Raw genomic sequence first — 55260 nt, 5'->3', positions numbered from 1 at the left:
AGCCCGTGCTCGCGCACGATCTTCTGGGTCTCGGTCCAGGCCTTGGAGCCCGGTGCCTTGACGCGGATCCAGTCCGGCTTCTTGGCCTGGACCGGCTGATCGGGCCGGTGCGCCTTCTCGGGATGGCGCAGGCGGTCCGCCCGCGGATCATTCTTCAGGATGTCGAGGACGACGGCCATGGGTCGGGGGCTGCCACACCGCGTGGGGGCGCCCGGGGGCGCGTTCGGGATCGCCCTGACTTAAGGCTCAAGGCCGCGCGCCGCAAACCGCCGCGACGCCGGGCCGCCCCGCGGTAATTGAGGGTGCGGCCGTTCCGTCAGATCCCGAGCGCCCGGACGAGCAGCCCGGCCAGCACCGCCCCGACCAGGGGCGCGGCCACGGGGATCAGCGCGTAGCCCCAGTCGGAGGTGCCCTTTCCGGCGATCGGCAGCACCGCGTGGGCCACGCGCGGCCCGAGGTCGCGGGCCGGGTTGATGGCGTAGCCGGTGGTGCCCCCCAGCGACAGGCCGATGCCCCAGACCAGCATGCCGACCATGTAGGGCGCGACCGCCCGCGGGATCGCGCCGGCGGAGCCCAGCGTGGTGGTCACGAGGGCGGAGATGGTCAGGATCAGGAAGAAGGTCGCGATGATCTCGGACAGCCAGTTGGCCTTCGCGTCCCGGATCGCCGGGCCGGTGCAGAAGCAGGCGAGCTTGAGGTCGGGATCCTGGGTCGCGCCCCAATGCGGCAGGTAATGGAGCCAGACGATCACGGCGCCCACGAAGGCGCCGAGCATCTGGGCGGGGATGTAGGTGGCGAGCTTGCCGTAATCGCCGGAGCTGACGGCGCCCGCCACGGTGACCGCCGGGTTGATGTGGGCGTCGGCGCTGCCTGTGGCGTTGGCCACGAACACACCGGCGAGGACCGCGAAGGCCCAGCCCGCCGTGATGGCGATCCAGCCGGCGTTCTCGCCCTTGGAATGCTTGAGCAGGGCGCCGGCCACGACGCCGTCGCCGAGCACGATCAAGGTCATCGTGCCCAGGAATTCGCCCAGGAAGGGTGATGTCATCGTTTCGTCTCCCCCGTTCGCTGCTTTTTTGTGAGCGCTTAAAGCTTGTGCGAGCGTGTGATCGCCGAAGGCGGCCACCGTTATCGGCGCAGATCCAATTCACCTCCCTCATCCTCAGGTGCCGAAGCGTGGCGTAGGCCGCGAAGGAGAGCTCCAGGGATCGTGCGACTGGCTGGAACCCTCCTTCGAGGCGGCTTCGCCGCATCTCGGGATGAGGTCGCGGGTGGGATGGAGGCGGTCACGAGGTTGGCAGGCCCACGCGCCGCGCGCACGGACCCGGCTGTCCGCCCCTCAATCCTCGTCGGTCTTCCAATCGAAGGAGCGCTGCACCGCCCGGCTCCAGGCGGCGGCGATCGTCTCGCGCCGGCCGGCATCCATCTTCGGCGTCCAGCGCTTGTCGACACCCCAGTTGCGCTTGAGGTCGTCGAGTCCCTTCCAGTAGCCGACCGCGAGACCCGCCGCGTAGGCGGCGCCGAGCGCGGTCGTCTCGGCCACCTTCGGGCGCACCACCGGCACGTCGAGCATGTCGGCCTGGAACTGCATCAGCGTGTTGTTGGCGACCATGCCGCCGTCGGCGCGCAACTCCTTGACGGGGATGCCGGAATCCTTGGCCATCGCGTCCAGTACCTCGTGGGTCTGGAAGGCGGTCGCCTCCAGCACCGAGCGGGCGATGTGGCCGCGGTTGACGTAGCGGGTGAGGCCGATGATCAGGCCGCGGGCGCCCTCGTTCCAGTGCGGCGCGTAGAGGCCCGAGAAGGCCGGCACGAAGTAGACGCCGCCATTGTCCTCGACCGTGGTGGCGAGCGTCTCGACCTCCGCGGAATCCTTGATCATGTGCAGGTTGTCGCGCAGCCACTGCACCAGGGCGCCCGTGATGGCGATCGAGCCTTCGAGCGCGTAGGCGGGCTTCTGCCCGTCGAGGCGGTAGGCCAGCGTCGTGACGAGGCCGGCCTTCGAAGGAACCGGCTCCTCGCCGGTGTTCATCAGCGCGAAGCAGCCGGTGCCGTAGGTATTCTTGGCCTCGCCGGGGGTGAAGCAGGTCTGGCCGAACAGGGCCGCCTGCTGGTCGCCCAGGATGCCGGCGATCGGCACGCCCGAGAACGGCGCCTTGGTCTCGCCGTAGACCTCGCTCGACGAGACGATCTTCGGCAGCATCGCCTTCGGGATGCCGAAGGTCTCGAGCATGCCGTCATCCCATTCCAGGGTCTTGAGCGACATGAGTTGCGTGCGGCTGGCATTGGTCACGTCGGTGACGTGAAGGCCGCCCTCCGTGCCGCCGGTGAGGTTCCAGACGAGCCACGTGTCGATGTTGCCGAACAATACGTCGCCGGCCTCGGCCTTCTCGCGGGCGCCGGATACGTGATCGAGGAGCCAGCGCAGCTTGAGACCCGAAAAATAGCTCGCCAGCGGCAGGCCCGTCAGGTCGCGGAACCGGTCGCGGCCGCCGTCGCGGGCGAACTCGGCGACCAGCCGGTCGTTGCGGGTGTCCTGCCAGACCAGGGCGTTATGGAGCGGCTTGCCCGTCGTCCGGTCCCAGATCAGCGTGGTCTCGCGCTGGTTGGTGATGCCGATGGCGGCGAGATCGGAGGGTTGCAGGCCGCCCTTCTCCAGCGCCTCACGCATCACGCCCTGCGTCTTCGTCCAGATCTCGGTGGCGTCGTGCTCGACATGGCCGGGGGCCGGGTAGATCTGCGCGTGCTCGGCCTGGGCGAGCGTGATCACGCCGCCCTCTCGGTCGAACACGATGAAGCGGCTGCTGGTGGTGCCCTGATCGATGGCCCCGACGTAACGGCTCATCGTTCCCTCCCCTGTTATGCCCGGTCGGTCTGTGCCGGAACGGGTCCGAAATCGTCAGGCCGCCTCGGCCCTGCAATCGAGATAGGCGGCAAGGCGCGCGGCGCTCTCCGGGCTCGTGCGCAGGCCGAGCTTCGAGCGGCGCCACAGGATGTCGTCGGCGGTGACCGCCCATTCCTCGGTGCGCAGGTAATCGACCTCGGCCGCGGTCAGCCCACCGTCGAAGGCCTCGCCGAGATCCGCCATCGACTGCGCTGTCCCGACGATGTCCCGCGCCCGGGTGCCGTAGGCGCGGGCGAGGCGCCGGGCGGTCTCGTCAGACAGGAACGGCTTCTCGGCCTTCAGCTTGGCGAGGAACCGGTCGAAATCCGCATCCTTCATGGCGCCGCCGGGTAGCACCGCCTCTCCCGTCCAGGCCTTCCTGAGGTGCGGGAAGTAGGGCTTCAGCTTCTCCAGCGCGTGCTCGGCGAGCCGCCGGTAGGTCGTGATCTTGCCGCCGAACACCGACAGCACGGCGGCTGTCCCGCCCTGGTCCTCGACATCGAGGACGTAGTCGCGGGTCACCGCCGAGGCGTTCTCGGCCGCGTCGTCGTAGAGCGGTCGCACGCCCGAGTAGCTCCACACCACGTCGGCCGGGGTGATCTTGGTGTCGAACGAGCGGTTGATGCAGCCGCAGAGGTAGTCGGTCTCGTCCGCGGAGATCGAGACCGGGCCGGGCTCGCCGTCGTAGGGGACGTCGGTGGTGCCGATCAGCGTGAAGTCGCGCTCGTAGGGGATCGCGAAGATGATGCGCTTGTCGGGCTGCTGCAGAATGTAGGCCTGATCGCCGGCGAACAGACGCTTGACCACGATGTGGCTGCCCTTGATCAGCCGCACCGCGGCGCGGCTGTTGATGCCGAGCGTGCCGCCGAGGGTCTCGCTGACCCAGGGGCCGGCGGCGTTGACGACGGCCTTCGCGCGGATCGTCCGCTCGGCCCCGCCGCGCTCGTCGCGCAGGGTCGCGACCCAGCCCTCGCCCTCGGGCCGGGCCGAGACGACGCCGGTGCGGGTCAGAACCGTGGCGCCGCGCTCCCGGGCATCCATGGCGTTGAGCACCACGAGGCGGCTGTCCTCGACCCAGCAGTCCGAATAGACGAAGCCGCGCGTCAGGCGCTTCTGCAAGGGGGCGCCGTAGGCGGAACTGCGGAGATCGACCCCGTGGGAGCCCGGCAGGGTGCGCAGCCGCGCGAGGTGATCGTAGAGGAACAGGCCGAGCCGCAGCATCCAGGCCGGGCGCAGGCCCTCGTCATGGGGCAGGACGAAGCGCAGGGGCCAGATCACGTGCGGGGCGAGCCGCAGCAGCCGCTCGCGCTCGGCGAGCGCCTCGCGCACGAGGCGGAACTCGTAATATTCGAGGTAGCGCAGGCCGCCGTGGATCAGCTTCGTCGAGGATGAGGAGGTGAAGCCAGCCAGATCCCCGCGCTCGGCCAGCAGGACCGACAGGCCGCGGCCGGCCGCATCCCGGGCGATGCCCGTGCCGTTGATGCCGCCGCCGATGATCAGCAGATCGTAGGCGTCGGACGGCGCGCACTGGCCCGTTGCTGCCGCCATGGTTCCTCCTCTCCCGCCCTGCCGGCGGGTTGGAGATATATCGAGCCATCCCGAGATTTTCGCAAGCGAAAAATGATTGTTCGTTAGGGTTCGCCGCCACCCTCGGCCACGGCCAGCGTGACGCCCTGGCGCTCCATCAGTGCGATGATCTCGGCGGGCGGCATCTGATCGGTGAAGAAGGTATCGATCTGATCCAGTTGCCCGACCTGGACCATCGGGCGGCGGGTGAACTTGGTGTGGTCGGCGACCAGGAAGGTCTTCCGCGCATGCGCCAGGATGGTCTGCGTTGCACGCACCTCCTCGTAATCGTAGTCGAGAAGAGCCCCGTCGGCGTCGATGCCGCTGATCCCGATCACCGCCACGTCGACGCGGAACTGGCTGAGCGTATCGCAGGTGAGCTGGCCGAGCACCGCCCCGTCGCGGTTGCGCACGGTGCCGCCGGCCACCACGATGCGGAACTCCGTCATGTCTGCCAACGAGATCGCGACGTTGAGATTGTTGGTGATGATGCTCAGGTCGTCGTGACGGGTGAGTTCTCGGGCGACCGCCTCTGGCGTCGTGCCGATGTTGATGAAGACCGAGCAATGCGACGGGATCCGGCTTGCCGCCAAGCGACCGATCCGGGTCTTCTCCGGCAGCAGGGTCACGCGGCGGTCGGCATAATCGATGTTCTCGACGCTCGACGGCAAGCCGCCCCCGCCCCGGTAGCGTTCGAGGCGGCCCTCGGCACTCAGCTCGTTGAGGTCGCGCCGGATCGTCTGGACGGTGACGCCGAACTGCGCCGCCAGGGCCTCGATGGTGACGAACCCCCGCTGGCGCACGGACGCCACGATGGCGCTGCGCCGCCCCTCGACACCGGTCGCCTCGATCCTGTCCTCGGACCTCCGGTCGAGCGGTCGTGACATTGATCCTCCCGCGTTTCCCCACTCAGCATGCACTACCGATGATCGAAAGATGTTCGTTTGCGAACATCTTTCGATCGGTGCTGCGTTCGGGCGAGCTTGGACCGCGCCTGCGCGTCCGGCAACCGGCGGGCGGGCTGCATTATGCTGCCTGACTGCTCCGCCGGCGTTTGCCGGTGAACAGCCACGAAAAAGGCCTGCCGCGGTTGCGGCAGGCCAAGCCGTATGGGCATTGCCGCGCAGCGCGGCGAGGCCCGACGGTGATTACATGTGATGGCGCATCCGGCGGTGATGCTTCATCATCCGCTTGTGCTTCATGCGCTTGCGCATCATCGGCCGAGCGGCCGGAGCGGCACCCTGCTCCATCGCAGCGCCTTCGGCCGCGCGCTCCATGCCACCCCGGGGGCCACCGGCCTGCGAGCCGGAAGAGTTGTAGGGCGAGTTGCCCTGGGCGTAGGCGGAGCCCGCGAGCAGCGTCAGCGACGCGGCGGCCAACAGAAGTTTCTTCATCGTCAATCCCTGGCGTAGACCGGCGCAGGCAAGGCCGCGCACCTCGTCAGGTGCGATTCCGCTGCGTCGGAAAATAAGCGGCTGAGACAAGACTTGGTTCCGCCTCCACCTGTGTTGCGGACCCGACGATTGCCGGGAGCGTTAACACGGCCTATGTCGCGAGCCGTCTCGGTTCGGTCGCGACCGGATAAGGGGGGAGCGGGTGGCGGTGGCCAGCAACGGTTCGGCCTATCTCGTCCTCGACGTTGCCGGCACACCCTGCGCCCTGCCCCGTGCGGCCGTGGCCGAGGTGCTGCCGCTTCCGGATCTGCACAATCCGCCCGCCGCCGGAGGATGGCTCATCGGATTCCTCAATCTCGGTGGCGCGCCGATCCCGGTCATCGACCTGGCAGCTCTGCTCGGCCTCCGTCCCGCCGCGTCGGCGGCCGGCCTCTACGCGCATCTCGTCCTCACCCGCGACGCGCCGCACGCCTACCTCGTCGATCGCGCCGCCGACCTCGTCACCGTCTCCGAGGCCGCGATCCGGCCGGTCGAGGCGGAAGGGACGCTCAACGGCTGTGTCGCGGCCGAACTCGTCCTCGGCGACCGCCTCATCCACGCACTCGCGCCGGAGCGACTCTTGACGGCGCAGGAACAAGCCCGGGTCGCCGCGCTGTCGCAGGCCGCCGCCGAACGGCTCGCCGCGCTGCCTCAGATCGCCTGACCGCCCGATGCCGCGTCCGGGTATACCTCGCCCCGATCCGGGTGCCGACCCGGCCTATGCCGCGCTGAAGGCACGGATCGTCGCGCGCACCGGCCACCATTACTATGCCGACAAGGACGATCTGCTGATCGAGCGCCTGCGCCGGCGCTTCCGCGCATCAGGCTCGGCGGACTGCGCCGCCTACGCCGCCCTGCTGTCGGAGGGCGCGCAGGGCGAGGCGGAATGGGCGCGTCTCGAGGCCGAGATCACCGTCGGGGAGACCTTCTTCTTCCGCTATGCCGAGCAATTCCAGGCCATGCGGGAGACGATCCTGCCGGCGCTGATCGAGGCTCGGGCTTCCGAGCGCTCCCTGCGGATCTGGAGCGCGGGCTGCTCCACGGGGGCCGAGCCCTATTCTCTGGCGATCCTGGTGCGGGAGCTTCTTGGGGAGGCCCTGCCCGCCTGGCGGGTCGCGATCCTCGGCACCGATATCAGCACCGAGGCTTTGGCCACGGCCCGCGCCGCCGAGTACGGCCGCTGGGCCCTGCGCACGACGCCACCGGAGGACCGGCTGCGCTACTTCACGCGGCTTCCCCCTGCCCCCGGAATCCGGCGCGAGGGCGGCTACGCCCTGCGGCCGGAATTCCGCGCGCTGGTGCGGTTCGAACGCGGCAACCTCCTGACGCTCGCCGAGCCCGGCACACCGCAGGGCGAGGCGTTCGACCTCATCCTGTGCCGGAACGTGCTGATCTATTTCGATGCCCGCACCGTCAGCGCCGTGGTGCGCGGCCTCAGCTGCAGGCTGCGGGACGATGGCTGGCTGCTGCTCGGCCACGCCGAGCCGAGCCCGGCCTTCGCGGCCTTCCTCGCCCCCGTCAGCATGCCCGGCACGGTGGCCTACCGCCGCCTTGTGGAGGCGCTGCCGCCGCCATCCGCTCCGGTCCCGATCCTCGTCGAAGAACTGGCGGTGCCGAAGGGACGCGCGCACGCCACTCAGTATGACGCGGCCGAACCGGCTCTGGAAGAGGCACCTTCGGCCATCCATGACCGCGCGCCGGCCGGCGAGGCCCCGCGGGCAGCGGATCCCCGCGAGGAGACGGCGTTTCCAGATGATATCGACAGGATCCGCGCCTTGGCGGATGCGGGCGAGACCGGTGCAGCCTGGCGGGCGCTGCGCGCTGCCCTCGACCAGGATCCCACCGCTCCGGCCCTGCGCTTCTACGAGGGCCTGCTCGCCCGGACCCTCGGGCGTGACGCGGAGGCCGAGCGTGCGCTGCGGGCTGCGCTCTATCTCGACCGAGCCTTCGTGATGGCCCACTACCATCTCGGCCTGCTGCTCCTCGGCTTGGGCCGCCCGGACGAGGCCGCCCGCGCCCTCGACAATGCGATTGCCCTGAGCCAAGCCCTCCGGCCGGATACGGAGCTGCCCGAGGGTGACGGTGTGTCCGCCGGCGAGGTCGCGGCCGGCGCGGCGGCAGCCCGCGCCGGACTCGTTCGTAGCCGCGGCGCCGACCGCAGGAGTTCCTGATGGAGGCAACATCGAGAGCGCCGGAGAGCCGGCCGCGTGTCCGGACGGACCGGGACCTGCGGACCGAACGCGCCGCCGCCCTCGCCCGGCGCGGCCTGGCCGCAGGGGAATCCGATACCGGCGTCGACCATCTCGTCTGCGCCTGCGGGGCCGATCGCTATGGCCTGCCGTTGACCGCCGTTGCGCAGATCCTGCCGATGCGCCCGTGCACACCCATGCCTGGCGCGGTGCCGGCCCTCATCGGGCTCGTCGCCCTGTCGGGCCGGATTGTCGGGGTGCTCAGCCTGGCGCGCGCGCTCGGGCGCCCGGACGCCGCGCCCGATCCGGAGGCCGAAGGGGGGCACTTGGTCGTGCTGCGGAACGCACAGCCCCATCACCAAGGCCATGTCCAGCCGATCGCCTTCGCGGTCGACCGGGTGCTGGGCATCGTCCGCGCCGCCAGAACTTCGGACGCGTCGCCGGGGATCGCGGATCCTGACGGATTGGGCAACGAGGCCGCTTCGGGCTATGCCCCCGGCGCAACGAGCGACGGCCGTCCCGACTTCGTCGTCATCGACCTCCCCCGTCTTCTGCGCCGCGTCCTGCCCTGATGGGCGCCTGCCTCAACCGGAGCCACCCGCGACCGTGACGCTCTCGATCGGACGACGTATCCTCCTCGGCTTCTTTGCCGTCACGGTGGTGATGGTGGCGCTCGGCCTCTACGCGCTGGAGCAGATCGGGACGGTGCGCGACACTACGGACGGCATCGTGCGGCGCGACATGACGGTGCTGCGCCAGCTCGACGATCTCGGTAACGAGGCCCGGGATCTCGGGATCCTGCGCCGCACCGCCGTGATCGCGATGCTGACGCAGTCCCGGTCTCAGGGGCAATCGACGCGCATGGAGGACATGCTGGCGAAGTGGCGCGAGACCGCGAGCCAGGTGGAGAACCGCCTCGCCGCCACGATTCAGCTCGCCAACGAGTACAGGGCCATTACGCCCTCCGCCGACCGCATCGCCGCCTGGGATCGCATCGCCGCGGCGGCGGGCGAGGTCCAGCGCGCCTTCCGCGATGTCCGGAGCCTCAGCGAGGCTCAGTTTTCCGCCATCCTCAAGCAGGACACGGCCGCCGTCGAGGCGCGCAACGACGAGATCACGCAGCTCCAGGTGCCGTTCCTGGCGGGGATCAAGAACCTGAGGACCCTGCTGGACGGCGGCATGGCCCTGGGCCAGCGCGCGGCACAGGACGTCTACGACCGGTCCCGCCTCTCGATCTACCTGACGCTGGCCGCCGCCGTTCTACTCGCCATCATCGTCACGTGGCTGATCAGCCGCGCGGTGGTGCGCCCTCTGGAGACGGTCATGGCCTTCGTGGCCCGCGTCGGCGAGGGCGACCTGTCGGGACAGCTCGACGCCCGCGGTGGCGACGAGGTCGGCCGCCTCGGCGCGACGCTGAACGCGATGGTGGCGGGGCTGTCGGACCTGGCGCGCACCAACCGGGCCGCCACCGCCGACCTGAACGCGGCCGCAGCCGAGATCCGCGCCTCGGCGCAGGAACAGGCGGCCTCCGTGGAGCAGCAATTCGCCGCCGTGCAGGAGACCGCCGCCACGGTCGACGAGATCACCCATTCGGGCGCGCAGATCAGCAAGCGCGCCACCGAGGTGGTCGCCACCGCCCAGGCCACCGCCCAGACCTCCCGGCAGGGGCTGCGCGCCGTCTCGGACACCGCCAAGGCCATGGACGCGATCCGCGAGCAGGCCGAGGCGGTGGCCGGCAACATCGTCAGCCTGTCGGAGAAGACCCAGACGATCGGCGACATCATCGAGACGGTCAACGACATCTCCGAGCGCACCCATCTGCTGGCGCTCAACGCCGCGATCGAGGCGGCGGCGGCCGGCGAGAGCGGCCGCAGCTTCGCGGTGGTGGCCTCGGAGATGAAGCTGCTGGCCGATCAGGCGAAGGCCGCGACCGGCCAGGTCCGCGGGATCCTGGGCGAGATCCAGCGGGGCATCAACACGTCGGTGATGCTCACCGAGGAGGCGGTCAAGCGCGCGACCGCCGGCAAGACGCGCTCGGACACGACGCAGCGGACCATCGAGGAGATCACCGCCCGGGTGGAGGAGAATGTCCAGACCTTCCAGCAGATCATCGCGTCGACGAACCAGCAGCAGCTCGGCATCGAGCAGGTGATGGGGGCGCTCCAGAACATCCGGCAGGCCAGCCAGCAGACGGCGGCCGGCACGCGGCAGGTCGAGACCGCCTCGGCCAACCTCACGGAGCTGGCCCAGGCGCTCATGGCCCTCGCCGAACGCTACCGGCACTGAGGGCAGCAGCGTCTTGGCCCAGGACATCCGCCAGCTCCTGCTTGCCGCCTTCGACGTCGAGCATCGCGAGCACGTCACGGCCATCCGCGGAGCGCTCGGCAGCGCCACGCCGGATTGGAACGACGTGTTCCGCCGCGCCCACAGCCTGAAGGGGGCGTCCCGGGCGGTTGATCTGCCCGCCGTCGAGGCGGTCGCTCACCGGCTCGAGACTCTATTCGAGGGCGTGCGGACCGGCGCGACGGCCCTGGACCGGGAGGCGGCCAACGCCGTCCACCTCGCCCTCGACCGCATCGAGGCCTACGTCGCCGGGCTCAAGGACGGGGCCGGCCCAGAGATGCCGTCGGACGCCCTCACGGCTCTCGGCCGGGTTCTCGGTCTGCCCGGCGCGGCGCGGGAGAGCGCCGCGGCCGAGCCGTCCAGACCGGCCGCCGATGCGCCGGCCGCCGCGCCGGTTGCAGCCACTGCGAGCGCGCCGGTTCCCCAGAAGGCGGCAGCCGAGCCGGCCGATCCCGGAACGGCCTTCCTGCGCGTTCCGGGCGAGGCCGTGGACGCGATGGCTCGCGCGAGCCACGACCTCACGAGCACGCTGGCGGCCCGCGCCCCCGCTGCCGGAAGCCTCGCCCGTCTCGCCCGCCAGGCCCGCGATCTCCGCGCCGGCGCGGAGGCGCTCGCCGCTGAGTCGGCCACGGAGCAGCCGGGATTGCGCGCCTTCGCGGCCGAAATCGGCTCCTTCGCCCGGGAGGCCGCGGAGTTGTCCCGACGCCAAGCGGCCGCCACCAGTGCGATCGAGGCTGCCGTGTCCCGCGTCCGCGCCGCGGCCGAACGCCTGGCCCTGGTGCCGGCCGAGACGGTCCTGGCGCCGCTCGCCCGCTCGATCCGCGAGACCGCCCGGGAGCAGGGACGCGAGGTGGATCTCGACCTGCGTGGCCTCGATCTACCGGTGGATCGTGGCACGCTGCAGGTGCTGAAGGACGCGTTGCTGCACGCCCTGCGCAACGCCCTGAGCCATGGCTGGGAGACGCCGGAGGCCCGCCGCGCCGCCGGCAAACCCGAGGCGCTGGGCCTGGGACTCGATCTCGCCGTGCGCGGCTCGCGCCTCCAGGTCACGGTGTTCGATGACGGGCCCGGGCCCAACCTCGCTCGGATCGAGGCCGTGGCGCGGGAGCGCGGGCTCCTGGCTCCGGAGAATGCCGTCGGTCCGGAGACCTTGCTACGCCTCGTATTCGAACCCGGGTTCTCGACGGCGGACGCCGTCGACACCCTGTCCGGGCGCGGATACGGCCTGTCGGTGGCGGCGGACGCGGCGCGCCAGCTCTCCGGCAGCGTGCGTCTCGAGCCGCGCGAGCCGGCCGGCACCGCCCTGGTCTTCAGCCTGCCGCTGTCGGCGGCCCGGCGCAGCCTGCTCCTGGTCGAGGCGGCCGGGCGCACCTACGCGCTGCCGGGCGGCGCCGTGGAACGCCTGCTGCGCCTGCGACGCGCGGATCTGCCGGTCGCGATGGGCCGTACGATGCTGCGGCTCGGCGAGGGCAAGACCGCGACGAGCCACCCGGTCATCGGACTGGCCGAGATCCTCGGCCTGCCTTCGGATCCGGCCGATCCCGAGATGCTCACGGCCGCGGTGCTGCGAGCCGGGGGCATCCGCATGGCGCTGGCCGTCGACCGCCTGAACGACGTGCGCCCCCTCCTGGTCCTGCCGGCCCCCGATTTCGGAGCCGATCCGGAGCTCATCGCGGGTACCGCGGTGCTGCCCGGGGACGTCCCGGTGCTGGTCCTCGACCCGGACGGTCTCGCGGCGCGCGCGGCTGTCGCACCTTCGGCCGGAACGATGGGGCAGGCTCCACGTTCGACGACTCACGCACCGCCGCGCGCATCTGCTCGCGCGACGATCCTGGTCGTCGACGATTCGATCACCACCCGGACCTTGGAGAAGGGAATCTTGGAAGCCGCCGGCTACCGCGTGGTCGTCTGCGTCGACGGGCAGGACGCCCTCGACCGGCTGCGCGCCGAGATCGAGCCCGTTGACCTCGTCCTCGCAGACGTGGAGATGCCCCGCCTCGACGGGTTCGGCCTGATCCAGGCGCTGCGGGCCGACCCCAGATTCGCCCGGCTCCCGGCCATCCTGATGACGTCCCGCGGCGATGCCGCCGACGTGGCCCGGGGTCTCGACCTCGGGGCGGATGCGTACCTGACCAAGCAGAAGTTCGATCAGCGCCAGCTGCTCGCGACGATCGGACAGCTCCTATGACGCCGGTTCGCGTGATGCTCGTGGAGGATAGCCTCGTGGTGCGCGAGCTGCTGCGCCACATCGTCTCCCGTGATCCCCGTCTCGAGATCGTGGCCGCCGTCGCGTCCGGCGAGGAAGCGCTGGACAAGCTCCGGACCGTACGGCCGGACGTGATCTCGATGGATATCCGCCTCCCGGGGATCGACGGGCTGGAGACGACACGCCGGATCATGGCCGAGCAGCCGACCCCGATCGTGGTGGTGGCGGATTCCGTCGAGGACTCGTCCCTGAGGATCTCCATGAACGCGCTGCGGGTCGGTGCCCTGTCCGTGGTGGAGAAGCCCGTTGCGACGACCCATGCCGGCTACGAGGCGGTGGCGGGCGAGATCTGCACGCAGCTGCGGATCATGGCCCAGGTCCCGGTGATCCGCCGCCGCCCGATCGGCACCGAGTGGGCCGGCCGCACTGCGTCCGTCGCGCACGCGACCCCGGTCGAGCTACCCGGGCAGGCGCCGAGCCTCCTGGGGATCGGGGCCTCCACGGGTGGTCCACCGGCCCTGGCCCGGGTGATCGGCGCGTTGCCCAAGGACTTTCCCCTGCCGGTCCTGGTCGTCCAGCACATGGGCCCGGCCTTCATGGACGGGTTCGCTAGCTGGCTCGACAGCGTCGTGACGCTGCCGGTCGGCTTGGCCCGGGACGGCGAGCGGGCCGAGCCCGGCCGAGTCTACGTGGCGCCCGGGGATCGGCACCTGGAGATCGGATCGGGACGGGTCCTCCGGGTGATCGACGCTGCGCCGGTCTCAGGCCAGCGGCCGGCCGCCACCGTCCTGTTCCGCTCCATGGCCCGGCAGGCTGGAGCGGCCGGGATCGGCGTGCTTTTGACCGGCATGGGCGAGGATGGAGCCGCGGGTCTCGCCGACATGCACCGGGCCGGCGCGCAGACCGTCGCGGAGCACGAGAGCACCGCGGTCGTCTACGGTATGCCGGCGGCCGCTGTACGCCTCGGCGCGGCCCGGTCTGTCCTTCCGCTGGACCAGATCGCCGACCACGTCCTGCGCCTCGTGGAGCCGGGGGCGCGTCCGTGACGGCGACCGAGGCCGGCGCTCCCGAGGGGCCCGCCCGGATCCTGCTGGTCGAGGATTCGGAGACGCAGGCGCTTGAGCTGCGCCTCCTGCTCGAGGCGCACGGTTTTGCCGTGGAGCGCTGTCCCTCCGCCGAGACAGCCCTCGATCACCTCAACCGCAGCCAGCCCGATCTCGTCGTGGCGGATTACCACCTGCCGGGCATGAACGGCGACGAGCTGATCCGGCAGATGCGCCTGTCGCTGCGCACCCGGGCCCTGCCGGTCCTGATGCTGACCGGCGGCAGCGGCGGCGAGCGTCGGGGGCTGGAGAGCGGCGCCGACGCCTACCTGCCGAAATCCGCCGACCGCGACCTGATGATCCTGCGCATCCGTGCCCTGATGCGCGAGCGCCGCTCGGCAAGCGATGGCGAAGGGCCGGGCGCGGCCGCCTTCCGCCGCGGGCGTGTCCTGGTGATCGACGGTAGCGCCACCTACCGGACCTTCCTGTCGGGCCTGCTCGGCCAGGATGGGCATCACGTCGCCACGGCCGACGGGTCGGAGGCGGCCCTGGCCGCCCTGGACGTGGCCGACGGGAGTGACGCTTTCGACTGCGTGACGGTCGACCTTCTCGGCCACGCCTATGACGGGCTCGCCCTGTGCCTTGCGATCAGCCAGCGCCGCGCGGGGCAGGCGGCGGGCGCCGGTTTCCACCTCGTGGCGATCGCCGGGAGCGATCCGGCCAAGGATTTCCTTGTTCAGGCCTACGCAGCGGGGGCCGATGACGTCGTCTCGAAGACCGATGCCGAGGTCCTTGCACTCCGGGTTCGCGGATTCGTACGCCGCCGGCTCCTGGAAGAGGACGATCGGCGCATCGCCGGCCAGTTCGGCGAGCGGGAGCGCGCCGTGGAGCGGGCCCGCGCCGAGGCCGACGCGGCCGAGGCTCGGGCGCGGCTCGCCGATGCCCTGGAGCAGGCGAATCGCGACCTTGCCGACGCCAATCGCCAGCTGACCGATGCGCAGTCCAAGCTCGTCCAGGCCGCCAAAATGGCCTCGCTGGGCGAGCTGGTCGCCGGCATCGCCCACGAGATCAACAATCCCCTCGCCTTCATCCTGGCCCATCAGGGCACAGTGGAGCGCCTGCTCGGTGAGCTGCCGGACGCGTCGCCGGACGCGGCCGCCCGGGCCATCGACAAGGCCCGGCAGCGGGTCGGCTCGATGCGGTTGGGGCTGACCCGCATCCAGGAGCTTGTTCTGAACCTGCGGAAGTTCTCGCGCCTCGACGAGGGTGAGCGCGCCCTCGTCAACGTGCCGGAGGCGATCGAAACCGTGCTGGCCCTGATCCAGCACAAGCTCGGCGACCGGATTCTCGTCGAGCGCACCTTCGCGGGCAGGCCCGAGATCCACTGCACCCCGGCGCTGCTCAATCAGGTGGTGATGAATATCCTGGGCAACGCCGCCGACGCGATGCCGGAAGGCGGCATGATCCGCATCACCACCGAATCGGCCCCGGATGTCGACGAGATCCGCATCAGCGATACTGGTCCAGGCATACCGGAAACGTTGCGCGAGAAGATCTTTGAGCCCTTCTTCACGACGAAGCCGGTGGGATCAGGCACGGGACTTGGTCTTGCGATTGCCTACAGCGTCGTTCAGGCGCATAGCGGCTCACTCACCGTGGAGACGGCGCCGGGTGGGGGAGCCTGCTTCGTGATAGGGATCCCGCGGCAGGCGGCCAGTCATGAGTGACAGTACGGCAGGTGTAGGGACGATCCTGGCCGTCGATGACGAGCCGGACATCCTGATCGCCCTGGAGGACCTGTTCGAGGATTCCTACCGGGTGCTGACGACCTCGCGCCCTGCCGAGGCGCTGGAGATCCTGCGCGCAGAGCCCGACATCGCCGTGGTGGTGTCCGACCAGCGCATGCCGGGCCTGACCGGCGATACGTTGCTCGCCGAAGCGCGCACCTTCCACGATGCGCAGGCGATCCTGCTCACCGGCTACGCCGACATCACTGCGGTGATTGCCGCCCTCAATCGCGGCGGCATCGTCGGATACGTGACGAAACCTTGGGATGCGGGCCTGCTGCGCTCTACGGTCCGCCAGGCCTTCGAGCGGCACCAACTCGGTCGGGACCTCGCCACCGAGCGGGCGCTGCTCCGGGGTCTGCTCGACCACGCTCAGGATGCGATCAGCTTCAAGGACGCGGACGGCCGGTTCGTGCGGCTGAACGCCCGCAAGGCAGCCCTCCTCCATCACGATATCGCCGCCTGCCTGGGACGGCGCGAGGGCGAGCTTCTCGGCGCGCAGGCCGGCCCGGTGACGGCGGCGGACGAGGCCGCGATCCGCTCCGGCGCGGTGGCCGAGAGCCTGATCAGCGACGGCCCGACGGGCGCCGCACAGTGGAGCCATGTGACACGGGTGCCGATCCGCGACGCGAGCGGCGTGATCAGCCATCTCGCGATGATCGAGCGCGACGTGACCGAGCAGCGGAGTCTGGAGGCGCGCCTGCGCCAGTCCGACAAGATGCAGGCCCTCGGGACGCTGGCGGGCGGCATCGCGCACGACTTCAACAATCTGCTGACCGCGATCCTCGGAAGCCTGGAACTCGCCGGTCCGAAGATTGCCGACCAGCCGCGGGTCCAGCGCCTCATCGAGAACGCCCGCGGGGCAGCGGAGCGCGGCGCGTCCCTGACGAAGCGCCTCCTCAGCTTCAGCCGCGCGCACGACCTGCAGGCCCGGGCCGTGGATGTGAACGGCCTGATCACCGGCATGAGCGACCTCTTCGGCCGCAGCCTCGGCGGCCTCGTCACCGTACGGACCGATCTGGAGGAGGGCCTCCTGGCGGTTCAGGTGGATCCGGATCAGCTCGAACTCGCCGTGCTCAACCTCTGCATCAACGCCCGGGACGCGATGCCGGACGGAGGCACCATCACGGTGGCGACGCGGCGCCTCAGCATCAGCGGCGATCCCGAGATCGGCGACGGCAGCTATCTCGGCATCAGTGTCACCGACGAGGGCACCGGCATCCCGGAAGACATCCTGCGCCGGGTCTGCGAACCGTTCTTCACGACCAAGGCCGTGGGCCAGGGAACCGGGCTTGGACTGGCCATGGTCTTCGGGCTCGCGCAGCAATCGAAAGGCCGGCTCGTGATCGACAGCGAGGTCGGCAAGGGGACGCGCGTCGAGCTGGCCTTGCCCTTCGCCGATCAGGCGCCCGAGCAGGCTGCCGAGGAGGCCGGCTCAGCCCCGGTCGCCGGGCGCCGGGCCCGCATCCTCATCGTCGACGACGATCCGCAGGTGCGGCACGTGACGGCCTCGTTCCTGACCGGTTTCGGGCACAGCACCACCGAGGCGGCCGACGGCGAGGCCGCGCTCAAGAGCCTCCGGCACGACCGCTTCGACATGGTCGTGGCCGATCTGGCGATGCCCGGCATGAGCGGGATCGAGCTGGCTGCCGAGATCCGCGCCAGGCTGCCGGGCCTTCCCGTCCTGATCCTGACCGGTCACGCCGAAGCCATGCAGATCCCCGAGGACCTGCCGGTTCTCTCCAAGCCGTTCCGCTCGGCCGATCTGGCCGCCCGGGTGGCGACGTTGCTCGACGGCGCGGCCGGGAATGCTGGCTGACCGGGCCGCGGGAACCGACCGGTTGCCGGCTCATTGACCCTGCGTGGGGCTTGCGGGCCCCGGGTTACGATGAGGAGGTGGACCATGAGCAATCACGGCATCTTCCCACGCCGCAGGCGTGACAACGACCCGGATCAGGACGGTCCACCGGACGACTTCCAGCAGGGATAGGGGTTTTCGGAGCGCGGCGCGGTCGAGTTCCCGGCCCGTCCGATATACGGGCCGCCAGGGCGAGCTCCCGCGACCATCCGAGACGTGGACCCTGCTTCAGACCCGTCGGCGCGAGCCGGCGGGTTTTCTGTGATCTGCGCAGCGTGATGGCGAGCGCAGTGACGCGACCCAGCGATCCGCAAGGCCGGTCGGCGGGGTGGCCAAAATGCGAGAAGCCGCCCCGGAGGATCCGAGACGGCTTCTGCGAGGTCAGGTCTATCGAAACGCCTGAAGGATCAGGCGGCCTCGGCGACTTGGCTCGGACCGGAATCCTTGCCCCGGGCCTCGACGTCGCGATCGACGAATTCGATCACGGCGAGCGGGGCGTTGTCGCCCTGACGGAAGCCGGCCTTCATTATGCGGCAGTAACCGCCCGGGCGGCCCTTGTAGCGCGGGCCGAGCACCGTGAAGAGCTTCTTGACCATGTCGGCGTCGCGCAGCTGCGCCATCGCCAGACGGCGGGTGTGGACGCTGTCGATCCGGCCGAGCGTGATCAGCTTCTCGACGACCGGACGCAGATCCTTGGCCTTCGGCAGGGTGGTGACGATCTGCTCGTGCTTGAGCAGCGCGGCAGACATGTTGGCGAACATCGCCTTGCGGTGCTCGGCAGTGCGGTTGAAACGACGACCGCGATAACCGTGACGCATGGTGCTGGCTTCCTTCTGGTCTCGGCCGCCGTGCCACGGTACGGCCGGGCGCCCCATAAGCGGGGCTGTTTGTCCGCTTGACCCCGCGGCGGGAACTCGAACCCGGATCCTTTGTCCCGAGATGACCGCGACGCGGACCTCGAAGGAGGGATCCAGAAGACGCTGCGCCGCTTGGAAGCCTCCTTCGAGGCCTCCGCTGCGCTCCGGCACCTCAGGATGAGGGCGGAGCGCGGAAGAGCGGCCTAGTAGTGCTCCTCGAAGCGCTTGGCGAGGTCCTCGATGTTCTCCGGCGGCCAGCCGGGGATGTCCATGCCGAGGTGCAGGCCCATGCCGGCCAGCACTTCCTTGATCTCGTTGAGCGACTTGCGGCCGAAGTTCGGGGTCCGCAACATCTCGCCTTCGGACTTCTGGATCAGGTCGCCGATGTAGACGATGTTGTCGTTCTTCAGGCAGTTCGCCGAGCGGACCGACAGCTCCAGCTCGTCGACCTTCTTGAGCAGCGCCGGGTTGAAGGGCAGCTGCGGCGCGAGCGGCGCGGCCTCTTCCTTGCGCGGATCCTCGAAGTTCACGAAGACCTGCAGCTGGTCCTGGATGATGCGGGCCGCGTAAGCGAGCGCATCCTCCGGCGAGACCGCGCCGTTGGTCTCAACCGTCATGGTCAGCTTGTCCTTGTCGAGATCCTGGCCCTCGCGGGTCGTCTCGACGCGGTAGCTGACCTTGGTCACCGGCGAGAACAGCGAGTCGACCGGAATCAGGCCGATCGGGGCGTCCTCGGGGCGGTTCCGCTCGGCCGGCACGTAGCCCTTGCCGGTCGCGACCGTGAACTCCATGCGGATCTCGGCGCCGTCATCGAGCGTGCAGATCACGAGGTCGGGGTTCAGGATCTGGATGTCGCCGACCGTGCCGATGTCACCGGCGGTGACAAGGCCCGGGCCGGTCTTGCGCAGCGTCATGCGCTTGGGCGCATCCGTCTGCGAGCGGATCGCGATGGTCTTGATGTTGAGGACGATGTCGGTGACGTCCTCGCGCACGCCCGGGATCGACGAGAACTCGTGCAGCACGCCGTCGATCTGAACCGAGGTCACGGCCGCGCCCTGGAGCGACGACAGGAGCACCCGGCGCAGCGCGTTGCCCAGCGTCGTGCCGAAGCCGCGCTCGAGCGGCTCGGCGACGACCGTGGCGACCCGCTTGGGGTCGTCGCCGGTCGTGACCTGCAGCTTGTTCGGCTTGATCAGTTCCTGCCAATTCTTCTGAATGACCACGATCCTACCTCTCGTCCTTGCTCGGGATCCGCGACGACCGTCCCCGCGCTTCGGCCGCCCGGCGCCGCCCCCTGGCGCCCCGAACGGTCCCTGAATGTCTGTCCGCCGTTACTCGCCGCCGACCCACAGGGCCGGGACGAAGCTGTAGCCAGCCCCATCCCGGTCCACGTAGCCCAGCGCCGGGAATTCGAGATGGCCGCCGGCGATGAGCGTCCGCTCGCGAGCCACCTCGTCCAGGATCCGCTTGCGCGTCTCCCGCGCTTGGTCGCCGTCGACATCGAAGCCGACGCCGGCCTCCGGGTTCTTGAACTGGATCGCCGGCAGGTGCACCACGTCGGTCCACATCAGCAGCGACTGTCCACCGGAGACGATGCGAAAACCGCAATGGCCCGGCGTGTGGCCGGGCAGAGGAACCGCCGTGATCCCCGGAAGAACCGCGCCGCCCCGGTGCTCGCGCACCTTGCCGGCGTAGGGCGCGAGCGCCTTGCGGGCGCCCTCGAAGTAGGGTTTCGCGGCCTCCGGCGCCTTGGCGAGCGCCGCGTCCGGAAGCCAGTGCGCCGCCTCGTCGGCATGCAGCACGATTTCGGCGTTCGGGTAGCGGGCCGCGCCGTCCTTCACCAGGCCGCCGACATGGTCGGGGTGCAGGTGGCTGACGAGCACCGTGCCGATCTCCTCCGGCTCGACGCCGGTGAGCGCGAGCGCTTGGCCCATTCGGCCGAGGGTCGGGGCGGGCGCAAGGTCGCCGTAGCCCGTGTCGATCAGGGTCGGCTTGCGGTCGGGACCCGTGATCAGGAAGGCGTTCAGCGTGATCTTGGGCTGCTCGGTGCGGAAGCCCGCCAGCTGAAGCCGCCCGGCCTCCTCCTTCGAGATTCCCGTGACGAGATCGAGGCTGGCCTGAAACCAGCCGTCGTTGAGCGCGGTGACCGTCAGGTCGCCGAGGTTCCAACGCAGCACGCCCGGAAGCGGCTTCGATCCCGTCATGAGCTTCTCCGTCACGAGGCTTCGATCAGACGCGGCGGCGCTTGCGCGGCCGGCAGCCGTTGTGCGGGATCGACGTCACGTCGCGGATCGAGGTCACCGTGAAGCCGGCGGCCTGAAGGGCGCGGAGCGCCGACTCACGGCCCGAACCCGGACCCGACACCTCGACCTCGAGGGTACGCATGCCGTGCTCGGACGCCTTGCGGGCGGCATCTTCGGCGGCGACCTGAGCGGCGTAAGGGGTCGACTTGCGCGAGCCCTTGAAGCCCATCGCGCCGGCGGACGACCACGAGATCGTGTTGCCCTGCGCGTCCGTGATGGTGATCATCGTGTTGTTGAACGAGGCATTCACGTGGGCGACGCCCGACACGATGTTCTTGCGTTCGCGGCGGCGGACGCGTTGCGGTTCCTTGGCCATCTGTTCTCACTCTTCCTTCAAGCGCGCCCGTAATGCCAGGCGCTCGGGATTCTTTTGGGACTTGGCCGGATCACCCGTGCAGGGCGGCCGACCCGGCACCGGACCCGATGCGGGACATCCGGCGCCGGGGGAAGGAGGCGGTGCGAAGCACGGCCTCCCAATCCCGGAAAATTACTTCTTCTTGCCGGCGATCGGCTTCGCCTTGCCCTTGCGGGTCCGGGCGTTGGTGTGGGTGCGCTGGCCACGGACCGGCAGCTGCTTGCGGTGACGCAGGCCGCGATAGGCGCCGAGATCCATCAGACGCTTGATGTTCATCGAGACTTCGCGGCGCAGGTCGCCCTCGACGATGTAGTCGCGGTCGATCGTCTCGCGGATCGAGAGAACCTCGGCGTCGGTCAGCTGGTTGACCCGGCGCTCGGCGGGGATGTTCACCTTCTGGGTGATCTCCTCGGCCTTCTTGGCGCCGATGCCGTGAATGTACTGAAGCGCGATGACGACGCGCTTATTGGTCGGGATGTTGACGCCTGCGATACGAGCCACGAACACTCTCCATGTAAGGCCCGGGGACCGGGCTGGTGTCGCGCGCGTCCGGTGGAGGCCGGCCCCTGCGCACGTGAAACGACAACGCGGCCCGCGGGCGACCCCGGACAGGGTACCTCGGACCATCGTTCGGTTGGACGAAGGAGGGCCTGCTAGCGCGCGGACGAGCCGATGTCAACGCGGTATGACCGGTTCGACGTAGCTCCCTGCGTCGCGCCCCGGGCCGGGATGCACGGGATCGAGGAGTCTGGATGTCCCTATTGACCAGCGACGGCGCGACCCTGCGGGCTTTCGCCGATGCCGTCCTGCGCGAAGCCGCAGAGACCCTGGACGAGGTCGTGCCCGTGACGCTGGCCGTGATCGGCGGCGTGCTCGCCGAAGCGGAGCCCGGATCCGTCGCGATTCAGGACGCGGATCGCGGTCCGGTCCTGCTCTGGGCTACGCTGGCAGGCCGGCGGATGGTGTTCCGCTACAATGTCATGACCGCCATGATCGAGCTGCGCGAGGGTACCGCCGAAGGCTATCCGCTCCGCCTGTTCGGCCACCGGTCCCTGGCGATGGATATCGCCAACTTCTTCGGCACCCTGCGCCGCGAGGGACGAGTCTGATCCGGGCCGTTCAGCGGAAGCCCTGGTTCCGGAACCGGCAGTAGCTGCCCAAATCCTGGTAGCCGCCCGGGCAGCGGCGGACACAGGCTCCGGCAGCGAACTTGAGGGGCGGTCGGCAGGCGTGACGGAACCGCTTCTGCCCGTACACGAAGGACTGGGCTGGGCTCTGAGCGGCGGCCGGCAGAGCCGGCAGCGCCACCGCGAGGCTGAGGACAACCGTCGTGACGACGAAGCGCAGGGTCATGGTCTTTCCGATCCGATCGGTGCTGCGCCACTCAACCAGTCAAGCCGGCAAGCGGTTCAGACTGAGCGAGCCAATCGCCGTCAGACGCGATCACCCTGACGGCGCCTCCTGCGCGGGGAGGAGCGCTTTGCCTCCCGGTTCAGCCTTGCGTCCCCATCCGGCCCACGGCGGACCGGCACCTCAAAAGGTGTTCAGGACGCCACACGCTCCTCGTGCGGCTCAAGCACGGCCATCAAGTTGGCCGTGACCTCGTCGATCGGCTGCATGCCGTCGACGGTCTCCAGCATGCCCTTCTGGGCATAATAGGCCGACAGCGGCGCGGTCTGGGCGCGATAGGCTTCCAGACGCTGCTTGAACACCTCGGGGGTGTCATCCTTCCGCACGGCCTGACCGCGCGCCAGGGTCTCTGCCGCACGCCTCTCGATCCGGCCAACGAGGGCGTTCTCGTCCACCTTGAGCTCGATGACCGTAGAGAGGCTCAAGCCCTTGCCGGCGAGCATCTCGGCCAACGCCTCGGCCTGAGCGACGGTGCGCGGGAAGCCGTCGAGGATGAAACCGCGGCGGGCATCGGATTCCTCGATCCGGTCGGCCACGATGCCGACCACGATCCGGTCCGATACGAGGCCACCCGATTCCATCACGGCCTTGGCCTCAAGGCCGACCGGCGTGCCGGCCGCCACCGCCGCGCGGAGCATGTCGCCCGTCGAGAGCTGCGGGATGCCGAAGCGCTGCACGATCCGCTCGGATTGCGTCCCCTTCCCCGCACCGGGCGGCCCGAGCAGAATGATACGCATGGCGTTGTCCTCGTTCGGCCCGGTCTCTTCGGGCTCAAGCCGCGGTGGCGAAGCCTCCCTGGCATCGCCGGATTTCAGGATTTCTAGCGTGTCCCGAGCGCTGAAACACTCGGACCTTTGGGCCAGAGACGGGAGGATGCTTGGCTTCGTCCCGCCTCTGTACCAGCCTCAGCGCCGACGTTGCGTGGTCGACGCGCCACGCAGCTTGGCCTTCTTCACGAGACCCTCGTACTGGTGGGCCATCAGGTGCCCGTGGATCTGCGCGACCGTATCCATCGTGACCGAGACCACGATCAGCAGCGACGTGCCGCCGAAGCCCAGGCTCGCGGCCGCGTAGGACGAGAGGATCTCCGGGCACAGGCACACGAGCGTCAGGTACAGCGCGCCGATCACCGTGATGCGGGTCAGCACCTTGTCGATGAAGGCCGCGGTGCGCTCGCCCGGCCGGATGCCCGGGATGAAGCCGCCATGCTTCTTCAGGTTGTCGGCCGTCTCCTGCGGGTTGAAGACCACCGCGGTGTAGAAGAACGTGAAGAAGATGATCAGCGCCGCGTAGAGCACCATGAACAGCGGCGTGCCGTGGCCGAGATAGGCCGTGACCGTGCCGAGCCAGCCGGTCGCGCCGCCATTCGCGGAGAAGCTCGCGGCCGTGGCCGGCAGGAGCAGCAGCGAGGAGGCGAAGATCGGCGGGATCACGCCGGACGTGTTGAGCTTGAGCGGCAGGAACGAAGTCTGGCCCTCGTACATCCGGTTGCCGACCTGACGCTTCGGGTAGTTGATCAGGAGCCGGCGCTGGGCCCGCTCCATGAACACGATGAAGTAGACCAGCGCTACCGCGGCGACGCCGACGCCCAGGATGATCGCCGGCGACAGCGCGCCGGTCCGGCCGAGCTCGAGCGCACCCGCGATCGCCACCGGCAGGTGGGCGACGATGCCGGCGAAGATGATCAGCGACGAGCCGTTGCCGATGCCCCGCGACGTGATCTGCTCACCGAGCCACATCAGGAACAGGGTGCCGCCGGTCAGCGTGATCACCGTCGAGGCTAGGAAGAACGGGCCTGGATCGATGGCGGCCGAGGAGCTCTGGAGGCCGATGGCGATACCCCAGGATTGCACCAGCGCCAGCACGACCGTCAGGTAGCGGGTGTACTGGTTGATCACCTTGCGACCGGACTCGCCCTCCTTCTTCAGCGCCTCGAGGCTCGGGATCACCGAGGTCAGGAGCTGCACGATGATCGAGGCCGAGATGTACGGCATGATGTTCAGGGCGAAGATCGCCATGCGCTCGACGGCGCCGCCCGAGAACATATTGAACAGGCCGAGCACGCCGCCCGCCTGCTGCTGGAAGTTCCGGGCGAACTGCTCCGGATCGATGCCGGGAATCGGGATGTAGGTGCCCAGCCGGAACACCACGAGGGCGCCGAGCGTGAACCAGATTCGCTTTTTCAGCTCATCGGCCTTGGCGATCGCGCCGAAGTTGAGGTTGGCGGCAAGCTGCTCGGCGGCTGAGGCCATAAGCGTCGCGTCCTGGACATGTCGCCGGGCGAAGGGTGCCCGGATGAAACGAAAAACGGCGGCCCGCGTGGTCGCAGGGCCGCCGCTCGAAGGATCGGCTTAAAGGGTGCGCGGAGCCCGTGCAACGGGGTCCGGGGTCGCTCCCGTCAGGCCGTGGCCGCCTCGCTGCCGCCGCGGGTGGAGGCACCCTGGGCGTAGACGACGCTGACCGAGCCGCCGGCCTTCTCGACCGCCTCGACGGCGGACTTGGAGGCGCGGGTGACCTCGAAGCTGAGCTTCGCGGTCAGCTCGCCGACGCCGAGCAGCTTCACGCCGTCGCGGGAACGGGCGATGACGCCGGCGGCGACCAGGCTCTCCACCGTGACGGTAGCGGCCTTGTCGAGCTTGCCCGCATCGACGGCCTCCTGGATCCGGCCGAGATTCACCTCGTTCAGGTCCTGGGCGTACAGGTTGTTGAAGCCGCGCTTCGGCAGGCGACGATGCAGCGGCATCTGACCGCCTTCGAAGCCCTTGATGGATACGCCGGTCCGGGCCTTCTGACCCTTCACGCCGCGGCCGGCGGTCTTGCCCTTGCCGGAGCCGATGCCCCGGCCCACACGCATCCGATTCTTGGTTGCGCCGGGATTGTCGCTGATCTCGTTGAGCTTCATCGGAACCTCCTCACGCCACGTCGCCGTGGACGCGCACGAGGTGCGCAACCTTGCGGATCATGCCGCGCACGGAGGGGGTATCCTCCAGCTCGGACACGCGGTGGAGCTTGTTGAGCTTCAGGCCGATCAGCGTCTGGCGCTGGCTGGCCTCGCGGCGGATCGGCGAGCCGATCTGTTCGATACGGACGGTCTTCTGTGCCATCGGACCCTCCCTTACGCGACCGCGGCTTCGGACTGGTCGGCCGGATCGGCATCGCGGCGACGCGACTGGAGCGTCGACACCTTGATGCCGCGGCGGGCCGCCACGGAGCGTGGGCTGTCCTCGTTCTTGAGCGCCTCGAAGGTGGCGCGCACGAGGTTGTAGGGGTTCGAGGACCCCAGCGACTTGGCGACGACGTCCTGCATGCCGAGCGTCTCGAACACGGCGCGCATCGGGCCGCCGGCGATGATGCCGGTGCCCTGCGGGGCGGCGCGGAGGATCACCTTGCCGGCGCCGTGGCGGCCGTTGACGTCGTGGTGCAGGGTCCGGCCCTCGCGAAGCGAGACGCGGATCAGTCCGCGCTTGGCGGCCTCGGTCGCCTTGCGGATGGCCTCGGGCACCTCACGGGCCTTGCCGTGGCCGAAGCCGACGCGGCCCTTCTGGTCGCCGACGACGACGAGGGCCGCGAAGCCGAAGCGACGGCCACCCTTCACCACCTTGGCGACACGGTTGATGTGGACGAGCTTGTCCACGAACTCGCTGTCGCGCTCCTCGCGATCATCGCGGCGGCCGCGGCCCCCGCCTTCACGTTCACGTGCCATGTTTCTACCTGTTCATCTCACTGGCGCAGGCGGCGGGCCTGCTCGCTCGATTTCGTCTGCGGAAAGCGGCGCACCGCTCTCCTCCGCCGTTTCAGTCGTCATCCCGGGTCCGCGCAGCCGAGCCCGGGATCCAGAGCCGTTGGCGGTGCAGATCCTGCCGCGCCGAGGGTCTGGTTTCCGGACTCGCCTCCGGAGCTCCGGAACGACGGGGGTTCGGTGGAACCCGATCAGAACTCCAGGCCACCCTCGCGGGCGGCCTCGGCCACGGCAGCGACGCGGCCGTGATAGATGTAGCCGGAGCGGTCGAAGATCACCTTCGTGACGCCCGCGGCCTTGGCGCGCTCGGCGACGAGCTTGCCCACCGCCTTGGCGGCGGCGACGTCGGCGCCGGTCTTGAGTTCGCCCTTGAGCGCCTTGTCGATCGACGAGGCCGAGGCCAGCGTCTTGCCGGCGACGTCGTCAATGACCTGCACGTAGATCTGCTTCGACGAGCGGAACACCGAGAGCCGCGGACGACCATTGGCGGCCGCCCGCAGGGCGCGGCGGACGCGCGCCTTGCGGCGATCGAGGGCTTCGAGCTTGCGAGACATGATGCCCTCCTTACTTCTTCTTGCCTTCCTTGCGGAAGATGAACTCGCCCGCATACCTCACGCCCTTGCCCTTGTAGGGCTCGGGTCCGCGGTAATCGCGGATCTCGGCGGCGACCTGACCGACCTGCTGGCGGTTGATCCCGGAGATCGTGATCTCGGTGGGCTTCGGGGTTGCGATCGTGATCCCGGCCGGGATCGCGTACTCGATGTCGTGGCTGTAGCCGAGCGACAGCTTGAGGGCCTTGCCGGCCATCGCAGCGCGGTAACCGACGCCGGTGATCTCGAGCTTCTTCTCGAAGCCCTTCGACACGCCTTCGACGATGTTGGCGATCTGCGCCCGTGACGTGCCCCACAGGGAGCGCGCCGGCTTGGACTGGTTGACCGGCTCGACCGCGATCGCGCCGTCCTTCATCGCCACGTTGACGAGCGAGGGAACCACGAAGGACAGCTCGCCCTTCGAACCCTTCATCTTCACCGTCTGACCGGTGACCGTGGCGGTAACGCCAGCCGGCACGGGGACCGGCTTCTTGCCTACGCGAGACATGGGAAAACCTCCTTATGCCCCGATCAGAACACGGTGCAGAGCACTTCACCGCCGACGTTGCGCTCGCGCGCCTCGTGGTCGGCCATGACGCCCTGCGGGGTGGAGACGATGGTGACGCCGAGGCCGTCGGCCACGTGCGGCAGCTCGCCGACCGACGAGTAGACCCGGCGGCCCGGCTTCGAGACGCGCTTGATCTCTCGGATCACGGGGCGCCCGTCGTAGTACTTGAGCTCGATGGCGAACTCGGTGCGACCGTTGCCGAGGTCGGTCGCCGCGTAGTCGCGGATGTAGCCCTCGGACTTCAGCACGTCGAGGACGCTGGCGCGCAGTCGCGAGCCGGGCGTCTGGACGACGTTGCGACGGCGCAGCTGGCCGTTGCGGATGCGGGTGAGCATGTCGCCCACGGGATCGTTGACCATGGGGACCTCCTTACCAGCTCGACTTGACCAGGCCGGGGATCAGGCCCCGGTTGCCAAGCTCGCGCAGCGCCACGCGCGAGATTCCCATCTTGCGATAGAAGGCGCGCGGACGGCCGGTCATGCCGCAGCGATTGCGGATGCGGGTGGCCGACGAGTTGCGCGGCAGTTCCGCGAGCTTGAGGCGCGCCTCGAAGCGCTCCTCCATCTCGAGGCCATCGTTGTTGGCGATCTCGAGGAGCGCCTTCCGCTTGGCCGCGAAGCGCTTCACCAGCGCCTTGCGGGCCTCATTCTTCTCGACTGAGCTTTTCTTCGACATAAGGTCTATCTCCGGTGTCCGCGTCTGAAGCCCGAGGGCTTCACTGCCGGAACGGGAACTGGAAGGCGGCGAGCAGGGCCTTGGCCTCGGCATCGGTCTTCGCGGTGGTCGCCACGACGATGTCCATGCCCCAGGTCTGTTCGGCCTTGTCGTAGGAGATCTCCGGGAACACGAGGTGCTCCTTGAGACCCAGCGCGTAGTTGCCGCGGCCGTCGAACGAGCGCGGGTTCAGGCCGCGGAAGTCGCGCACGCGCGGCAACGCGATGGTGATCAGCCGGTCCATGAACTCGTACATGCGCTGCTTGCGCAGGGTCACCTTGCAGCCGATCGGCATGCCCTCGCGGACCTTGAAGGTCGCGATGGCCTTGCGGGCCTTGGTGATGACCGGCTTCTGGCCGGCGATCAGGGCGAGGTCGCCCGCCGCCACTGAGGCCTTCTTGGAGTCCGCGGTGGACTCGCCGACGCCCATGTTGATCACGATCTTGGTGATCTGGGGCACTTCCATCGGGTTCTTGTAGCCGAACTCCTCGATGAGCTTCTGGCGCACCACTTCCTCGTAGTGCTTGCGCAGGCGCGGGGAGTAGGCGTTCTTGTCGGCCTCAGCCATCGATCTGATCCCCCGTGGTCTTGGCGAACCGGACCTTGCGCCCGTCTTCGAGGATGCGGAAACCCACGCGGGTCGGCTTGCCGTTGGCGTCGGCGACCGCGATGTTCGAGAGCTGGATGGCGGCCTCCTTGGAGATGATGCCGCCTTCCTGGTTCTGGGTCTGCTTCTGGTGCTTCTTGACCAGGTTGATGCCGCGCACGAAGGCCCGGCCTTCCTTCGGCAGAACCTGGATGACCTCGCCCGACCGGCCCGAGTCGCGGCCGGTGAGCACGACGACCTTGTCGCCCTTCTTGATCTTGGCAGCCATCACAGCACCTCCGGAGCCAGGGAGATGATCTTCATGTGGTTGCGGGCGCGCAGCTCGCGCGGCACCGGTCCGAAGATGCGGGTGCCGATCGGCTCCTTCTGATTGTTGATCAGAACGGCCGCGTTCTTGTCGAAGCGGATGACCGAACCGTCGGCGCGCTTCACGTCCTTGGCGGTGCGGACGACGACCGCCTTCATGACGTCGCCCTTCTTGACGCGACCGCGCGGGATCGCCTCCTTGACGGAGACGACGATCACGTCGCCCACGCCGGCATACTTGCGCTTCGACCCGCCGAGAACCTTGATGCACATCACACGGCGTGCACCCGAGTTGTCGGCGACGTCCAGATTCGTCTGCATCTGGATCACGTGCGTGACTCCTTGTTTCAGGCGGGTTTCCGCACGCGGGCGGTATTGCCCGGCGGACGACGCCTGATGGGGACCAAAGTCCCCGGCTCATGTGTTCAACCGCGCTGGCGGTGTCTTGGGACACCGGCGCGGTCACCGCGTTCACAGGGTGCGAGCACCCATCGGGAATGTCGCGAAGGCCGGGCGGATACTACGGACGGCCGGCGATGGCAAGCGGAGCGGCGGGAATTCTCGGCGCCGCAGCTGCGCGCTGAACGCGCCAGGAGATCTGGTTTGGGACGGACCGGGACGATCGCGCCCACGCAAAACGACCGGCGCGCCGTTGCGCACGCCGGTCGAAGGCCCGCTCGGATAGGCCAGAATCAGGCCGGCTGGCCGGCGGTTTCGAACAGGAAGCCGTCGAGGCTCGGGATGGTGACGGCGCCGCCACAGGCGGGCTTCGACAGGCGCCAGGGGCGCTCTGCACGGGCGCGAATCGCCTCGGACGGGCGGAGCCGCCGCACGGTACCGTCTTCGGCCATCTCCTCGATCCCGAGGAACCCGTACACCTGCAGGCGCGAAGCCGTCAGCTTCATCGCGCGGTCCTCTGCCGCGATGATCAGGCTGCCGGTGGCGTAGACCGCGTCGAGTAGCGAACGCTGCTCGCTGCGACGGCGGTGGCGCGCCTCGCGCTCGCCGGGCACTTGGACGGGGACCGCCCGTCGGAACGGCACGACGTTGCTGACCGCGACGCAACCCATACGCAACATCCTCGACCCAAACCCACGGCGACCTTGCGGCCAACCGATGATCGCGACGTTTCGACGGTTCGCTTTAATCTTCCGTAGACCGTGACGGCGCCGTCCTGCCCCGATCCGGCACGCCGTGCCGCGACAGCTCGGCAGGATGTGCCGCGTCGCCCGCACGGTGAGTCACGCTGGAGCCGCGGAATTCGAGCGTCGTGCTAGCCAGGACGCCAGGGCGTCGAGGGAGGCGCACAGCCCGGCGTAGACAACCCCGACGAAGAGGAAGATCTCAGCCGGGTAGACCATGGCGCGGTTGTTCACCTGCGCGGCCACGAAGGACAGCTCGGGCACGCCGATCACGTAGGCGAGCGACGTGTCCTTGATCAGCGCGGTCCATTGATTGACGAAGGACGGCGCCATGGCGCGCACGGCCTGCGGCAGGACGATGACGCGCAAGACCTGCCAGCGGCCGAAGCCGAGCGCCAGGCCTGCCGCCCACTGGCCGCTTCCGATGCTCGCGATCCCGGCCGCCACCCCGTAGGCGAGATAGGCGCCGCCGACGAGCGAGAGCGCCGTCACGACGGTCCCGATCTCCGGAGCGAAGACGCCGAACAGGATCGGCAGCAGGAAGTAGCTCCAGAAGATCAGCATCACGATCGGAATCGCCCGGAAGAAGCCGAGACCGAGGACCAGTGCCCGCCGCGCCGCGCCCGCGCTCATCGCGAGCCCGATGCCGAACATCAGTCCGAGCACCGCCGAAGCGAGACCGGACAGGCTGGAGAGAATCAACGTCAACGTCAGCCCGCCGATCGGCCCGTCGGGCCAGGCCCCGACCAGCAGGTAGCCGAGATTGTCGGTGATGACCGCGCGGTTCATGTGCGCGAATCCGGCAGCGTCGGGCGGCAGACCAGGGCCTGCCCGACCGCCTCCACCAAGGCGACCGCGCCGAGATAGAGAAGCGTCGCGACTGCGAAGGCCTGGAAGGTCTTGAACGTCTCCGTCTCGACTTGCCGGGACGCGTAGGACAATTCCGCGAGGCCGATCGTCATGGTCAGCGACGTGTTCTTGATCGTGTTCAGGTACTGGCCGACGATCGGCAGCCACGCGACGCGGAGGGCCTGCGGCAGGACGATGTGGCGGAAGGACTGGACCGGCGTAAGTCCCAGAGCGAGGGCTGCCGTGCGCTGGCCCGGCCGTACACCGTTGATGCCGGCACGACCTTCCTCGGCGATATAGGCGCCCGCGTAGATGGTCAGTCCGGCGAAGCCCGCGAGCGTCTCGTAGGCGGGCCAGCGCAGGGCGACCGGTCCGAGGTCGAGGACGCGCGGGGTATTGAGCCAGACCGTCACGCCGCTCGGCAGCAGCGCCGCGACCGCGAAGTACCAGACGAAGAGCTGGACCAGCAGCGGCGTGTTGCGCACGAGGCCGACGAAGCCCGCCACGGCACGTCGCGCCATGGGGCCGCCCACCTCCCGCAGGCAGCACGCCGCAAGCCCCAATACCGTGCCGACGAGGCACACGGCTGCCGACAGGGCCAGGGTGACCCCGAAGCCCTGCAGCAGCCAGATGAGATAGCGCGGCGCCAGAAGGTCGCCGAACGGACCCACGGCGCCGATCCGCTCAGTCGTGCTCCCCGATCCGGAACAGGCGCGGCAGCGGCTGCTCGGTGTTCGGGCCGAACCAGCGGTCGTAGATCGCCGCTGCCTTGCCGCTCTTCTCCAGCTCCCGCAGAGTCTCGTTCACCAAATCCCGCAGCCGGGTTTCTCCCTTCGGGATGCCGACGCCGATATAGTCGTTGGATATGCTGAAGGGTGGGATCTCGTAGTTCTGCCGGTCCGGCACCTTCGCCAGCAGCCCGACGAGCTTAGGCCCGTCCTGGGTGATCGCCTGGACGTTGCCGTTGCGCAGGGCCGTGAAGGCGAAGGGCGTGTCGTCGAAGGCAACGACCGTGGCCTTCGGGAAGTCCCGGCGCAGCACGATCTCGTTGACGGTGCCCTTGTCGGCACCGATGCGCAGGCCGTTCAGCTGATCAGGCGACGACAGCGTGCCCTTCTTGGTCAGGAACTGCTGGCCCGAGGCGAAGTATGGGATGCTGAAGTCGAGCTGCTTGGCGCGCTCCTCCGTGACGGTGAAGTTCGCCAGCACGAGATCGACCCTGCCGGAGGTCAGAAGCGGGATGCGGTTGGCCGGATTGGTCGGGCGGGCCTCCAGCTTCACGCCGATCTTGTCGGCGATGGCCTGGGCGAAGTCGACGTCGAGCCCGGCGATCTGCTTGGTGGCCGGATCGACGTAGCCGAAGGGCGGGTTGCTGTCGAAGGACGCGACCCGAAGGAGTCCCGCTTTCCTGATATCGTCGAGGCGGTCGGCTTGAGCCGCGCCGATCGACAGGAGGGATGCGAGGGCGAAAGCGAAGAGGCGGCGCACACAAAACTCCCAGGGCCGGTTCGGCGTCGGGCGGGATTCACGCTCAAGGTTTGGGCGTGCCGCATCCCGCTCGGACGCACGGGGCGAAGAGGATCGATTGCAGGGAACGGTATGTGCGGGGATCCGCTGAAGGATTCCGCGCCGTGTCCCGGCGATCCACCGCATGGTTCTCCGAGAGGCCACCGGGAATCAACGGTCAAGCTTTTCATTCTTGCGGAGCGTAAGAGAACGGAATGCCATGCGGTCAAGCAGGGATGCTGTGGATCTTCTTCCCTCTCGGGAGTCGCGATTCATGAGAACTTTCCGACATCGCCCGCCGGATCGAACCGTCGGGTTTGCCGCGCCGGCGCCCGCCACGGATCCTGTGGGCCGAAACATGGTCTTCTCGCGCCTGGGCCACGCCTTGACCGAACCTTAACCTCCTGCGCGGCGCAGATTTCTGAGGCCGATGCATTGACCTGCGGGGCAACCGCGTCTAGAAGCGCGCCACTTCGGACGGCCATTGGCTGCCGACGGCCCTTGGGCTCAGCCCTGGAAGCCGCCGCCATCGCCCCGCGCGCTCCGAGGGTTCAAATCGCCTGACGCTCTAAGTCAGATCCGTAGGTACGAGCGCGTCCGTTGTCGGGCGTGCTCCTCTGCCCACACCGCGCCGAGGGGCTCTGACCAGCCCTCCGGCGCATATTCGTATTGCGGACTGCTCTTCGCGGTCCGGCCTAGGTGACCGAGGAAGAGGGCACAGGATGCCGACGATCAACCAGCTGATCGCCCAGCCGCGGAAGATCCAGCGGAGCCGCAACAAGGTTCCGGCGCTCGACGCTTGCCCGCAGAAGCGCGGCGTCTGCACCCGCGTCTACACGACGACCCCGAAGAAGCCGAACTCGGCGCTCCGCAAGGTCGCCAAGGTCCGTCTGACCAACGGCTTCGAGGTGATCGGCTACATCCCGGGTGAGGGCCACAACCTTCAGGAGCACTCCGTGGTCATGATCCGCGGCGGCCGCGTGAAGGATCTTCCGGGCGTGCGCTACCACATCCTGCGCGGCGTGCTCGATACGCAGGGCGTGAAGAACCGCAAGCAGCGCCGGTCGAAGTACGGCGCCAAGCGTCCGAAGTAAGTTTCGCTTCGGACGACGATTTCCACGGCCTCGTAAGGATGCCGCCGGCCCTCGGGCCCAGGTGGCCTGCGCGGGGCGCTTAAGACCATATTGTTCGAGAGCTGAACCCAATGTCCCGTCGTCACTCAGCCGAGAAGCGCGAGATCATCCCCGACCCGAAGTACGGGGACGTGGTGCTGACGAAGTTCATGAATTCGATCATGTACGAGGGCAAGAAGTCGACCGCCGAGCGGATCGTCTACGGCGCCTTCGACATCGTCGAGAACCGCGCCCGCGCCAACCCGATCGAGGTCTTCCGCGCCGCGCTCGACAACGTCGCCCCGATGATCGAGGTGCGCTCCCGCCGCGTCGGCGGCGCGACCTACCAGGTCCCGGTCGAGGTCCGCACCGAGCGGCGCCAGGCGCTGGCCATCCGCTGGCTGATCCAGGCTGCCCGCTCGCGCAACGACCGGACCATGATCGAGCGCCTGTCCGCCGAGCTGCTCGACGCCGCGAACAACCGCGGCAACGCCGTCAAGAAGCGGGAAGACACGCACCGGATGGCGGAAGCCAACCGCGCCTTCTCGCACTACCGCTGGTAAGCGGTTCCGCCGCCTCTCAGGAGCAATCCTATGCCCCGCACGCACGCGATCGAGGACTACCGCAACTTCGGCATCATGGCCCACATCGATGCCGGCAAGACCACGACCACGGAGCGGATCCTCTACTACACCGGAAAGTCCCACAAGATCGGCGAGGTCCATGAGGGCGCCGCCACCATGGACTGGATGGAGCAGGAGCAGGAGCGCGGCATCACGATCACGTCCGCCGCGACGACGTGCTTCTGGCGCGACAAGCGCCTGAACATCATCGACACGCCCGGCCACGTCGACTTCACCATCGAGGTGGAGCGTTCGCTGCGCGTGCTCGACGGCGCCGTGTGCGTGCTGGACGGCAACCAGGGCGTCGAGCCGCAGACCGAGACCGTGTGGCGTCAGGCCGACAAGTACGACGTGCCGCGCGTCGTATTCGTCAACAAGATGGACAAGATCGGCGCCGACTTCTTCAAGTGCGTCGCCGACATCATCGACCGTGTCGCCGGCAAGCCGGTCTGCCTCCAGCTCCCGATCGGGTCCGAGTCCAACTTCCAGGGCGTCATCGACCTCATCAAGATGAAGGCGATCGTCTGGTCGGGCGAGGCGCTCGGCGCGAACTTCGACGAGGTCGAGATTCCGGCCGACCTGAAGGACCAAGCGGTCGAGTACCGCACCAAGCTGGTCGAGGCCTGCGTCGAGCTCGACGACGAGGCGATGTCGGCCTACCTCGACGGCACCGAGCCGGATGAGGCGACCATGCGCACCCTGGTGCGCAAGGCCGTGCAGCTGCGTGCCTTCCATCCCGTTCTCTGCGGCTCGGCGTTCAAAAACAAGGGCGTGCAGCCGCTCCTCGACGCCGTCGTCGACTTCCTGCCCTCCCCGGCCGATCGCGGCGAGATCAAGGGCATCGACTTCAAGACCGAGGAAGAGACCGTCCGTCACCCGACGGATTCGGATCCCTTCTCCATGCTCGCCTTCAAGATCATGGACGATCCCCACGTCGGCACGATCACCTTCTGCCGCGTGTATTCGGGCAAGGTCGATTCGGGCGCCAACGTGCTCAACTCGTCGCGCGACAAGAAAGAGCGCGTCGGCCGCATGCTGCTGATGCACGCCAACAACCGTGAGGACATCAAGGAGGCCTTTGCCGGCGACATCGTCGCCCTGGCCGGCCTCAAGGATACCCGCACGGGCGACACCCTCTGCGACTCGCAGAAGGCCGTGATCCTCGAGAAGATGGAATTCCCCGAGCCCGTCATCGAGATCGCCGTCGAGCCGAAGTCGAAGGCCGATCAGGAGAAGCTCGGCATCGCGCTCGCGAAGCTCGCCGCCGAGGATCCGTCCTTCCGCGTCTCGACCGACCAGGAATCCGGTCAGACCATCCTCAAGGGGATGGGCGAGCTCCACCTGGACATCAAGGTCGACATCCTGCGCCGCACCTACAAGGTCGACGCGAATATCGGCCAGCCGCAGGTGGCCTACCGCGAGAAGCTGACCCGCCGTCAGGAGATCGACTACACGCATAAGAAGCAGACCGGCGGTACCGGTCAGTTCGCCCGCGTGAAGTTCGTGGTCGAGCCGAACGAGCCGGGTGCCGGCTTCGCCTTCGAGTCGAAGATCGTCGGCGGCGCGGTGCCGAAGGAATACATCCCGGGCGTCGAGAAAGGCCTCAACTCGGTCCTCGGTGCGGGCGTGCTCGCCGGCTTCCCGGTGGTGGATGTGAAGGTCGAGCTGATCGACGGCGCCTACCACGATGTCGATTCGTCGGCGCTGGCCTTCGAGATCGCCTCCCGCGCCGCCTTCCGCGAGGCGCTGCAGAAGGGCGGCTCGGTGCTGCTCGAACCGGTGATGAAGGTCGAGGTCGTCTCGCCGGAAGAATATACCGGCTCGGTCATCGGCGACCTGAACTCCCGCCGCGGCCAGATCCAGGGCCAGGACATGCGTGGCAACGCCAACGTCATCAATGCGATGGTGCCGCTGGCCAACATGTTCGGCTACGTGAACCAGCTGCGCTCCTTCTCGCAGGGCCGCGCCAACTTCACGATGCAGTTCGACCACTACGAAGAGGTGCCGCGCGGCGAGGCCGACAAGGTCATCGCCAAGTACGCCTAAGGCTCACGCCTAGGCACCTGTTCTCCCACAACGCGAATTCGAATTTTAGGAGGCTCTGATGGGCAAGGAAAAGTTCTCCCGCACCAAGCCGCACTGCAACATTGGCACGATTGGCCACGTTGACCACGGCAAGACGTCGCTGACGGCGGCGATCACGAAGGTTCTGGCCGAGACGGGCGGGGCGACGTTCACGGCCTACGACCAGATCGACAAGGCGCCGGAGGAGAAGGCGCGCGGGATCACGATCTCGACGGCGCACGTGGAATACGAGACGCAGAACCGTCACTACGCGCATGTCGACTGCCCCGGCCACGCCGATTACGTGAAGAACATGATCACGGGCGCGGCGCAGATGGACGGGGCGATCCTGGTGGTGTCGGCGGCCGACGGCCCGATGCCGCAGACCCGCGAGCACATCCTGCTGGCGCGTCAGGTCGGCGTCCCGGCGCTGGTGGTGTTCCTCAACAAGGTCGACATGGTCGACGACGAGGAACTGCTGGAGCTGGTCGAGCTGGAGGTGCGCGAGCTTCTCTCCAAGTACGACTTCCCCGGCGACGACATCCCGATCACCAAGGGCTCGGCGCTGATGGCGCTGGAGGACAAGGAGCCGAAGATCGGCAAGGAGGCTGTGCTGGCGCTGATGGCGACCGTGGACAGCTACATCCCGCAGCCGGAGCGTCCGATCGACCTGCCGTTCCTGATGCCGATCGAGGACGTGTTCTCGATCTCGGGCCGCGGCACGGTGGTGACGGGCCGGGTCGAGCGCGGGATCGTGAAGGTCGGCGAGACGGTCGAGATCGTCGGCATCCGCGACACGCAGACCACGACGGTGACGGGCGTCGAGATGTTCCGCAAGCTGCTCGACCAGGGTCAGGCGGGCGACAACGTCGGCGTGCTGCTGCGCGGCACGAAGCGCGAGGACGTGGAGCGGGGCCAGGTCGTGTGCAAGCCGGGTTCGGTGAAGCCGCACGCCAAGTTCAAGGCCGAGGCCTACATCCTGACGAAGGAAGAGGGCGGCCGCCACACGCCGTTCTTCACGAACTACCGGCCGCAATTCTACTTCCGCACGACGGACGTGACCGGGATCTGCACGCTGCCCGAGGGCACCGAGATGGTGATGCCGGGCGACAACGTGACCATGGACGTGGTGCTGATCGTGCCGGTGGCCATGGAAGAGAAGCTGCGCTTCGCCATCCGCGAGGGCGGCCGTACCGTCGGCGCCGGCGTCGTCGCCGCCATCAACGACTGAGCTCAAGCAAGCATCCTTAGCAGGGCGCGGCGGGGTCCAGGCCCCGCACACCCCGCCGTCCCTCTCAAGGTTCCAGGATCATGAACGGTCAGAACATCCGTATTCGCCTGAAGGCGTTCGATCACCGCATCCTCGATGCCTCGACCAAGGAGATCGTCTCCACGGCTCGTCGCACCGGCGCGACCATCCGGGGTCCGATCCCGCTCCCGACGCATATCGAGAAGTTCACCGTGAACCGCTCGCCGCACATCGACAAGAAGTCGCGCGAGCAGTTCGAGATGCGCACGCACAAGCGTGTGCTCGATATCGTCGATCCGACGCCGCAGACCGTGGACGCGCTGATGAAGCTCGACCTCGCCGCCGGCGTGGACGTGGAGATCAAGCTCTGAGTCCGCTGAGGACTTAGAGCTTACCGTTTCATCGCGCGAGGGAGAGAACCTATGCGCTCAGGCGTCATTGCACAGAAGGTCGGCATGACCCGCGTCTTCACGGACGCGGGGGAACATGTCCCCGTCACCGTGCTCAAGATCGATCAGTGCCAGGTGGTTGCCCACCGCACCGTCGAGAAGAACGGCTACGTCGCGCTGCAGGTCGGCGTCGGCAAGGCCAAGGTCAAGAACGTCTCGGCTGCCGAGCGGGGCCGCTTCGCGGTCGCCAAGGTTGAGCCGAAGAAGAAGCTCGCCGAGTTCCGCGTGTCCGAGGACGCGCTGATCCCGGTCGGCGCCGAGATCACCGCAGACCACTTCATCCCCGGCCAGTTCGTGGATGTGACCGGCACCACCACCGGTAAGGGCTTCGCGGGCGGTATCAAGCGCTGGAACTTCGGCGGCCTGCGCGCCACCCACGGCGTGTCGATCTCGCACCGTTCGATCGGTTCGACCGGCGGCCGTCAGGACCCGGGCAAGACCTTCAAGAATAAGAAGATGCCGGGCCATCTCGGTGTCGAGCGGGTCACCACCCAGAACCTGCGTGTCGTGCGCACCGATCCCGAGCGCGGCCTGATCCTGGTCGAGGGTGCGGTGCCGGGCGTCGCCGGCGGCTGGATCCAGATCCGCGACGCGGTGAAGCGCAAGCTCCCCGCCGATGTTCCGCTGCCGGGCAAGTTCCGTGAGAACGGCGCGTCCGCCTCGGCTCCCGAGGCCGCTGCGGCTGAGGAGACCGCGTGATGAAGCTCGATATCACAACCCTCGACGGCGCCGGTGCCGGCTCAGTCGAGCTGAACGAAGAGATCTTCGGTCTCGAGCCCCGCGCTGACTTGCTGCAGCGCATGGTCCGCTGGCAGCTCGCCAAGCGGCGCGCCGGCACCCACGCCGTGCAGAACCGCTCGGACGTGAACCGGACCCGCAAGAAGCTGTACAAGCAGAAGGGCACCGGTAACGCCCGTCACGGCGCGGCCTCGGCGCCGCAGTTCCGCGGCGGTGGCCGGGCCTTCGGTCCGGTCGTGCGCGACCACAGCCACGACCTGCCCAAGAAGGTCCGGGCGCTGGCCCTGCGCCACGCCCTGTCGGCCAAGGCCAAGGCCTCGACCCTGATCGTCGTGGACGACATCAAGATCGAGGATCACAAGACCAAGGGTCTCGTCGAGCGCTTCGGCAAGATGGGCCTCTCGAACGCGCTGATCATCGGCGGTGCCGAGGTCGACGTGAATTTCGGCCGGGCCGCCCGCGCCATCCCGCAGATCGACGTGCTGCCCGTGCAGGGCATCAACGTCTACGATATCCTGCGTCGCGACACGCTCGTCCTGACGAAGGCTGCCGTCGACGCGCTGGAGGAGCGTTTCAAATGAGTGCCGATCCGCGCCACTACGACATCGTTGTCTCTCCGGTTATTACCGAGAAGGCGACGAACCTGACCGAGCAGAACAAGGTTGTCTTCCGCGTCGCCCCCAAGGCGACCAAGCCTCAGATCAAGGAGGCGGTCGAGAAGCTGTTCGACGTGAAGGTCACGGCCGTGAACACCCTTGTCACCAAGGGAAAGAAGAAGATTTTCCGCGGCCTCCGCGGACAGCGCTCCGACGTGAAGAAGGCGATCGTGACCCTGGCCGAGGGCCACTCGATCGACGTCACGACCGGGCTCTGAGGACGGGTTTTAGGGATCCAAGCCGATGGCCTTGAAGACATTCAAACCGGTCACGCCGAGCCTGCGCCAGCTCGTGCTTGTCGACCGCCGTGAGCTCTACAAGGGCAAGCCGGTGAAGGCGCTGACGGAGGGCAAGTCGTCCTCCGGCGGCCGCAACAATCTCGGCCGCATCACCGTCCGCTTCCGCGGCGGTGGCCACAAGCGCGTGCTGCGCAATGTCGACTTCAAGCGTCGCGAGCAGCTCGGCGTCGCCGCCACGGTGGAGCGGATCGAGTACGATCCGAACCGCACGGCGTTCATCGCGCTGATCAACTTCCCCGACGGGAAGCAGAGCTACATCCTCGCTCCGCAGCGCCTGCAGCCGGGCGACAAGGTGGTGGCCGGCGAGAGCGTCGACATCAAGCCGGGCAATGCCGCACCGGTCGGCTCGATGCCGGTGGGCACGATCGTCCACAATGTCGAGCTGAAGATCGGCAAGGGCGGCGCAATCGCCCGCTCGGCCGGCAACTATGCGCAGATCGTGGGCCGCGACCAGGGCTACGTGACGCTGCGGTTGAACTCGGGCGAGCAGCGCTTGGTGCACGGCCAGTGCTTCGCCAGCGTCGGTGCGGTCTCGAACCCGGATCACATGAACATCTCGCTCGGCAAGGCCGGGCGCAACCGTTGGCTTGGCAAGCGCCCGCACAACCGTGGTGTGGCGATGAACCCGGTCGACCATCCGCACGGCGGCGGCGAGGGTCGCACCTCGGGCGGCCGCAACCCGGTCACGCCCTGGGGTGTGCCCACGAAGGGGAAGAAGACCCGGTCCAACAAGCGGACCGACGTGTTCATCCTGTCCAGCCGCCACAACCGCAAGAAGTAATCGCCATGGCACGCTCTCTCTGGAAGGGGCCGTTCGTCGACGGCTACCTCTTCAAGAAGGCCGAGGCGGCGCGGGGTTCCTCGCGCTCCGAGGTCATCAAGATCTGGAGCCGCCGCTCCACGATCCTCCCGCAGTTCGTCGGGCTCACCTTCGGTGTGCACAACGGGCAGAAGCACATCCCGGTCTACGTGTCCGAGGAAATGGTCGGTCACAAGTTCGGCGAGTTCTCGCCGACCCGCACCTTCCCGGGCCACGCGGCCGACAAGAAGGCGAAGAGGCGCTGAGATGGGCAAGCAAGCCACCCCCCGCGCGCTCCCCGAGAACGAGGCGAAGGCCGTCGCGCGCATGCTGCGCGTCAGCCCGCAGAAGCTCAACCTCGTGGCGCAGATGATCCGCGGCAAGAAGGTCGACACGGCCCTGGCCGAGCTCCAGTTCTCCCGCAAGCGGATCTCGACCGAGGTCAAGAAGTGCCTCGAGAGCGCCATTGCCAATGCCGAGAACAACCACGATCTGGATGTGGACGACCTCGTCGTCTCCCAGGCCTTCGTAGGCAAGGCGCTGGTTCTCAAGCGCTTCCACGCCCGCGCCCGCGGTCGCGGCGCGCGTATCCTGAAGCCCTTCTCGAACCTCACCATCGTGGTTCGCGAAGTCCGCCAAGCCGAAGCGGCTTGAGGAGGAACTGATGGGCCAGAAAGTCAACCCGATCGGTCTTCGGCTCGGCATCAACCGGACCTGGGATTCCCGCTGGTTCGCCACCAAGGGCGACTATGCGAAGCTCATGCACGAGGACGTCGCGATCCGCGCCGCCCTCATGAAGCAGCTCAAGCAGGCGGCGGTCTCCAAGATCGTCATCGAGCGTCCGCATCGGAAGTGCCGCGTCACGATCCACTCGGGCCGTCCGGGCGTGGTGATCGGCAAGAAGGGCGCGGACATCGAGAAGCTCCGCAAGCTCGTTGGCACCATGACCAAGGCCGACGTGACCATCAACATCGTCGAGGTGCGCAAGCCCGAGATCGACGCTACCCTGGTGGCCGACTCGATCGCGCAGCAGCTCGAGCGCCGCGTCGCGTTCCGGCGGGCCATGAAGCGGGCCGTCCAGTCGGCCATGCGTCTGGGAGCCGAGGGCATCCGGATCAACTGCTCGGGCCGCCTCGGCGGCGCTGAGATCGCCCGCCAGGAATGGTACCGCGAAGGCCGCGTTCCGCTCCACACGCTGCGCGCCGACGTCGATTACGGCACCGCGACGGCGTTCACGACCTACGGCACCTGCGGCATCAAGGTGTGGGTGTTCAAGGGCGAGATCCTTGAGCACGACCCGATGGCCCAGGACAAGAAGGCCCAGGAAGAGGGCGGCCGCTCCGGCGGACGCCGTGAGCGCGATGGCGAGGGCGGCCGCGAGCGCGGACGCCGCGAGCACGCGTAAGGTAGGAAGCCATGCTGCAACCGAAAAAGACCCGCTTCCGCAAGCAGTTCAAGGGCCGCATCCATGGTGCGGCCAAGGGCGGCTTCGAGCTGAACTTCGGCCAGTTCGGTCTGAAGGCGGTAGAGCCTGAGCGCGTTACCGCCCGCCAGATCGAGGCGGCCCGCCGCGCGATCACCCGCGAGATGAAGCGCCAGGGCCGTGTCTGGATCCGGGTGTTCCCGGACGTGCCGGTTTCCTCGAAGCCGACCGAGGTCCGCATGGGCTCCGGTAAGGGCGCCCCGGATTACTGGGCGGCTCGGGTCCATCCCGGACGGATCATGTTCGAGGTCGACGGCGTTGCCGAGGCCATCGCCAAGGAGGCGCTCCGCCTCGGCGCAGCGAAGCTCCCGATCCGTACGCGGGTCGTCCAGCGCATCGCCGACTGAACGGAGGATATCGTGAAGTCGACCCAACGAGTGTCTGATCTCAAGGCCCTGTCGCCGGATCAGTTGAATGACGAGCTGATCAACCTCAAGAAGGAGCAGTTCAACCTGCGCTTCCAGGGGGCTACCGGCCAGCTCGAGAACGTCGCCCGCGTCCGTGAGGTCCGCCGCGACATCGCCCGTGTCCGGACTCTGCAGCGTTCCAAGACGCTGCAGCAGGCCAAGGGCTGAGGCGGGTTTTAGGAGACAACCATGCCGAAGCGCATCCTGCAGGGCACCGTCGTCAGCGACAAAGGTGAGAAGACCATCGTGGTGAAGGTGGAGCGTCGCTTCACGCACCCGGTGATGAAGAAGACCGTGCGCCGGTCGAAGAACTACCATGCCCACGACGAGGCGAATGCCGCCAAGGTCGGGCAGACGGTGTTCATCGAGGAGTGCCGCCCGTTCTCGAAGACCAAGACCTGGAAGCTGGTCGAGGGCGACACGGCGGTGCAGGCGGAAGCCGGCGAAGCGGCCTGATTGGTTCTGCGGTCGGGGCTCGTGGGCCTCGGCGCGCCGTGGGCCGACGATTGGGTCACGTACGATTGGTGGGAGCCTCGCGGCAACGCGGGGCCTTCGCATTCTCGCGGCGTCGATGGTTCGAAGGCCGCGATGTACAGCGTGGGACGTCAGATCGCGCCGTTCGCAGCAATGGCCGCGCGCGAGCTTTCATCCTGTTCTGGATCGCGACAGAGGTCAGTCGCGGTATCGGATGGGGCCTCGCGGCACGGTGGTCGGTGATCCAACCCATTCCCCGCGGCCTGCGGTGAGCGTGAAGCGGGCCTCGAAGAAGGGTTCCAGGGAATCCTGGGCGTTCTGGAGGGCGTCTTCGAGACCTTCGTTGCGGGCCTGCGCCTCGGGACGCGGTGGAGGATTGGATGGCCGCTCCGAGACTCCCCAGTGTCGTGGATTGTAGACGCGACTGAGCGAGGCGCTGGAGCGGTGCGACCTCAGGGTTGGAGCCGCCAGAAGACAACCTTCATCTCACGGTCTGTTGCGATCTCGCCCTGAGCGATGTCGTCGAGACCAGCGAGGACGTCCTGCAGATCGTCGGCATTGATCTCGACGGTCGTGCTGGCTGATGAGATCGAGCATCGCCGAAGCGATATTGTCCCGCGGCATGCGGTGGACGGCTTCGGCAGCATTGTGTCCGGGAGATCAGCCGCCGGACGCGACGGCTCCGGAATGGCAGACGGCCCCGGAGAAGCTCCGGGGCCGCCAAGTCTTTCGTGTCGCCGAGCTCGCCGCAAGCCCGTACCGGCTTTGGTGGCGAGGCTTACGCCTCGCCCTCGTCGAGATCGTCCGCCGTCGGTGCGGCGTTCTCCAGGATCTTCTCGGCGACGAGCCCGGAATTCTGCCGGATCGACCCCTCGATCTCGGCGGCGATATTTGGGTTGTCGCGCAGGAACCCCTTCGAGTTCTCGCGGCCCTGGCCGAGACGCTGGCTGTTGTAGGAGAACCAGGCTCCGGACTTCTCGACAATGCCGGCTTTCACGCCGAGGTCGATCAGCTCACCCACCTTCGACACGCCCTCGCCGAACATGATGTCGAACTCGACCTGCTTGAACGGCGGCGCGACCTTGTTCTTCACCACCTTGACGCGGACCTGATTGCCGATCGCCTCGTCCCGGTCCTTCAGGGTCGAGATCCTTCGAATGTCGAGGCGGACCGAGGCGTAGAATTTCAGCGCGTTGCCGCCGGTGGTCGTCTCGGGGCTGCCGTACATCACGCCGATCTTCATCCGGATCTGGTTGATGAAGATGACCATGCAGTTCGAGCGCGAGATCGAGCCGGTCAGCTTGCGCAGGGCCTGGCTCATCAGGCGGGCCTGGAGGCCGGGCTGACTCTCGCCCATCTCGCCCTCGATCTCGGCCCGCGGGGTCAGCGCGGCGACCGAATCGACCACCAGCACGTCGATGGCGCCGGAGCGCACCAGCGTGTCGGTGATCTCCAGAGCCTGCTCGCCCGTGTCGGGCTGCGAGATCAGCAGGTCGTCGAGGTTGACGCCGAGCTTCCGGGCGTAAATTGGATCGAGAGCGTGCTCGGCATCCACGAAGGCGCAGACGCCGCCTTTCTTCTGGGCTTCTGCGATCGTATGGAGCGCCAGCGTCGTTTTGCCGGACGATTCGGGGCCGTAAATCTCGATCACGCGGCCGCGTGGCAGGCCGCCGACACCGAGGGCGATGTCGAGCCCCAGCGAACCGGTGGAGATGGTCTCGACCTCCTGCACCTTGTCGTTCTTGCCGAGCCGCATGATCGAGCCCTTGCCGAAGGCGCGCTCGATCTGCGCCAGGGCTGCGTCGATCGCCTTGGACTTGTCCTTGTCCTTCTCCGCGGGGGGCATGTCGACCACTTTCAATGCGGGCTGGGCCATCTGGCGGGCTCCTTATGAAGGGGTTGAGCGCCGTTCACAACGCGCGTCAACATCCGCAATATGTACCTGTTTTGTTCTCATCCGGCAAGTGCGCGACGGCGGCGTGGGTTGGATCGCTCCAGGCTTGAGGGGCCGAGACCTTGGTTTGTCCAAGCCGAGCGAAGGGTCCGGACCGCAAGCCCGACCGCTTGCGGCGTCCGATACGGTTTTCGTCTGAACCCTTCGCTCGGCGGGTCCGTCAATCATCACGAGCGCAGGGAAGTGACCGAGGGCAAAAGGCGACGAATCGGCCTGGCGCTCTCTGGATTGCATCGCTCCGCGCGCAAAGACCGCTGCCAGGTGGTGGGAAAGAATGTGCGCCGGCCAACCAGCGCGCCTCTCAACTCGCCATCGTCTTCTTCACGGTCTCGACCAGCTGCTTCAGGCTGAAGGGCTTGGGTAGGAAGTTGAAGGTCTCGCCCTCCGGCAGGTTCTTGCGGAACGCATCCTCGGCATAGCCGGAGACGAAGATCACCTTCAGGTCGGGCTGGTGCTTGCGCACCTCTCGCAACAGGGTCGGGCCGTCCATCTCGGGCATGACGACGTCGGAAACGACAAGATCGATCTCTTGAGCCCCCTCGCGGACGATCGCCAGGGCCTCGAGGCCCGATGCCGCCTCCAAGACCGTGTAGCCGCGCGCCGAGAGCGCCCGGCTGTTGACCGCCCGAACCGGATCCTCGTCCTCCACGAGGAGGATTGTTCCCTGCCCCGTATGGTCGGCCGCCGGCTTACGCGGCAACGGCGTGTCGAGCTTGGGCGAGGGCTTGGCCCCGGATTTGGCGTCGGTGCGCGCGGTCGCCTCAACGGCGGGGGTCGCTGCGCCGCCGGCCTGATCCTGCCCGGACGGCGACGGAAGAGCGGCCGCCTCGGTCCGCGGCAGGGCCGATGCGGAGGATACGAGCGGCGCGTCTTCGTGCTCGGCGACGGGCACGTGCCGCGGCAGGTAGATGCGGAAGGCGGTCCCCTCCCCCATGGTCGATTGCACGTCGATGGTGCCGCCGGACTGCTTGACGATGCCGAACACCGTCGAGAGGCCGAGGCCCGTACCCTTGCCGATCTCCTTGGTGGTGAAGAACGGTTCGAAAATCTTCTCCATCAGCTCGGGCGGGATGCCCTGACCGGTGTCGCGAACCTCGATGAGGATATGGTCGCCCGCGGGCGCGCCGCCGCGTCCGTCTTCCGCCGCCATAGGGCCCGGATCGGTCACGTTCTCGGTCCGGATCATCAGCTTGCCGCCGTCCGGCATGGCGTCGCGGGCATTGACCGCGAGATTGACGATCACCTGCTCGAACTGGTTGACGTCGGCCTTCACAGGCCAGATCTCGCGGCCGTGCTTCAGCTCCAGGGCGACGCGCTCGCCGAGCAGGCGCTTCAGCAGCAGGGTCAGCTCGGAGAGCGCCTCCCCGACATTCATCACCTCGGGCCGAAGGGTCTGGCGGCGGGAGAACGCCAGGAGCTGGCGGACGAGGCCCGCCGCCCGGTTGGCGTTCTGCTTGATCTGCATGATGTCCTGGAAGGCGGGGTCGGTCGGCCTGTGGCTGGCCAGCAGCAGGTCCGAATAGCCGATGATCGCCTGCAGCACGTTGTTGAAGTCGTGCGCGATCCCGCCCGCGAGCTGGCCCACCGCGTTCATCTTCTGCGCCTGCGCGACCTGCTGCTCCAGCTGCCGCTGCGCCGTGGTGTCGAGGGCGTAGAGAATGACGCGCTCGGCCTCATCGGTCTGCTGACCCGGATCGCCGCCATCGGCCGGGCTGAGCCACACCCGCGCCGAGCGGCCGCCCGGGCCGTTCAACTGGACCTCGATGGGCTCGGGGTCGGTCAGGCCGCGCGCCGCGCGGGCGAGGCCGGCCTCCAGCGCGGTGCGGTCGGTGACCGAATCGGCAACGTTGGGCTCGGCCCGGGACGTGCCCTCCCCGCCGATCGCGCCGTCCTCGATCTGGCGCGGCACGGTGCCGAACAGCCGGGTGAAGGAGGCATTGGCCCGTGCGATCCGGCCGGTCCGGTCGAGGGTCGCGATGGCGATGGGCGAGTTGTTGAGGAAGCGGGCGAGGCGCACCTCGGCGGCGCGCTGCGGCTCGTCGGTCTCAGCACCGGCGGAGCGGTTGATCACGAAGGTGCGCGAGGAGCCCGGCTTGCCGTCCTTCCCGAAGGCGACCCGATGATAAAGCCGCACCGGCAGGGTGTGGCCGTTGCGGCGGCGCAGGTCGAGGTCGAACCGGTCGGTGCGCACCTCGCCCGGCAGCCCGGCGGTGCGAACCAGGACGTCCGCCTCCGGGGCGATCTCGGTGAGGTGCGGGCCCCCGGGGCCGACGGTCGCGAGGTCGTAGCCGAGCCAGGCCGCGAGGGTCGCGTTCATGTAGACGATGGCGCCAGCCGGATCGATCGACAGGAAGCCCGCCGGGGCATGGTCGAGGTAGTCGATCGCGTGCTGGAGTTCCTGGAAGACGTTCTCCTGGCGCTCGCGCTCGGCGGTGATGTCGGCGACCGTCCAGAGCGAGGCGGCGCGGCGCGGACGCAGGAGCGGCCGGACCGAGACCCGGTACCAGCCGAAGCTGCGCTCCCCGGCGAGCGGCCCCAGAGGCGGCGACATCCGCACTTCCTCGGTATGGGCGCGGGCGTCGCGCGAGGCCTGCGACAGGCGATAGACCGCCTCGGAGACCTCCGGCGAGCCGACCAGGATACGCTCCACCGGTACGAGGTTCGAGAAGGTCTCGCCGCCGGCGATCCGCAGATAGGCTTCGTTGGCGTAGATCAGCCGGCCGCTATCCTCGACGACCAGCGCGCCGTCGGGCGAGGCGTCGACAATCCCCTTGGTGATGTCGTCCCGGGCGGCGCTGCCGCTGAGCTGGAGCGCGCCGATCGCCAGGGCGAACAGGAAGAAGACGCCCGCCATGGCCAGAAGCGCCAGCAGCCACACGATCAGCGACTGGGCCTGCTCGTTCGCCACGAACGACAGGCCGATGGCGGCCCCGACCAGCAGGCCCGCGAGGACCAGCAGCAGCCCGACCCGGCCCGGCTGCTCCGAGCGGTCGATCGAACCCGGCCCCAGCGGGGCGGGACCCTGGGCGCCGGAGGTCGGCAGTCCCGAATTCTGCGGGCCGACGGCGGGCGCCGGAGGTCCAGTGACGTCGGCCATCGGCTTCATTCCAGAACGATCCCCCGGTTAGGCCTGCCGGCCATATCAGGGCAAGGGCAGCGCGGCACCACTGTCGTCGCGCCAAGCCTCGGCGCAGCCTCGCGAAAAAAGGTGGACGAAGCGTGGCTTTCCCGGCCGGTCGTCCGGCCTCCGCTGCGGCCGGGGCCTATGCAGCCCTCCGGCGCAGGCGCAGGACGAAGCCGATCACCTCGGCCACCGCCCGGTAATGCTCGGCGGGAATTTCGCGGTCGATCTCCACGGTGGCGTGGAGCGCCCGGGCGAGCGGGGGGTTCTCGATCACCGCGACGCCGTGCTCGGCCGCCACCGTGCGGATCCGCAGAGCCAGCGCGTCGACGCCCTTGGCGACGCAGATCGGCGCGGCCATGCCGGCCTCGTAGCGCAGGGCCACCGCGTAGTGGGTCGGGTTGGTCACCACCACGGTGGCGGTCGGCACGGCGGCCATCATCCGCTTCTTCACCCGCGCCATGCGCAGCTGCTTCATGCGGCCCTTGATCTCCGGGTTGCCGTCCGACTCCTTCATCTCCTGCTTTAGCTCTTCCTTCGACATGCGGTGGCGCTTGCGCCAGCGGAACCGCGCGTAGAGCGCGTCGCCCAGCGTGATCGCGAGGTGCATGCACAGCATGCCGGCGAGCAGCCGCAGGCTCAGGGACAGGATCGCCGGCAGGGATGCGGCGGGGTCAAGCTGAACGAACACCTCGAGCCGGTCGCGGTCGTTCCACAGCAGCACGCCGCCGACCACGCCCACGATCGTGATCTTGGCCAGGCCCTTGCCGAACTGGAACCAAGCTTCGACGCCGAGCAGGCGCTTCAGGCCTGCCATCGGCGAGAGCCGCTCGAATTTCGGCATCAGTGTTTCGGTACTGAACACCAGCGGGTGCTGGAGCAGGCCGGCGGCGAGGCCCGCGATCAAGGCGAGGCCCACCGGCACGGCCACCGCCTGGAGCCACAGCCAGAGCCCCCGCGTCGCGGCCGCCTGCATTGCGGTGGCGTCGTCCGGGAGGGTGTGGGCGTTCGCCAGATAGGCCCTGAGCCCATAGAGGAGGTTCTGCGCGATGCTCGGGGCCGCGACCATCAGGGCGAGGGTGAAGGCGGCCAGCAACGCGAAGGTGTTGATCTCGGTGCTGCTCGCGACGTCGCCGCGCTCGATGGCCTGATCGAGGCGCCGCTGGGACGGCTCCTCGGTCTTGTCCTCGTCCTCCGCGCCCTCGGCCATCGAAAATCGACCTCAGCGCGTGCGGAAGCGGAGCGGGGCGGCCACGGTCACCGGCCGACATACGCGGCGAGATACCGGCCGATATCGTCCAGAAAGACCCCCATCATGACGCCGAGGGCGCCCATCAGGATGACCATCCCCGCCAGCACCGAGGCCGGAACCGCCAGGAAGAACACCTGCAATTGCGGCATCAGCCGCGACAGCACGCCGAGCCCGAGATTGAACAGGAGGCCGAAGGCGATGAACGGCCCGGAGATCTGGACCGCCAACGTGAAGCCGCGGGCGAGCGCCCGGGTCGCCAGCATCAGCGCGTCCGAGAAGGCCGGCACGCCGTCGGGCGGCAGCACGACGTAGCTGCGGGCCAAGCCCTCGATGGCGAGATGGTGCAGGTCGGCGGCGAAGATCAGCGTGATGCCGAGCAGCGACAGGAAGTTGCCGATCGCCACCTGCTGGCCGCCTTGGCTCGGATCCACCGTCATCGCGTAGGACAGGCCGAGCTGCGCCGAGATGATCACCCCGGCGGTTTGCAGGGCGGCGAGCACCATCCGCACGGTGAGGCCGAGCACCAGCCCGATGATCGTCTCCCCGAACAGCAGCCCGATCAGCCGGGGCCCGGCCAGACCGTCCGTGCCGCCGAGCAGCGGGCGCACGGACGGGAACAACACCAGTGTCGTGAGCAGCGCGAAGGCCAGACGCAGCCGCGGCGACACCGTCTGCTCGCCGATCCCGGGCATCAGCATGATCAGGGTGCCGACACGCGCGAAGGTGATCAGAAAGGCCGACGCGATCCCGGGCACGAGCAGGTTCATCGCCGCCCCTATGGCACGCGAATCTGGACCCTGTCGCGGCGGGATCGTGCATCAGCCGCCCGCCGCGATCCGGGCGGCGATGCGGACCATGTAGCCGGCCATGGCGTCACCGATGAAGGGCAGCATCAAGAGCAGCGCGGCGAAGACCGCCACGATCTTGGGCACGTAGATCAGGGTCTGCTCTTGGACCTGGGTCAGGGCCTGGACCAGCGAGACGGCGAGCCCCACGGCGAGGGAGACGAGCATCAGCGGTCCGGCGATCTTCAGGAAGACGAAGATGCCGTCGCGGGCGATGTCGAGAATGGCGAGGCCGGTCATTGGGGGGCCGTTGGTACCAGGATTGCGAAGCGGGACGGGCGGCGCGGTTCCCGCGCGAGACGCGGCGGATGCGCGCCGGCGAGCGGTTTGGACGAACCGGTCGCCGGGACGGGGAACGGCTTCGCGTCAAATCTGCATCCGCATGATTTCCTCGTAGGCCGAGATCATCCGGTCCCGCACCGCGACCATGGTCTGGAGCGCGGTCTCGCTCTCGGCGACGGCTGTGACCACGTCGACCACATTGGCCTTGCCGGACGCGGCCGAGACGGCCTGCGCGTCGGCCCGCCGCCCGGCATCGCCGACGTTGTCCAGCGTCTGCCCGAGAAGCTGCATGAAATCGCCGCCGGCCCCTGCCGCCGGCTGCACCCGGGGGGCGGGGCGACCGGAGGCCATCCCCTGGACGGCCGCATAGGCGCCCGCCGCGAAGTTGCTCGAAGCCATGGCCAGTATCCTTGCTGTGCGTCCCTACGCGGTCACTTCAGGATCGCCAGCGTCTGCGCCAGCATCTTGCGGGTCGAGGTGACCATGTTGAGGTTCGCCTCGTAGGAGCGCTGGGCCTCGCGCAGGTCCATGTTCTCGATGAGCGCGTTGACGTTGGGCATCTGCACCTCGCCCCGGGCATTGGCCGCCGGGTTGCCGGGCTCGAGCTTGGTCCGGAACGCCGACGGGTCGCGCCGGATGCGGCCGGCTTCCACGAGCCGGGCCCCGCTCTCGTCGTCGAGATGGCTGGTGAAGGTCGGGATCTTGCGCCGATAGGGCTCCGCCCCCGGCGATGCCGGCGCGGAATCGGCGTTGGCGATGTTCTCGGCGATGATCCGCATCCGGCCGGACTGAGCCTTGAGGCCGGCGGCCGCGACCGTGAGCGACTTGCTGAATTCCATGGTTCAGGCCCTCCGCGCCGTGACCGAACAGTCGGTGTGCCAGACGCTCAGCTCTTGCCGACCGCGATCTTCAGGGTGGTCAGGCTGTGCTGATAGAGCGATGCGGCGAGCTGGTAGTCGGACTGGTTGTCGCCGGCCTTCATCATCTCGTCCTCGAGGTTGACGGCGTTGCCGCTCGGGCGCGTCTCGAAGCCCTTCGCACGCTTCGACGCGGCGTCGCCCGCCCCCTGTCCGGCCGGGGCGATGTGGGCTGGGCTGGTCAGCGCCAGGGCCGTCGACGATGAGGCCATGGTGCCGGTTGCCCGGTCCATGCGGGGCTCCACGAGATCGCGGGGCTTGAATCCCGGCGTGTCGGCGTTGGCCACGTTCTCGGCAATCATGCCCTGGCGCGCCTGGGCCCATTGCATCCGGGTGCGCAGCATGCTGAGCACGGGCAGGTCAGTGAGGGCCAAGGTTGCCTCCGGCGGGTCCGCGCCGCAGACGGCGGGCTCGGCAAAATCTGCCGTGTGCATGGTTAATGGTGCGTTAAAGTTTTTGGCGCGCCGGCCGAGGCGGATGGGCAGTCGATGATCCTGGGCCGCTCCAAGCCGTTTGCGCATCGTCGCGCGACAGGGCCGACGGCCGACGTCGCTTCAAAACCGGTCGTGCCGCTGCCGCCTGTCGCACTCGATGAGGTGGTCTGGCTCACGAGGTCCGAGGCGGTTCCGCCAGCCGTCTGGGATGCGGCTGCCCGCACGGCGGCGGCGAGGCTTTATTGCAGGCCAATCGATGAATAGACACCGCTCGACACGAACTGTCCTAAGCTTTATTGCCCTCGGCAGATGATCGCGGCGGAGATATCCAGATTTTATCCCGTAAAAGATAGCGGGCTCTGCCGGTGATCCGGTCGCGTGAGTTTCCGATCGGCAGCGCTGTCGGCGGCATGCGGAAGATCAGGTTTCACATGTCCGCGATATTTCTGCGTCCACGGTTGAGGGGCACGGCAGCCGCGCATCGCCCGACGGTCATGCCGATCTCGGCCCGACGCATCTGTTCGTGCGGCTGCGGGCCAACCCGTGCAGGGTGCGGCCATCCGGTTCGCGATGCGCCCGCGCCAGACCCTTTCACAACCTATTGTCTTGATAGCGCTAGGTTAAAAGGTCTGTTAACGAACTCTTAACGTCATTTGCCTTGCCGCCCCGTCGGCGTGGTATGGACAAGCCGTGCCGGGCGCGGACCAGCGGCGGCCGGAACGTGCGAGTGCGTAATTTTGCGATGGCTGCAATCCGTGTTCGGTTCTGACGGCTCCCCCATCGTCCAGTACGTCGTGATTTTCGCCGTTATCTTTACGGCGCTTGCGGCCATCGTCTTCACGGTCCGGCGGCTCACAGGACGCAACCTCGCGTTGCCGGGGCGCGCCGGCGGACGAGGTCGGCAGCCCCGGCTCGGGATCGTGGATGTCTACGAGCTCGACCGGGCGCGCCAGCTGATCCTGCTGCGCCGGGACAATGTCGAGCACCTGCTTCTGGTGGGCGGCCCCAACGACGTGGTGGTCGAGCGCAACATCCAGCGCAGCCAGCGCCCATTGCCGGAGGCAAGCCTCCGGTCGGAGCCGACCCCGGATGCCCTCGACGAGCCGCTGCCGGATCCCCTGGTCCAGGGCGGGCGCCTGCCCGAGCCGCCGCGTGCCCTCGCCGAGGCGGCAGGCCGCCGCGCGGAGCCCCTGTTCGATCCGGGCTTCGCGATGCCGGTGGTCGTGCCGCCGCCCGTGCCGCGCTCCGCAGCCGCACCGCCCGTGACCCTACCGCTCGATGCCGCCCTGCTCGGCGGTGATGAGCCCGGCCAGGATGTCACCGCACCTCTCAGGCCAGATCCGGCCGCGGACCTGCCCATCCCGCCGCCTCCAGCGCCCCGCGAGCCGACGATCCCGCGGCGGATCCTGAGCCGGACTGCGCCGCCGCTCGTCGAGTCCCCGCCGCGTCCTGCCTCTGAGCGGAAGGGCGAGGCCGAGCTGGTCGAATCCGGAGCGGCGCAGGCCCCGAGCCTCGCCGTCCCGTCCGAACGCCGCTCGGTCGATCCGGCGATCCTGTCCGACATGGCGCGGCAGCTTCAGGCGGCGCTCTCGCGCCCGTTCTCGGCCGTCACACCCGCCCCGGTGTCCGCGGTGCCGGAGGGCGTCGATCCGGTGGCGGCCGCCATGGCCTCCCTTCCGCCAGCGCCTGAACCGACGCCGGCAACACCGGACAGTCCGGCGGCACCGGTCGCGCCGCCCGAACGTCCGGTCGCGGCGCCCGAACGTCCGGTCGGGCCGGAGCCGCTCCCGGCTCCGGCGTTGCCCGTGCCCGCTTCGCCGCCGGCCCAGCCGGTCTTGCCCAAGGCCGCTCCGGCCTTCGAGGCGCCGGCCGCCCGGTCCGACGCAAAATCGGCCGGCAACCCGTTCTCGGTTGAGGAGATCGAGGCCGAGTTCGCCCGGTTGCTCGGTCGGCCCCTCGACAAGCGGAACTGAGCGCGCCGAATCCGGTCGCGCTGCGCCGTTAACCCGTAGTTAACCCTCTGCTGGAACGTTCGGGCTCGGAGGCTGACCCGATGCTCGCCCTGAACGCCGATACCGCCCGTCGCAGCCGCGCCTACCGGGCGTTCAAGCTCGACCGTGCCGGACGCGTCTTCTCGGCCGAGGTCGTGTCGGCCGAGGACGACAGTCAGGCGAAGCGCCACGTGCGCGCGATGCTCGAGCGCAACACGATCGAACTGTGGGAGCGGACCCGGTTCGTCGGCCGCTTCGAGCCGGGAGCGGGCCGGGCCTAGCGGCCCGACGTCTCCGGCATCGCCAGGACGGCGACGAAGCTGAGAGTCGCGGCGACCGCCAGGTAGATCCCGACGAAGCCGATCCCACCATAGGCCGCGAGCTCCTGGGCGATGTAGGGCGCTCCGGATGCGCCCAGGATCCCCGCGAGATTGTAGGTGACCGAGGCGCCGGTGTAGCGCACCCGGGTCGGGAACAGCTCCGGCAGCAGGGCGCCCATCGGGCCGAACACCCAGCCCATCGCCAGGAGGCTGAGGCACAGGAAGCCGAGGACCGGCGGCCACGTCCCGCTGCCGGCGGCGGTGCCCAGCATCGGCCCCATCAGGAAGCCCAGCAGGAACACCGCGGCCATGCCGGAGAGCAGCACCGGCCGGCGCCCGAACCGGTCGGCGGCGGCGCCCGAGACCACGGTGCCCAGCGCCATGAAGCAGACGGCGATGCACTCGAACAGCAGGAAGCTCGGCCGCGTGTAGCCGAGCGTGCCGGTGCCGTAGCCCAGGGCGAAGACGGTCGACAGGTAGAACACCGCGTAGACCGCCACCATGGCGAAGGTGCCCATCAGGACCGCGCGCCCGTGCTGTGTCAGCATGGTGGCGAAGGGAACGCGCTCGGGGTGGGCCTCGCTCAGCGCGGCCTTGAAGGCAGGTGTCTCGGTAAGCTTCAGGCGCACGTAGAGCCCGACGCCGACCAGGGCGGCGGAGGCCAGGAACGGCAGGCGCCAGCCCCAGGCCTGGAAGCTCTCGGGTGACAGGCCGAAGCTCAGGCCCAGGAAGCCGAGATTGGCCAGGATGAAGCCGACCGGTGCGCCGAGCTGCGGGAAGATCCCGTACCACGCGCGCTTGCCCGGCGGCGCGTTCTCCACCGCCAGCAGGGCCGCCCCGCCCCATTCCCCGCCGAACCCGATGCCCTGCCCGCAGCGCAGCACGCAGAGCGCCGCCGGGGCCCACCAGCCGGCCGTCGCGTAAGTCGGCAGGCAGCCGATCAGGACGGTGGACAGGCCCATGATCAGCAGGGACGCGACCAGCGTCGCCTTGCGGCCGACCCGGTCGCCGAAATGCCCGAACAGGGCCGCACCCACCGGCCGCGCGATGAACGCGATGGCGAAGGTCGCGAAGGCGCTGAGCTGCTGTACGCCCGGCGCGCCGGCGGGGAAGAAGACCGGCCCGATCACAAGGGCGGTGGCGGTGGCGTAGATGTAGAAATCGAAGAACTCGATCGCCGTCCCGACAAAGCTTGCGGCCAGGATCCTCCCGGCACTTGGTGCGGCACCTGTGGCGCCTGCGGTCTCGACGGTCTGCAGCATGATCTGGACGGGGACGGTCTCGGTTCGGTTGCGGCGCTTTCGCACGGGGCGGCGTGCACGGAAACCCTGAATCCGACATGGCGGCAAAGGGAAGACCGAGGTCGCTGTGCGACGCACCCATGGCGGCCTTGCGTTCCCGAGCCCCCTTCGCCAAGCTGAACGGCCATATTCCGCGACGGCTGCCGGCCGCGGCGCCGCCCACACCATTCGAGTATTGCGATGAGAGTCACTGTCGAGCGCGCGGCCCTGCTCAGGTCGCTCGGCCACGTGCACC

At 68.6% G+C, this 55260-nt stretch carries 64 protein-coding genes (2 of these 64 cut by a window edge); 27 read left to right on the top strand and 37 right to left on the bottom strand.

Annotated elements, in window-relative coordinates; all coding sequences use genetic code 11:
- The 6 genes from lipA to JOE48_RS26250 form a co-directional block, all read right to left on the bottom strand.
- Positions 1-179: the start of a lipoyl synthase gene (gene lipA, locus JOE48_RS26275; protein WP_210034143.1), read on the bottom strand. 805 nt of this gene lie to the left of the window's left edge; only the first 179 of its 984 coding nucleotides appear in the window; its start codon is at positions 177-179; its stop codon lies off the left edge, out of view.
- Positions 180-316: 137 nt separating this feature from the next.
- Positions 317-1048 (bottom strand): MIP/aquaporin family protein, encoded by a 732-nt coding sequence (locus JOE48_RS26270; RefSeq protein ID WP_210034142.1) that lies wholly within the window; start codon positions 1046-1048, stop codon positions 317-319.
- Between the two features lie 291 nt (positions 1049-1339).
- The gene (gene glpK, locus JOE48_RS26265; RefSeq protein WP_210034141.1) at positions 1340-2845 is read right to left on the bottom strand and encodes a glycerol kinase GlpK; all 1506 of its coding nucleotides are present in this window, start codon (positions 2843-2845) and stop codon (positions 1340-1342) included.
- A gap of 54 nt (positions 2846-2899) precedes the next feature.
- Complete coding sequence (gene glpD / locus JOE48_RS26260; protein WP_210034140.1) at positions 2900-4432, bottom strand: glycerol-3-phosphate dehydrogenase; 1533 nt, start codon at positions 4430-4432, stop codon at positions 2900-2902.
- An 83-nt stretch (positions 4433-4515) separates the two neighbouring features.
- Complete coding sequence (locus JOE48_RS26255; protein ID WP_210034138.1) at positions 4516-5337, bottom strand: DeoR/GlpR family DNA-binding transcription regulator; 822 nt, start codon at positions 5335-5337, stop codon at positions 4516-4518.
- Between the two features lie 261 nt (positions 5338-5598).
- On the bottom strand, positions 5599-5844 hold the full coding sequence (locus tag JOE48_RS26250; protein WP_210034136.1) for a hypothetical protein: 246 nt from the start codon (positions 5842-5844) through the stop codon (positions 5599-5601).
- 208 nt (positions 5845-6052) lie between these two features.
- Between JOE48_RS26250 and JOE48_RS26245 the strand changes: the two genes are divergently transcribed.
- From JOE48_RS26245 to JOE48_RS26210, 8 genes are read left to right on the top strand one after another with little or no spacing between them, the layout of a single operon-like run.
- On the top strand, positions 6053-6547 hold the full coding sequence (locus JOE48_RS26245; RefSeq protein ID WP_210034134.1) for a chemotaxis protein CheW: 495 nt from the start codon (positions 6053-6055) through the stop codon (positions 6545-6547).
- A 7-nt stretch (positions 6548-6554) separates the two neighbouring features.
- Complete coding sequence (locus JOE48_RS26240) at positions 6555-8054, top strand: protein-glutamate O-methyltransferase CheR (protein WP_210034132.1); 1500 nt, start codon at positions 6555-6557, stop codon at positions 8052-8054.
- Positions 8054-8644, top strand: coding sequence for a chemotaxis protein CheW (locus tag JOE48_RS26235; RefSeq protein WP_210034130.1), 591 nt, complete (start codon positions 8054-8056; stop codon positions 8642-8644). The genes JOE48_RS26240 and JOE48_RS26235 overlap by 1 nt, the downstream gene beginning before the upstream one ends.
- Before the next feature lie 34 nt (positions 8645-8678).
- Positions 8679-10358, top strand: a complete 1680-nt coding sequence (locus JOE48_RS26230; protein WP_312893374.1) for a methyl-accepting chemotaxis protein — start codon at positions 8679-8681, stop codon at positions 10356-10358.
- 13 nt (positions 10359-10371) lie between these two features.
- Positions 10372-12603, top strand: a complete 2232-nt coding sequence (locus tag JOE48_RS26225; protein WP_210034125.1) for a response regulator — start codon at positions 10372-10374, stop codon at positions 12601-12603.
- Complete coding sequence (gene cheB, locus JOE48_RS26220; RefSeq protein WP_210034123.1) at positions 12600-13667, top strand: chemotaxis-specific protein-glutamate methyltransferase CheB; 1068 nt, start codon at positions 12600-12602, stop codon at positions 13665-13667. Before JOE48_RS26225 ends, cheB begins: the two co-directional genes overlap by 4 nt.
- On the top strand, positions 13664-15391 hold the full coding sequence (locus JOE48_RS26215) for a response regulator (RefSeq protein WP_210034121.1): 1728 nt from the start codon (positions 13664-13666) through the stop codon (positions 15389-15391). Before cheB ends, JOE48_RS26215 begins: the two co-directional genes overlap by 4 nt.
- Positions 15384-17270 (top strand): response regulator, encoded by a 1887-nt coding sequence (locus JOE48_RS26210; protein WP_210034119.1) that lies wholly within the window; start codon positions 15384-15386, stop codon positions 17268-17270. The genes JOE48_RS26215 and JOE48_RS26210 overlap by 8 nt, the downstream gene beginning before the upstream one ends.
- Positions 17271-17716: 446 nt before the next feature.
- Here JOE48_RS26210 and rplQ read toward each other — a convergent pair whose 3' ends face one another.
- The 5 genes from rplQ to rpsM form a co-directional block, all read right to left on the bottom strand.
- Positions 17717-18127: a 50S ribosomal protein L17 gene (gene rplQ / locus JOE48_RS26205; RefSeq protein ID WP_210034116.1), complete on the bottom strand. Its 411-nt coding sequence runs from the start codon at positions 18125-18127 to the stop codon at positions 17717-17719.
- A 242-nt stretch (positions 18128-18369) separates the two neighbouring features.
- Entirely contained in the window at positions 18370-19389 is a 1020-nt protein-coding gene (locus tag JOE48_RS26200; RefSeq protein WP_010686165.1) for a DNA-directed RNA polymerase subunit alpha, read from the bottom strand.
- 108 nt (positions 19390-19497) lie between these two features.
- The gene (locus JOE48_RS26195; RefSeq protein ID WP_210034114.1) at positions 19498-20370 is read right to left on the bottom strand and encodes an MBL fold metallo-hydrolase; all 873 of its coding nucleotides are present in this window, start codon (positions 20368-20370) and stop codon (positions 19498-19500) included.
- Positions 20371-20395: 25 nt separating this feature from the next.
- On the bottom strand, positions 20396-20785 hold the full coding sequence (rpsK, locus tag JOE48_RS26190; protein ID WP_007557606.1) for a 30S ribosomal protein S11: 390 nt from the start codon (positions 20783-20785) through the stop codon (positions 20396-20398).
- Positions 20786-20956: 171 nt separating this feature from the next.
- The gene (gene rpsM, locus JOE48_RS26185; RefSeq protein WP_050732928.1) at positions 20957-21325 is read right to left on the bottom strand and encodes a 30S ribosomal protein S13; all 369 of its coding nucleotides are present in this window, start codon (positions 21323-21325) and stop codon (positions 20957-20959) included.
- A gap of 251 nt (positions 21326-21576) precedes the next feature.
- On the opposite strand from rpsM, the gene JOE48_RS26180 reads away from it, so the two are divergent.
- Positions 21577-21933, top strand: a complete 357-nt coding sequence (locus JOE48_RS26180; RefSeq protein WP_210034112.1) for a hypothetical protein — start codon at positions 21577-21579, stop codon at positions 21931-21933.
- A gap of 10 nt (positions 21934-21943) precedes the next feature.
- Here the strand turns inward: JOE48_RS26180 and JOE48_RS26175 are convergent, their stop codons facing one another.
- The 17 genes from JOE48_RS26175 to JOE48_RS26095 all read right to left on the bottom strand — a co-directional run bounded on the left by JOE48_RS26175 (position 21944) and on the right by JOE48_RS26095 (position 32237).
- Positions 21944-22177 (bottom strand): hypothetical protein, encoded by a 234-nt coding sequence (locus JOE48_RS26175; RefSeq protein ID WP_210034110.1) that lies wholly within the window; start codon positions 22175-22177, stop codon positions 21944-21946.
- A gap of 191 nt (positions 22178-22368) precedes the next feature.
- Positions 22369-22971: an adenylate kinase gene (locus JOE48_RS26170; protein ID WP_210034109.1), complete on the bottom strand. Its 603-nt coding sequence runs from the start codon at positions 22969-22971 to the stop codon at positions 22369-22371.
- Between the two features lie 168 nt (positions 22972-23139).
- On the bottom strand, positions 23140-24486 hold the full coding sequence (gene secY / locus JOE48_RS26165; RefSeq protein ID WP_210034108.1) for a preprotein translocase subunit SecY: 1347 nt from the start codon (positions 24484-24486) through the stop codon (positions 23140-23142).
- Positions 24487-24632: 146 nt separating this feature from the next.
- Positions 24633-25136 (bottom strand): 50S ribosomal protein L15, encoded by a 504-nt coding sequence (rplO, locus tag JOE48_RS26160; protein ID WP_210034106.1) that lies wholly within the window; start codon positions 25134-25136, stop codon positions 24633-24635.
- Positions 25137-25146: 10 nt separating this feature from the next.
- Positions 25147-25338 (bottom strand): 50S ribosomal protein L30, encoded by a 192-nt coding sequence (gene rpmD / locus JOE48_RS26155; protein ID WP_020096280.1) that lies wholly within the window; start codon positions 25336-25338, stop codon positions 25147-25149.
- Positions 25339-25349: 11 nt separating this feature from the next.
- A complete protein-coding gene (gene rpsE, locus JOE48_RS26150; protein WP_043355033.1) occupies positions 25350-25937 on the bottom strand; it encodes a 30S ribosomal protein S5 in 588 nt (195 codons plus the stop codon).
- A gap of 227 nt (positions 25938-26164) precedes the next feature.
- Positions 26165-26527: a 50S ribosomal protein L18 gene (rplR, locus tag JOE48_RS26145; protein ID WP_020096279.1), complete on the bottom strand. Its 363-nt coding sequence runs from the start codon at positions 26525-26527 to the stop codon at positions 26165-26167.
- Positions 26528-26537: 10 nt separating this feature from the next.
- Positions 26538-27071: a 50S ribosomal protein L6 gene (gene rplF, locus JOE48_RS26140; RefSeq protein WP_149314231.1), complete on the bottom strand. Its 534-nt coding sequence runs from the start codon at positions 27069-27071 to the stop codon at positions 26538-26540.
- A gap of 23 nt (positions 27072-27094) precedes the next feature.
- The gene (gene rpsH, locus JOE48_RS26135; RefSeq protein ID WP_010686178.1) at positions 27095-27490 is read right to left on the bottom strand and encodes a 30S ribosomal protein S8; all 396 of its coding nucleotides are present in this window, start codon (positions 27488-27490) and stop codon (positions 27095-27097) included.
- A 10-nt stretch (positions 27491-27500) separates the two neighbouring features.
- Positions 27501-27806, bottom strand: a complete 306-nt coding sequence (gene rpsN, locus JOE48_RS26130) for a 30S ribosomal protein S14 (RefSeq protein ID WP_210034104.1) — start codon at positions 27804-27806, stop codon at positions 27501-27503.
- A gap of 40 nt (positions 27807-27846) precedes the next feature.
- Positions 27847-28413 (bottom strand): 50S ribosomal protein L5, encoded by a 567-nt coding sequence (gene rplE, locus JOE48_RS26125; protein ID WP_210034101.1) that lies wholly within the window; start codon positions 28411-28413, stop codon positions 27847-27849.
- Positions 28406-28720 (bottom strand): 50S ribosomal protein L24, encoded by a 315-nt coding sequence (rplX, locus tag JOE48_RS26120; RefSeq protein WP_012319178.1) that lies wholly within the window; start codon positions 28718-28720, stop codon positions 28406-28408. The genes rplE and rplX overlap by 8 nt, the downstream gene beginning before the upstream one ends.
- Complete coding sequence (gene rplN / locus JOE48_RS26115) at positions 28720-29088, bottom strand: 50S ribosomal protein L14 (RefSeq protein ID WP_010686182.1); 369 nt, start codon at positions 29086-29088, stop codon at positions 28720-28722. The genes rplX and rplN overlap by 1 nt, the downstream gene beginning before the upstream one ends.
- Positions 29089-29450: 362 nt before the next feature.
- Positions 29451-29828, bottom strand: a complete 378-nt coding sequence (locus JOE48_RS26110) for a hypothetical protein (protein WP_210034100.1) — start codon at positions 29826-29828, stop codon at positions 29451-29453.
- Between the two features lie 171 nt (positions 29829-29999).
- Positions 30000-30689, bottom strand: a complete 690-nt coding sequence (locus JOE48_RS26105) for an amino acid ABC transporter permease (protein WP_210034099.1) — start codon at positions 30687-30689, stop codon at positions 30000-30002.
- Positions 30686-31420: an amino acid ABC transporter permease gene (locus JOE48_RS26100; protein WP_210034097.1), complete on the bottom strand. Its 735-nt coding sequence runs from the start codon at positions 31418-31420 to the stop codon at positions 30686-30688. The genes JOE48_RS26105 and JOE48_RS26100 overlap by 4 nt, the downstream gene beginning before the upstream one ends.
- A gap of 13 nt (positions 31421-31433) precedes the next feature.
- The gene (locus JOE48_RS26095; RefSeq protein WP_210034095.1) at positions 31434-32237 is read right to left on the bottom strand and encodes an ABC transporter substrate-binding protein; all 804 of its coding nucleotides are present in this window, start codon (positions 32235-32237) and stop codon (positions 31434-31436) included.
- Positions 32238-32977: 740 nt separating this feature from the next.
- Here JOE48_RS26095 and rpsL point away from each other — a divergent pair.
- From rpsL to rpsQ, 15 genes are all read left to right on the top strand, one after another.
- A complete protein-coding gene (gene rpsL, locus JOE48_RS26090; protein ID WP_007557568.1) occupies positions 32978-33349 on the top strand; it encodes a 30S ribosomal protein S12 in 372 nt (123 codons plus the stop codon).
- A 110-nt stretch (positions 33350-33459) separates the two neighbouring features.
- Complete coding sequence (rpsG, locus tag JOE48_RS26085) at positions 33460-33930, top strand: 30S ribosomal protein S7 (protein WP_007557567.1); 471 nt, start codon at positions 33460-33462, stop codon at positions 33928-33930.
- A 30-nt stretch (positions 33931-33960) separates the two neighbouring features.
- Entirely contained in the window at positions 33961-36036 is a 2076-nt protein-coding gene (gene fusA, locus JOE48_RS26080) for an elongation factor G (RefSeq protein ID WP_210034093.1), read from the top strand.
- Between the two features lie 58 nt (positions 36037-36094).
- The gene (tuf, locus tag JOE48_RS26075; RefSeq protein ID WP_210030226.1) at positions 36095-37285 is read left to right on the top strand and encodes an elongation factor Tu; all 1191 of its coding nucleotides are present in this window, start codon (positions 36095-36097) and stop codon (positions 37283-37285) included.
- 80 nt (positions 37286-37365) lie between these two features.
- Positions 37366-37674 (top strand): 30S ribosomal protein S10, encoded by a 309-nt coding sequence (rpsJ, locus tag JOE48_RS26070; protein WP_043351245.1) that lies wholly within the window; start codon positions 37366-37368, stop codon positions 37672-37674.
- A 51-nt stretch (positions 37675-37725) separates the two neighbouring features.
- Positions 37726-38451: a 50S ribosomal protein L3 gene (gene rplC / locus JOE48_RS26065; RefSeq protein ID WP_210034090.1), complete on the top strand. Its 726-nt coding sequence runs from the start codon at positions 37726-37728 to the stop codon at positions 38449-38451.
- Positions 38451-39071 carry a 50S ribosomal protein L4 gene (gene rplD / locus JOE48_RS26060; RefSeq protein WP_210034088.1) on the top strand — a complete coding sequence of 207 codons (621 nt, stop codon included), beginning with the start codon at positions 38451-38453 and terminating at the stop codon, positions 39069-39071. Before rplC ends, rplD begins: the two co-directional genes overlap by 1 nt.
- Positions 39068-39364: a 50S ribosomal protein L23 gene (locus JOE48_RS26055; protein WP_020094257.1), complete on the top strand. Its 297-nt coding sequence runs from the start codon at positions 39068-39070 to the stop codon at positions 39362-39364. Before rplD ends, JOE48_RS26055 begins: the two co-directional genes overlap by 4 nt.
- Before the next feature lie 25 nt (positions 39365-39389).
- A complete protein-coding gene (gene rplB / locus JOE48_RS26050) occupies positions 39390-40226 on the top strand; it encodes a 50S ribosomal protein L2 (RefSeq protein ID WP_020094256.1) in 837 nt (278 codons plus the stop codon).
- Positions 40227-40231: 5 nt separating this feature from the next.
- On the top strand, positions 40232-40510 hold the full coding sequence (gene rpsS / locus JOE48_RS26045; RefSeq protein WP_192708807.1) for a 30S ribosomal protein S19: 279 nt from the start codon (positions 40232-40234) through the stop codon (positions 40508-40510).
- Between the two features lies 1 nt (position 40511).
- The gene (gene rplV / locus JOE48_RS26040) at positions 40512-40898 is read left to right on the top strand and encodes a 50S ribosomal protein L22 (RefSeq protein ID WP_012319191.1); all 387 of its coding nucleotides are present in this window, start codon (positions 40512-40514) and stop codon (positions 40896-40898) included.
- A gap of 10 nt (positions 40899-40908) precedes the next feature.
- Positions 40909-41649: a 30S ribosomal protein S3 gene (gene rpsC / locus JOE48_RS26035; protein WP_210034081.1), complete on the top strand. Its 741-nt coding sequence runs from the start codon at positions 40909-40911 to the stop codon at positions 41647-41649.
- Positions 41650-41660: 11 nt separating this feature from the next.
- On the top strand, positions 41661-42074 hold the full coding sequence (gene rplP / locus JOE48_RS26030; RefSeq protein WP_091719330.1) for a 50S ribosomal protein L16: 414 nt from the start codon (positions 41661-41663) through the stop codon (positions 42072-42074).
- A 12-nt stretch (positions 42075-42086) separates the two neighbouring features.
- Positions 42087-42302 (top strand): 50S ribosomal protein L29, encoded by a 216-nt coding sequence (rpmC, locus tag JOE48_RS26025; protein WP_091719333.1) that lies wholly within the window; start codon positions 42087-42089, stop codon positions 42300-42302.
- 21 nt (positions 42303-42323) lie between these two features.
- The gene (rpsQ, locus tag JOE48_RS26020; protein WP_210034080.1) at positions 42324-42590 is read left to right on the top strand and encodes a 30S ribosomal protein S17; all 267 of its coding nucleotides are present in this window, start codon (positions 42324-42326) and stop codon (positions 42588-42590) included.
- A 796-nt stretch (positions 42591-43386) separates the two neighbouring features.
- On the opposite strand, the gene recA is transcribed toward rpsQ, so the two are convergent.
- The 8 genes from recA to flgB all read right to left on the bottom strand — a co-directional run bounded on the left by recA (position 43387) and on the right by flgB (position 51353).
- Positions 43387-44454 (bottom strand): recombinase RecA, encoded by a 1068-nt coding sequence (gene recA, locus JOE48_RS26015; protein WP_409518647.1) that lies wholly within the window; start codon positions 44452-44454, stop codon positions 43387-43389.
- Positions 44455-44863: 409 nt separating this feature from the next.
- On the bottom strand, positions 44864-47659 hold the full coding sequence (locus JOE48_RS26010) for a PAS domain-containing sensor histidine kinase (protein WP_245252963.1): 2796 nt from the start codon (positions 47657-47659) through the stop codon (positions 44864-44866).
- A gap of 166 nt (positions 47660-47825) precedes the next feature.
- Positions 47826-48893 (bottom strand): flagellar biosynthesis protein FlhB, encoded by a 1068-nt coding sequence (flhB, locus tag JOE48_RS26005; RefSeq protein WP_210034071.1) that lies wholly within the window; start codon positions 48891-48893, stop codon positions 47826-47828.
- Between the two features lie 47 nt (positions 48894-48940).
- Entirely contained in the window at positions 48941-49702 is a 762-nt protein-coding gene (gene fliR / locus JOE48_RS26000; protein ID WP_210034069.1) for a flagellar biosynthetic protein FliR, read from the bottom strand.
- Positions 49703-49753: 51 nt separating this feature from the next.
- Positions 49754-50020, bottom strand: coding sequence for a flagellar biosynthesis protein FliQ (gene fliQ, locus JOE48_RS25995; RefSeq protein ID WP_192708813.1), 267 nt, complete (start codon positions 50018-50020; stop codon positions 49754-49756).
- 126 nt (positions 50021-50146) lie between these two features.
- Positions 50147-50461, bottom strand: coding sequence for a flagellar hook-basal body complex protein FliE (gene fliE, locus JOE48_RS25990; RefSeq protein WP_210034067.1), 315 nt, complete (start codon positions 50459-50461; stop codon positions 50147-50149).
- Between the two features lie 32 nt (positions 50462-50493).
- Positions 50494-50901 carry a flagellar basal body rod protein FlgC gene (gene flgC / locus JOE48_RS25985; RefSeq protein WP_210034065.1) on the bottom strand — a complete coding sequence of 136 codons (408 nt, stop codon included), beginning with the start codon at positions 50899-50901 and terminating at the stop codon, positions 50494-50496.
- A 47-nt stretch (positions 50902-50948) separates the two neighbouring features.
- Positions 50949-51353 carry a flagellar basal body rod protein FlgB gene (gene flgB / locus JOE48_RS25980; protein ID WP_210034064.1) on the bottom strand — a complete coding sequence of 135 codons (405 nt, stop codon included), beginning with the start codon at positions 51351-51353 and terminating at the stop codon, positions 50949-50951.
- A gap of 815 nt (positions 51354-52168) precedes the next feature.
- Here flgB and JOE48_RS25975 point away from each other — a divergent pair.
- Positions 52169-53386 (top strand): hypothetical protein, encoded by a 1218-nt coding sequence (locus tag JOE48_RS25975; RefSeq protein ID WP_409518612.1) that lies wholly within the window; start codon positions 52169-52171, stop codon positions 53384-53386.
- A gap of 80 nt (positions 53387-53466) precedes the next feature.
- Positions 53467-53685, top strand: coding sequence for a hypothetical protein (locus JOE48_RS25970; RefSeq protein WP_210034062.1), 219 nt, complete (start codon positions 53467-53469; stop codon positions 53683-53685).
- Here the strand turns inward: JOE48_RS25970 and JOE48_RS25965 are convergent.
- Positions 53682-54986, bottom strand: a complete 1305-nt coding sequence (locus JOE48_RS25965) for an MFS transporter (RefSeq protein WP_210034061.1) — start codon at positions 54984-54986, stop codon at positions 53682-53684. The two genes, JOE48_RS25970 and JOE48_RS25965, sit on opposite strands and share 4 nt — an antisense overlap.
- A gap of 219 nt (positions 54987-55205) precedes the next feature.
- Between JOE48_RS25965 and dnaN the strand changes: the two genes are divergently transcribed.
- Positions 55206-55260, top strand: the 5' portion of a protein-coding gene (dnaN, locus tag JOE48_RS25960) for a DNA polymerase III subunit beta (protein WP_210034060.1). 1067 nt of this gene lie beyond the right edge of the window; the window shows 55 of its 1122 coding nt (coding positions 1-55); it begins with the start codon at positions 55206-55208; the stop codon falls past the right edge of the window.

Origin of the sequence: Methylobacterium sp. PvR107, assembly GCF_017833295.1 — a bacterium.
GTDB lineage: Bacteria > Pseudomonadota > Alphaproteobacteria > Rhizobiales > Beijerinckiaceae > Methylobacterium.
The sequence above is the reverse complement of the archived record's forward strand: the minus strand, read 5'-3'. Positions and strand labels throughout refer to the sequence as shown.

Coding starts and splice junctions, on each gene's coding strand:
- JOE48_RS26270 (WP_210034142.1), bottom strand. CDS start 1,048: ATGACATCACCCTTCCTGGGCGAATTCCTGGGCACGATGACCTTGATC.
- glpK (WP_210034141.1), bottom strand. CDS start 2,845: ATGAGCCGTTACGTCGGGGCCATCGATCAGGGCACCACCAGCAGCCGC.
- glpD (WP_210034140.1), bottom strand. CDS start 4,432: ATGGCGGCAGCAACGGGCCAGTGCGCGCCGTCCGACGCCTACGATCTG.
- JOE48_RS26255 (WP_210034138.1), bottom strand. CDS start 5,337: ATGTCACGACCGCTCGACCGGAGGTCCGAGGACAGGATCGAGGCGACC.
- JOE48_RS26250 (WP_210034136.1), bottom strand. CDS start 5,844: ATGAAGAAACTTCTGTTGGCCGCCGCGTCGCTGACGCTGCTCGCGGGC.
- JOE48_RS26240 (WP_210034132.1), top strand. CDS start 6,555: ATGCCGCGTCCGGGTATACCTCGCCCCGATCCGGGTGCCGACCCGGCC.
- JOE48_RS26235 (WP_210034130.1), top strand. CDS start 8,054: ATGGAGGCAACATCGAGAGCGCCGGAGAGCCGGCCGCGTGTCCGGACG.
- cheB (WP_210034123.1), top strand. CDS start 12,600: ATGACGCCGGTTCGCGTGATGCTCGTGGAGGATAGCCTCGTGGTGCGC.
- JOE48_RS26210 (WP_210034119.1), top strand. CDS start 15,384: ATGAGTGACAGTACGGCAGGTGTAGGGACGATCCTGGCCGTCGATGAC.
- rplQ (WP_210034116.1), bottom strand. CDS start 18,127: ATGCGTCACGGTTATCGCGGTCGTCGTTTCAACCGCACTGCCGAGCAC.
- JOE48_RS26195 (WP_210034114.1), bottom strand. CDS start 20,370: ATGACGGGATCGAAGCCGCTTCCGGGCGTGCTGCGTTGGAACCTCGGC.
- rpsK (WP_007557606.1), bottom strand. CDS start 20,785: ATGGCCAAGGAACCGCAACGCGTCCGCCGCCGCGAACGCAAGAACATC.
- JOE48_RS26180 (WP_210034112.1), top strand. CDS start 21,577: ATGTCCCTATTGACCAGCGACGGCGCGACCCTGCGGGCTTTCGCCGAT.
- JOE48_RS26175 (WP_210034110.1), bottom strand. CDS start 22,177: ATGACCCTGCGCTTCGTCGTCACGACGGTTGTCCTCAGCCTCGCGGTG.
- JOE48_RS26170 (WP_210034109.1), bottom strand. CDS start 22,971: ATGCGTATCATTCTGCTCGGGCCGCCCGGTGCGGGGAAGGGGACGCAA.
- secY (WP_210034108.1), bottom strand. CDS start 24,486: ATGGCCTCAGCCGCCGAGCAGCTTGCCGCCAACCTCAACTTCGGCGCG.
- rplO (WP_210034106.1), bottom strand. CDS start 25,136: ATGAAGCTCAACGAGATCAGCGACAATCCCGGCGCAACCAAGAATCGG.
- rpmD (WP_020096280.1), bottom strand. CDS start 25,338: ATGGCACAGAAGACCGTCCGTATCGAACAGATCGGCTCGCCGATCCGC.
- rpsE (WP_043355033.1), bottom strand. CDS start 25,937: ATGGCACGTGAACGTGAAGGCGGGGGCCGCGGCCGCCGCGATGATCGC.
- rplR (WP_020096279.1), bottom strand. CDS start 26,527: ATGTCTCGCAAGCTCGAAGCCCTCGATCGCCGCAAGGCGCGCGTCCGC.
- rplF (WP_149314231.1), bottom strand. CDS start 27,071: ATGTCTCGCGTAGGCAAGAAGCCGGTCCCCGTGCCGGCTGGCGTTACC.
- rpsH (WP_010686178.1), bottom strand. CDS start 27,490: ATGGTCAACGATCCCGTGGGCGACATGCTCACCCGCATCCGCAACGGC.
- rpsN (WP_210034104.1), bottom strand. CDS start 27,806: ATGTCGAAGAAAAGCTCAGTCGAGAAGAATGAGGCCCGCAAGGCGCTG.
- rplE (WP_210034101.1), bottom strand. CDS start 28,413: ATGGCTGAGGCCGACAAGAACGCCTACTCCCCGCGCCTGCGCAAGCAC.
- rplX (WP_012319178.1), bottom strand. CDS start 28,720: ATGGCTGCCAAGATCAAGAAGGGCGACAAGGTCGTCGTGCTCACCGGC.
- JOE48_RS26110 (WP_210034100.1), bottom strand. CDS start 29,828: ATGGGTTGCGTCGCGGTCAGCAACGTCGTGCCGTTCCGACGGGCGGTC.
- JOE48_RS26105 (WP_210034099.1), bottom strand. CDS start 30,689: ATGAACCGCGCGGTCATCACCGACAATCTCGGCTACCTGCTGGTCGGG.
- rpsL (WP_007557568.1), top strand. CDS start 32,978: ATGCCGACGATCAACCAGCTGATCGCCCAGCCGCGGAAGATCCAGCGG.
- rpsG (WP_007557567.1), top strand. CDS start 33,460: ATGTCCCGTCGTCACTCAGCCGAGAAGCGCGAGATCATCCCCGACCCG.
- fusA (WP_210034093.1), top strand. CDS start 33,961: ATGCCCCGCACGCACGCGATCGAGGACTACCGCAACTTCGGCATCATG.
- tuf (WP_210030226.1), top strand. CDS start 36,095: ATGGGCAAGGAAAAGTTCTCCCGCACCAAGCCGCACTGCAACATTGGC.
- rpsJ (WP_043351245.1), top strand. CDS start 37,366: ATGAACGGTCAGAACATCCGTATTCGCCTGAAGGCGTTCGATCACCGC.
- rplC (WP_210034090.1), top strand. CDS start 37,726: ATGCGCTCAGGCGTCATTGCACAGAAGGTCGGCATGACCCGCGTCTTC.
- rplD (WP_210034088.1), top strand. CDS start 38,451: ATGAAGCTCGATATCACAACCCTCGACGGCGCCGGTGCCGGCTCAGTC.
- JOE48_RS26055 (WP_020094257.1), top strand. CDS start 39,068: ATGAGTGCCGATCCGCGCCACTACGACATCGTTGTCTCTCCGGTTATT.
- rplB (WP_020094256.1), top strand. CDS start 39,390: ATGGCCTTGAAGACATTCAAACCGGTCACGCCGAGCCTGCGCCAGCTC.
- rpsS (WP_192708807.1), top strand. CDS start 40,232: ATGGCACGCTCTCTCTGGAAGGGGCCGTTCGTCGACGGCTACCTCTTC.
- rplV (WP_012319191.1), top strand. CDS start 40,512: ATGGGCAAGCAAGCCACCCCCCGCGCGCTCCCCGAGAACGAGGCGAAG.
- rpsC (WP_210034081.1), top strand. CDS start 40,909: ATGGGCCAGAAAGTCAACCCGATCGGTCTTCGGCTCGGCATCAACCGG.
- rplP (WP_091719330.1), top strand. CDS start 41,661: ATGCTGCAACCGAAAAAGACCCGCTTCCGCAAGCAGTTCAAGGGCCGC.
- rpsQ (WP_210034080.1), top strand. CDS start 42,324: ATGCCGAAGCGCATCCTGCAGGGCACCGTCGTCAGCGACAAAGGTGAG.
- recA (WP_409518647.1), bottom strand. CDS start 44,454: ATGCCCCCCGCGGAGAAGGACAAGGACAAGTCCAAGGCGATCGACGCA.
- JOE48_RS26010 (WP_245252963.1), bottom strand. CDS start 47,659: ATGGCCGACGTCACTGGACCTCCGGCGCCCGCCGTCGGCCCGCAGAAT.
- flhB (WP_210034071.1), bottom strand. CDS start 48,893: ATGGCCGAGGGCGCGGAGGACGAGGACAAGACCGAGGAGCCGTCCCAG.
- fliR (WP_210034069.1), bottom strand. CDS start 49,702: ATGAACCTGCTCGTGCCCGGGATCGCGTCGGCCTTTCTGATCACCTTC.
- fliQ (WP_192708813.1), bottom strand. CDS start 50,020: ATGACCGGCCTCGCCATTCTCGACATCGCCCGCGACGGCATCTTCGTC.
- fliE (WP_210034067.1), bottom strand. CDS start 50,461: ATGGCTTCGAGCAACTTCGCGGCGGGCGCCTATGCGGCCGTCCAGGGG.
- flgC (WP_210034065.1), bottom strand. CDS start 50,901: ATGGAATTCAGCAAGTCGCTCACGGTCGCGGCCGCCGGCCTCAAGGCT.
- JOE48_RS25970 (WP_210034062.1), top strand. CDS start 53,467: ATGCTCGCCCTGAACGCCGATACCGCCCGTCGCAGCCGCGCCTACCGG.
- JOE48_RS25965 (WP_210034061.1), bottom strand. CDS start 54,986: ATGCTGCAGACCGTCGAGACCGCAGGCGCCACAGGTGCCGCACCAAGT.